Source organism: Arthrobacter sp. SO3, from assembly GCF_020532825.1.
Classification (GTDB): Bacteria; Actinomycetota; Actinomycetes; order Actinomycetales; family Micrococcaceae; genus Arthrobacter.
The window spans coordinates 1-47,625 of record NZ_MQTS01000013.1; the positions used below are offsets into that span (position 1 = coordinate 1).

General features: G+C 67.4%; 44 protein-coding genes and 1 pseudogene. 20 read left to right on the forward strand and 25 right to left on the reverse strand.

The window, feature by feature from the left end:
- Window positions 1–270, forward strand: a pseudogene (locus BJQ90_RS01150) (hypothetical protein); the annotation flags it as partial.
- Here the strand turns inward: BJQ90_RS01150 and BJQ90_RS01155 are convergent.
- On the reverse strand, window positions 219–2,351 hold the full coding sequence (locus BJQ90_RS01155) for a glycoside hydrolase family 3 C-terminal domain-containing protein (RefSeq protein ID WP_226758478.1): 2,133 nt from the start codon (window positions 2,349–2,351) through the stop codon (window positions 219–221). The pseudogene BJQ90_RS01150 and the gene BJQ90_RS01155 overlap by 52 nt on opposite strands.
- 478 nt (window positions 2,352–2,829) lie before the next feature.
- On the opposite strand from BJQ90_RS01155, the gene BJQ90_RS01160 reads away from it, so the two are divergent.
- The 3 genes from BJQ90_RS01160 to BJQ90_RS01170 all read left to right on the forward strand — a co-directional run bounded on the left by BJQ90_RS01160 (window position 2,830) and on the right by BJQ90_RS01170 (window position 5,328).
- Window positions 2,830–3,447 (forward strand): uracil-DNA glycosylase, encoded by a 618-nt coding sequence (locus tag BJQ90_RS01160; protein WP_226758479.1) that lies wholly within the window; start codon window positions 2,830–2,832, stop codon window positions 3,445–3,447.
- Between the two features lie 163 nt (window positions 3,448–3,610).
- Window positions 3,611–4,354 carry a glucose 1-dehydrogenase gene (locus BJQ90_RS01165; RefSeq protein WP_226758480.1) on the forward strand — a complete coding sequence of 248 codons (744 nt, stop codon included), beginning with the start codon at window positions 3,611–3,613 and terminating at the stop codon, window positions 4,352–4,354.
- A 17-nt stretch (window positions 4,355–4,371) separates the two neighbouring features.
- Window positions 4,372–5,328 (forward strand): L-lactate dehydrogenase, encoded by a 957-nt coding sequence (locus BJQ90_RS01170; protein ID WP_226758481.1) that lies wholly within the window; start codon window positions 4,372–4,374, stop codon window positions 5,326–5,328.
- Here the strand turns inward: BJQ90_RS01170 and BJQ90_RS01175 are convergent.
- Complete coding sequence (locus BJQ90_RS01175; protein ID WP_226758482.1) at window positions 5,325–6,545, reverse strand: cation diffusion facilitator family transporter; 1,221 nt, start codon at window positions 6,543–6,545, stop codon at window positions 5,325–5,327. The two genes, BJQ90_RS01170 and BJQ90_RS01175, sit on opposite strands and share 4 nt — an antisense overlap.
- Entirely contained in the window at window positions 6,542–6,877 is a 336-nt protein-coding gene (locus BJQ90_RS01180; RefSeq protein WP_226758483.1) for an ArsR/SmtB family transcription factor, read from the reverse strand. The genes BJQ90_RS01175 and BJQ90_RS01180 overlap by 4 nt, the downstream gene beginning before the upstream one ends.
- 143 nt (window positions 6,878–7,020) lie before the next feature.
- On the opposite strand from BJQ90_RS01180, the gene BJQ90_RS01185 reads away from it, so the two are divergent.
- The 8 genes from BJQ90_RS01185 to BJQ90_RS01220 all read left to right on the forward strand — a co-directional run bounded on the left by BJQ90_RS01185 (window position 7,021) and on the right by BJQ90_RS01220 (window position 15,410).
- Window positions 7,021–7,548 (forward strand): hypothetical protein, encoded by a 528-nt coding sequence (locus tag BJQ90_RS01185; protein WP_226758484.1) that lies wholly within the window; start codon window positions 7,021–7,023, stop codon window positions 7,546–7,548.
- 126 nt (window positions 7,549–7,674) lie between these two features.
- Window positions 7,675–8,277, forward strand: a complete 603-nt coding sequence (locus BJQ90_RS01190; protein WP_226758485.1) for a DUF305 domain-containing protein — start codon at window positions 7,675–7,677, stop codon at window positions 8,275–8,277.
- A gap of 93 nt (window positions 8,278–8,370) precedes the next feature.
- Complete coding sequence (locus tag BJQ90_RS01195; RefSeq protein WP_226758486.1) at window positions 8,371–9,078, forward strand: FadR/GntR family transcriptional regulator; 708 nt, start codon at window positions 8,371–8,373, stop codon at window positions 9,076–9,078.
- Window positions 9,079–9,136: 58 nt separating this feature from the next.
- Complete coding sequence (locus BJQ90_RS01200) at window positions 9,137–10,180, forward strand: asparaginase (protein WP_226758487.1); 1,044 nt, start codon at window positions 9,137–9,139, stop codon at window positions 10,178–10,180.
- 8 nt (window positions 10,181–10,188) lie between these two features.
- Window positions 10,189–11,604 carry an aspartate ammonia-lyase gene (locus BJQ90_RS01205; protein WP_226758488.1) on the forward strand — a complete coding sequence of 472 codons (1,416 nt, stop codon included), beginning with the start codon at window positions 10,189–10,191 and terminating at the stop codon, window positions 11,602–11,604.
- A gap of 26 nt (window positions 11,605–11,630) precedes the next feature.
- Window positions 11,631–13,202: an amino acid permease gene (locus BJQ90_RS01210; protein ID WP_226758489.1), complete on the forward strand. Its 1,572-nt coding sequence runs from the start codon at window positions 11,631–11,633 to the stop codon at window positions 13,200–13,202.
- A gap of 121 nt (window positions 13,203–13,323) precedes the next feature.
- Window positions 13,324–14,640 carry an ATP-binding protein gene (locus BJQ90_RS01215; RefSeq protein ID WP_226758490.1) on the forward strand — a complete coding sequence of 439 codons (1,317 nt, stop codon included), beginning with the start codon at window positions 13,324–13,326 and terminating at the stop codon, window positions 14,638–14,640.
- 104 nt (window positions 14,641–14,744) lie between these two features.
- Window positions 14,745–15,410, forward strand: coding sequence for a hypothetical protein (locus tag BJQ90_RS01220; protein WP_226758491.1), 666 nt, complete (start codon window positions 14,745–14,747; stop codon window positions 15,408–15,410).
- Window positions 15,411–15,478: 68 nt separating this feature from the next.
- Here BJQ90_RS01220 and BJQ90_RS01225 read toward each other — a convergent pair whose 3' ends face one another.
- Complete coding sequence (locus tag BJQ90_RS01225) at window positions 15,479–16,162, reverse strand: HD domain-containing protein (protein WP_226758492.1); 684 nt, start codon at window positions 16,160–16,162, stop codon at window positions 15,479–15,481.
- 9 nt (window positions 16,163–16,171) lie between these two features.
- Complete coding sequence (gene gluQRS, locus BJQ90_RS01230; protein WP_226758493.1) at window positions 16,172–17,068, reverse strand: tRNA glutamyl-Q(34) synthetase GluQRS; 897 nt, start codon at window positions 17,066–17,068, stop codon at window positions 16,172–16,174.
- A 477-nt stretch (window positions 17,069–17,545) separates the two neighbouring features.
- Between gluQRS and BJQ90_RS01235 the strand changes: the two genes are divergently transcribed.
- On the forward strand, window positions 17,546–18,004 hold the full coding sequence (locus tag BJQ90_RS01235; protein ID WP_226758519.1) for an Lrp/AsnC family transcriptional regulator: 459 nt from the start codon (window positions 17,546–17,548) through the stop codon (window positions 18,002–18,004).
- 21 nt (window positions 18,005–18,025) lie between these two features.
- On the opposite strand, the gene BJQ90_RS01240 is transcribed toward BJQ90_RS01235, so the two are convergent.
- Complete coding sequence (locus BJQ90_RS01240) at window positions 18,026–18,481, reverse strand: Lrp/AsnC family transcriptional regulator (protein WP_226758494.1); 456 nt, start codon at window positions 18,479–18,481, stop codon at window positions 18,026–18,028.
- Window positions 18,482–18,584: 103 nt separating this feature from the next.
- Between BJQ90_RS01240 and BJQ90_RS01245 the strand changes: the two genes are divergently transcribed.
- Complete coding sequence (locus BJQ90_RS01245) at window positions 18,585–19,235, forward strand: LysE family translocator (protein ID WP_226758495.1); 651 nt, start codon at window positions 18,585–18,587, stop codon at window positions 19,233–19,235.
- 2 nt (window positions 19,236–19,237) lie between these two features.
- On the opposite strand, the gene BJQ90_RS01250 is transcribed toward BJQ90_RS01245, so the two are convergent.
- The 6 genes from BJQ90_RS01250 to BJQ90_RS01275 all read right to left on the reverse strand — a co-directional run bounded on the left by BJQ90_RS01250 (window position 19,238) and on the right by BJQ90_RS01275 (window position 24,921).
- Window positions 19,238–19,450 (reverse strand): hypothetical protein, encoded by a 213-nt coding sequence (locus tag BJQ90_RS01250; protein ID WP_226758521.1) that lies wholly within the window; start codon window positions 19,448–19,450, stop codon window positions 19,238–19,240.
- A gap of 79 nt (window positions 19,451–19,529) precedes the next feature.
- Complete coding sequence (locus BJQ90_RS01255) at window positions 19,530–20,519, reverse strand: hypothetical protein (RefSeq protein WP_226758496.1); 990 nt, start codon at window positions 20,517–20,519, stop codon at window positions 19,530–19,532.
- A 37-nt stretch (window positions 20,520–20,556) separates the two neighbouring features.
- Entirely contained in the window at window positions 20,557–21,057 is a 501-nt protein-coding gene (locus BJQ90_RS01260; protein ID WP_226758497.1) for a DUF456 domain-containing protein, read from the reverse strand.
- A 128-nt stretch (window positions 21,058–21,185) separates the two neighbouring features.
- Complete coding sequence (locus tag BJQ90_RS01265; protein ID WP_226758498.1) at window positions 21,186–22,397, reverse strand: NADP-dependent malic enzyme; 1,212 nt, start codon at window positions 22,395–22,397, stop codon at window positions 21,186–21,188.
- 303 nt (window positions 22,398–22,700) lie between these two features.
- Window positions 22,701–23,411 (reverse strand): TetR/AcrR family transcriptional regulator, encoded by a 711-nt coding sequence (locus tag BJQ90_RS01270; protein ID WP_226758499.1) that lies wholly within the window; start codon window positions 23,409–23,411, stop codon window positions 22,701–22,703.
- Window positions 23,412–23,604: 193 nt separating this feature from the next.
- Window positions 23,605–24,921: an MFS transporter gene (locus tag BJQ90_RS01275; protein WP_226758500.1), complete on the reverse strand. Its 1,317-nt coding sequence runs from the start codon at window positions 24,919–24,921 to the stop codon at window positions 23,605–23,607.
- Between the two features lie 106 nt (window positions 24,922–25,027).
- On the opposite strand from BJQ90_RS01275, the gene rraA reads away from it, so the two are divergent.
- The gene (gene rraA, locus BJQ90_RS01280) at window positions 25,028–25,504 is read left to right on the forward strand and encodes a ribonuclease E activity regulator RraA (protein ID WP_226758501.1); all 477 of its coding nucleotides are present in this window, start codon (window positions 25,028–25,030) and stop codon (window positions 25,502–25,504) included.
- A 54-nt stretch (window positions 25,505–25,558) separates the two neighbouring features.
- On the opposite strand, the gene BJQ90_RS01285 is transcribed toward rraA, so the two are convergent.
- A complete protein-coding gene (locus BJQ90_RS01285; protein ID WP_226758502.1) occupies window positions 25,559–26,491 on the reverse strand; it encodes a hypothetical protein in 933 nt (310 codons plus the stop codon).
- A gap of 283 nt (window positions 26,492–26,774) precedes the next feature.
- Here BJQ90_RS01285 and BJQ90_RS01290 point away from each other — a divergent pair, with 283 nt between their 5' ends.
- Window positions 26,775–28,226 (forward strand): sugar porter family MFS transporter, encoded by a 1,452-nt coding sequence (locus tag BJQ90_RS01290; RefSeq protein WP_226758503.1) that lies wholly within the window; start codon window positions 26,775–26,777, stop codon window positions 28,224–28,226.
- Window positions 28,227–28,331: 105 nt separating this feature from the next.
- On the opposite strand, the gene BJQ90_RS01295 is transcribed toward BJQ90_RS01290, so the two are convergent.
- The 5 genes from BJQ90_RS01295 to BJQ90_RS01315 form a co-directional block, all read right to left on the reverse strand.
- Window positions 28,332–29,558: an MFS transporter gene (locus tag BJQ90_RS01295; protein ID WP_226758504.1), complete on the reverse strand. Its 1,227-nt coding sequence runs from the start codon at window positions 29,556–29,558 to the stop codon at window positions 28,332–28,334.
- Between the two features lie 51 nt (window positions 29,559–29,609).
- The gene (locus BJQ90_RS01300; RefSeq protein WP_226758505.1) at window positions 29,610–30,086 is read right to left on the reverse strand and encodes a MarR family winged helix-turn-helix transcriptional regulator; all 477 of its coding nucleotides are present in this window, start codon (window positions 30,084–30,086) and stop codon (window positions 29,610–29,612) included.
- Window positions 30,087–30,283: 197 nt separating this feature from the next.
- The gene (locus BJQ90_RS01305) at window positions 30,284–31,432 is read right to left on the reverse strand and encodes a mannitol-1-phosphate 5-dehydrogenase (RefSeq protein ID WP_226758506.1); all 1,149 of its coding nucleotides are present in this window, start codon (window positions 31,430–31,432) and stop codon (window positions 30,284–30,286) included.
- Window positions 31,432–33,423 carry a PTS mannitol transporter subunit IICBA gene (locus BJQ90_RS01310; protein ID WP_226758507.1) on the reverse strand — a complete coding sequence of 664 codons (1,992 nt, stop codon included), beginning with the start codon at window positions 33,421–33,423 and terminating at the stop codon, window positions 31,432–31,434. Before BJQ90_RS01310 ends, BJQ90_RS01305 begins: the two co-directional genes overlap by 1 nt.
- Window positions 33,424–33,481: 58 nt before the next feature.
- Window positions 33,482–34,210, reverse strand: a complete 729-nt coding sequence (locus tag BJQ90_RS01315; protein ID WP_226758508.1) for a TetR/AcrR family transcriptional regulator — start codon at window positions 34,208–34,210, stop codon at window positions 33,482–33,484.
- A 202-nt stretch (window positions 34,211–34,412) separates the two neighbouring features.
- On the opposite strand from BJQ90_RS01315, the gene ptsP reads away from it, so the two are divergent.
- The 3 genes from ptsP (at window position 34,413) to BJQ90_RS01330 (ending at window position 36,898) form a co-directional block, all read left to right on the forward strand.
- On the forward strand, window positions 34,413–36,098 hold the full coding sequence (gene ptsP, locus BJQ90_RS01320) for a phosphoenolpyruvate--protein phosphotransferase (protein ID WP_226758509.1): 1,686 nt from the start codon (window positions 34,413–34,415) through the stop codon (window positions 36,096–36,098).
- Between the two features lie 57 nt (window positions 36,099–36,155).
- A complete protein-coding gene (locus tag BJQ90_RS01325; RefSeq protein ID WP_226758510.1) occupies window positions 36,156–36,578 on the forward strand; it encodes a helix-turn-helix domain-containing protein in 423 nt (140 codons plus the stop codon).
- 74 nt (window positions 36,579–36,652) lie between these two features.
- Window positions 36,653–36,898: a hypothetical protein gene (locus BJQ90_RS01330; RefSeq protein WP_226758511.1), complete on the forward strand. Its 246-nt coding sequence runs from the start codon at window positions 36,653–36,655 to the stop codon at window positions 36,896–36,898.
- 15 nt (window positions 36,899–36,913) lie between these two features.
- On the opposite strand, the gene BJQ90_RS01335 is transcribed toward BJQ90_RS01330, so the two are convergent.
- On the reverse strand, window positions 36,914–38,134 hold the full coding sequence (locus BJQ90_RS01335; RefSeq protein ID WP_226758512.1) for a PucR family transcriptional regulator: 1,221 nt from the start codon (window positions 38,132–38,134) through the stop codon (window positions 36,914–36,916).
- A 258-nt stretch (window positions 38,135–38,392) separates the two neighbouring features.
- Here BJQ90_RS01335 and ald point away from each other — a divergent pair, with 258 nt between their 5' ends.
- Window positions 38,393–39,511: an alanine dehydrogenase gene (ald, locus tag BJQ90_RS01340; protein ID WP_226758513.1), complete on the forward strand. Its 1,119-nt coding sequence runs from the start codon at window positions 38,393–38,395 to the stop codon at window positions 39,509–39,511.
- Between the two features lie 95 nt (window positions 39,512–39,606).
- Here ald and BJQ90_RS01345 read toward each other — a convergent pair whose 3' ends face one another.
- The 6 genes from BJQ90_RS01345 to BJQ90_RS01370 form a co-directional block, all read right to left on the reverse strand.
- A complete protein-coding gene (locus tag BJQ90_RS01345) occupies window positions 39,607–40,662 on the reverse strand; it encodes a Gfo/Idh/MocA family oxidoreductase (RefSeq protein WP_226758514.1) in 1,056 nt (351 codons plus the stop codon).
- A 115-nt stretch (window positions 40,663–40,777) separates the two neighbouring features.
- Window positions 40,778–42,487, reverse strand: coding sequence for an ABC transporter family substrate-binding protein (locus BJQ90_RS01350; protein ID WP_226758515.1), 1,710 nt, complete (start codon window positions 42,485–42,487; stop codon window positions 40,778–40,780).
- 49 nt (window positions 42,488–42,536) lie between these two features.
- Entirely contained in the window at window positions 42,537–44,825 is a 2,289-nt protein-coding gene (locus tag BJQ90_RS01355; RefSeq protein ID WP_413463620.1) for a dipeptide ABC transporter ATP-binding protein, read from the reverse strand.
- Complete coding sequence (locus BJQ90_RS01360) at window positions 44,822–45,832, reverse strand: ABC transporter permease (protein ID WP_226758516.1); 1,011 nt, start codon at window positions 45,830–45,832, stop codon at window positions 44,822–44,824. Before BJQ90_RS01360 ends, BJQ90_RS01355 begins: the two co-directional genes overlap by 4 nt.
- Before the next feature lie 2 nt (window positions 45,833–45,834).
- A complete protein-coding gene (locus BJQ90_RS01365; RefSeq protein ID WP_226758517.1) occupies window positions 45,835–46,821 on the reverse strand; it encodes an ABC transporter permease in 987 nt (328 codons plus the stop codon).
- A gap of 359 nt (window positions 46,822–47,180) precedes the next feature.
- The coding region (locus tag BJQ90_RS01370; RefSeq protein ID WP_226758518.1) for a TetR/AcrR family transcriptional regulator at window positions 47,181–47,625 on the reverse strand (445 nt) is incomplete at its 5' end.

Sequence of the window (47,625 nt, forward strand, 5' to 3'; positions counted from 1 at the left end):
CGCCCCGGACCCCGACACACCCTCGACATCACCACCCCCACCGGACACACCTACCAATCCACCGCACCACCACTGCCCGGGTCTCCGCCTTCTGAAGCAGCAGCTTCCCGGGAGCGGCGCGGACTCCGGCACCTCGCCAAGATGATCAGCCGGGCCCGCCCGGGGCCGGATCAGCGGCTGCAACCGCGGCCTGAAACACTGCCGGGTAACCCGGCCGGCTACCGCCCGAACCACGACTCGGCCAAGGATACGTCGGCCTCCATGGCGTAGTTACCGACCGAATACCCGAGCGCCAGGCGGTAGCTGCCACCATGGGTGTGCCACTGCCCGCGGCTGGAGTCGTAGGAGGCCAGCAGCCGCGGATCAACGTCCAACGAGACGGTCCGTGATTCACCGGGTTCCAGGTCCACGCGTTCGAAGCCGAGCAGCCGCATCCGGGACCCTGCAGGATCCTCAAGCAGGTAAAGCTGGGGGACGTCCGCCCCACGGCGCGGCCCCGCATTGGTGACGGTGAACTCGGCCCGCACCCCGCCCCGGCTTTGCACTGCCAGGTCCGCATAGCCGAACCGGGTGTAGTTGAGTCCGTGGCCGAAGGGGAACAGGGGTTGCTGGCCGGTCTTCGCAAACCAGCGGTAGCCGACGTCGGATCCCTCGTTGTAGTTGACCGCCGTCGGGGTTCCCCACGGCGTGCCGAGGCCCGGCAGCTCAGGCCGCGGCGTCTGGTCCAAGCCCGCCGGGAAGGTCAGCGGGAGTTTCCCGGAGGGGTTCGTGACACCGGCGAGGATTTCGGCGATCGCCTGGCCGCCGCGCTGCCCGGGGTACCAGGCCGCCAGGACCGCCCTGACTTTCGGAAGCCACGGCATCGCCACAGGGTTGCCGGTCTCGAGGACCACCACGGTGTTCGGGTTGGCGCCCGCGACCGCCTCGATCACGGCGTCCTGGCCCCACGGCAGCGACAGGTCCGCATTGTCGTAGCCCTCACCCTCCACCCGGATGCCAAATACGACGGCGACGTCGGACCGGCGCGCCAGCAGCGCTGCCTCGGCCGGGCTCATCCCGGGGTCGTATTCAATTTCGGCGTCAGGCAGCAGCTTCTGCAGTTCCGCCAGCGGGGAGGAGGGCAGCACGTACAGGTTCCGCATGCTGCCCATAATGCCCGGGCCGCCGATGGAGTGGACCTCGGCGTAGCCGCCCGGCGGAGTGACGGCGCTCGAGCCGCAGCCGGAGGGTACCCCGAGCTGGGCATGTCCCCCGATGACCGCGACCTTGAAGGGCGCGGCAGCAGTTGAGGGCGCCTCCAGCGGAAGCAGGCCGTCGTTCTTGAGCAGCACAATCCCCTGCCGCGCGGTCTCCAGGGCGATGTCGGCATGGGCGGCGAGGTCGACGTCGGGCGTTCCCTCCCACCGGTCGATGCCGACGTCGAAGATGGCGTAGAGGATGCGCTGCACCATCTCGGACAGGCGTTCCTTGGGGAGTTCACCCGCCGCATACGCCGCGCGCAGCGGGGCGGTGAAGGTCTCGTGCCCCCACATCATCACATCGATCTGCACGCCGGATTCCTGGTCCTGGCCCCGCAGCGCGAACTCCCAGCTCGGCGTCGCACCCCAGTCGGACATCACCCAGCCGGGGAAGCCCCAGGCGCCTTTCAGGATGCCCTGAAGCAACGGCTCGTTGCCGCCCGCGTAGGTGCCGTTAATCTTGTTGTAGCCGGTCATGACCGAGCCGGGCTGGGCGCGTTCGATGGCGATTTCGAAGGCGAGCAGGTCGGATTCCCGGTGCGCGCCCGGGTCGATGATGGCGTCCAGCCAATGCCGGTTGGTCTCGTTGCAGTTCAGGGAAAAATGCTTGACCGTCGAGATGACCTGCTCGCCCTGGATGCCCTTGACCGATTCCGCGCCGAGGACTCCGGTGAGCCAGGGGTCCTCGGAGAGGTACTCAAAGTTCCGGCCGTTGCGCGGGTCGCGGTGCAGGTTGAGTCCGCCGGCGAGCTGGACGTTGAGCCCTTTGCTCCGGGCCTCCCGGCCCACCAGCTGCCCGGATCTGCGGGCGAGCTCGGGGTTGAAGCTGGCTCCCAGGGCGATCGACGCCGGAAGCGCCGTGGCGGTGTCGCCCTCCCGGTAGCCGGGGTTGGTCACGCCCAGGCTCGCGTCGCTCATCAGCAGCGCGGGGATGCCCAGCCGCGCGATCCCGGGCGTGTAGCCGGCACTCATCGGGACGCCGTCCGGGATACGCGGATCCTTGTCCTTGAGCACCGCATTGGCACCCATGACGCTGATCAGTAGTGAAAAGCGTTCCTCATCCGTCAGCTGCGCCTCGACTTCCCGGGCCCGTTCCATCGCTTCTGAATTCACGCTTCGCCTGCTTTCGGGGTCGACCCGGCGGCCGTTGGGCGCCGCGGCGGAGTGAGGACCTGGGATCGCTTCCATCATGCCCGTGGCGGCCGGCGGGGGCCAGAGGTTTGGACGGATTCTCATGCTGCGGCGGCCGGATTCAGCAACGGCGGCGGTCACTTTGTGGTGAGCGCACCTGACCCAGGTTGGCGTTACGGATTCGGCTGCAATGCGGAACTCCACGCGCGCTGCCTTTAAATGCGAGGCCTGCAGGTACCTTCGCGATCTCGCTATGAGATGGCTCGGACATTTTCATGTCCTGAACGACCCGGCTAAACCAGATGGCTACCTGCAGGCGCTTTAAGCGTACGCCCGGCTGTCCGCCCGTGACTAGGGGTCCGTCGCCTCTTCCCCAGGACCGAAAAGACGCCCCGGCGCCCAAAAGCGTAGAGTGGAACCAGACGCCTGATTCTGGACGCCGAGCGCTGAGGGAGAAATCGTGACGATTGACTGGGACGAAAAGAAGACCCTGCTGCAGGAACCGAACATCGCCGCCGTAACGCAGCTTTGCGACGAACTGATGGAAAAGAAGCCGGGGTCGGTCGTCCCCTACATCGATCCCGTCCACGACGAGGACGAGTGCCGGATCGTCAGCCTCCACATCGCGCCGGGCAAGGGCACCGAATCGGGCTTCGTATCTCATTTCAACGATGACGAGACCGCCCGCCGCGCCACCTCCATCTACGACGCCGTCGAACTCGACCCCCGCTACGTGATGCCGTGGAACGCCTACCCCTGGGTCCGCGACCCCGAGCTGCCCTCGGCGCTGAACGTCCAGGAGAAGACGGACGGACTGCGGCCGTTCCGCCAGTTCCTCAAGATCAACAAGCGCGTCTCCGCCGTCATCGCCCACGGCGCCGATGCCCACGCTTTCCTGACGCTCTTCGAGAAGACCTACCACTCCTCCCTGAAGAACCGCGGCGTCAAGATCTACAAGGCCACGGCCCTGGGCGGCCGCGCCTTCGCCGTCTCGGCGGCGAAGCAGGATGAACTCCTGAGTAAGAACGTCGAGGTCTACAAGGACGCCATGCAGCGGGCAGGCATCCAGCACCTCTGAGCCGGCGGCTCAGGACGCGCGCGACGGCGGGTCCTCTTCCGTTGCGCAGCGGGCCCGTCTAGGGTCCAACGGCCCTGCCCAAGCCCGGCGGTCCTTGGTGAGCTGGAGACGAGCCCGGACCGACGCGTCCCTCGTGAGGCTCGCTGCCGAAGAGGACTCAGCTATGGGACGGTTGGACGGCAAAGTGGCCCTGGTCAGCGGCGGCGCCCGCGGCATCGGCGCGGCCATCGCGAAACACTTCCTGGACGAAGGGGCCCGGGTCGTCGTCGGCGATGTCCTCGATGAGGCTGGCCGGCAACTGGCCGGCCAGCTCGGGAACGGCGTCCGCTTTGTCCACCTGGACGTCACGGAACCGACGGACTGGGAGTCGGCGGTGAACGAGTCCGTAACCGCGTTCGGCAGCCTCAGCATCCTGGTCAACAATGCCGGCATGGTGAACTTCGGCCGGATCGACGAATATCCGCACGAGCTGTGGGCCCGGATCATCGACGTCAACCTCACCGGTGTCTTCAACGGCATCCAGGCTGCGGCACCGTCCATGAAACGCGGAGCCCCCGCCTCCATCATCAACATCTCCTCGATTGCCGGCCTCCGGGGCTACGAGAACCTCTCCGGATACACAGCCTCGAAATTCGGCGTCCGCGGCCTGACCAAGAGCGCCGCCCTGGATCTTGGCGGCTTCGGCATCCGGGTAAACTCAGTCCATCCCGGGGTCGTCGAGACGCCCATGACCGCCGGAATGACGTTCGAAACTGGACATGTCCCCCTGCACCGGGTCGGGCAACCCAGCGAGGTCGCCGACCTGGCCGTGTACCTGGCCGGCGACGAGTCCTCGTTTGTCACGGGCGCCGAATTTGTGATCGACGGCGGCGAGACGGCCGGCACTGTCGCGCCGCCCGCCGTCTGACCGGAAAGAAGCAACCCATGCCCCAGAGTCCCGGATCAAAACTCGCAATTGTCGGCGCCGGCAGCGTCGGCACCTCCCTCGCCTACGCGGCCCTGATCCGCGGCTCGGCCAGCAACGTCGCCCTCTTCGACGTCAACGCAACCAAGGCCGAGGCCGAGGTGCTGGACCTGGCCCACGGCACCCAGTTCGCCGCTGCTGCGGCAACCGTCACCGGCGGCGGTGACATCTCCGCAACGGAAGGCGCCGACGTCGTCGTCATCACCGCCGGGGCCAAACAGGCGCCGGGCCAGACACGGCTGGACCTGGCCGGCACGAACGTCCGCATCCTCGAACAGCTCATGCCGCAACTCCTCACGCACGCCCCGGACGCCGTCTACGTCCTGGTGACCAACCCCTGCGACGTCCTGACCGTCGCCGCCCAGAAGATCTCCGGCCTGCCGTCCTCCCGCATCTTCTCCTCCGGCACCGTCCTCGATACGTCCCGGCTGCGCTGGCTGCTGGCGCGGAAGGCCGGCGTCTCCCTCACCAGCGTGCACGCCAGCATGGTGGGCGAGCACGGCGACACCGAATTCCCCATCTGGTCCGGCGCGACGATCGGCCCGGTCCCGATCCGCGGCTGGAAGGTCGACGGGGAACCCGTATTCACGTCCGACTACCTCGCCGACACCGCGCGCGAGGTGACGCAGGCGGCCTACAAGGTGATTGCCGGCAAAGGCGCCACGAATTACGCGATAGGGCTGTCCGGCGCGCGCATCGTGGAGGCCCTGATGCGCGGGGAAAACGCCGTCCTCCCGGTGTCCACCGTGTTGGACGGCCAGTATGGCATCACCGGCGTGGCGCTGTCCCTGCCGAGCATCGTGGGTCACGGCGGGGTCCGCCAGGTCCTGGATACCCCCATGGACGACGGCGAACTCGCCTCGCTGCACCACTCGGCGGAGACGCTGCAGCAGAGTCTCGCCACGCTGGGGATTTAGGCGCTCTTCGCTGACTCGTCGGTGGCGAAGCCGGGCACAACGGTCACCGAGCCGACGTGGGGCAATGCCTGCCGGATCCCGCGTTCCAGATTGGACGTCACGGAGGCGAGCTCGACGAGGTGCGCGTCAATCGCGACAGGCACCGTGACCTCGACGTGCAGCCGGTGTCCGGACCAGCGCAGGCGCGCGGCGCCACCGGCCCGGGCGTGTTCCGCGATCACGGCCTCAGCCCGTTGGGTCAGTTCGGGGTCGACGCCGTCCATCAGCCGCCGTCCGACGTCGCGCACGGTGCCCCAGAGGAGGACGACGATGGCGGCGGAGATCAGCAGGCCCACGATCGGGTCCGCGAGCGGGAAGCCGAGCCAGACGCCGACGACGCCCGCCACGACCGCCAGCGAGGTAAAGCCGTCCGTCCTGGCGTGGATGCCGTCGGCCACCAAAGCCGCGGAACCGATCCGCCGGCCGACGCGGATCCGGTAGATCGCCACGAGTTCGTTGCCGGCGAAGCCCACCAGCCCGGCGGCGAGCACCCAGCCGAGGTTGTGCACGGGCTGGGGTTCGAAGAGGCGCCGGACGGATTCGACGGCGGCCACCACCGCGGAGAGCGCAATCATTGCCACAATGAAGAGCCCGGCGAGGTCCTCGGCCCGGCCGAAACCGTAGGTGTACGTCCGGGTGGCCTTGCGGCGGCCCAGCAGAAACGCGATCCACAGCGGGACAGCGGTCAGCGCGTCGGAGAAGTTGTGCACCGTGTCTGCCAGCAGCGCCACCGAGCCGCTGACCAGCACGATCACGAGCTGGAAGAGCGAGGTGGTGCCGAGCCCCAGCAGGGAGACCTTGACCGCACGGATGCCCTGCGAGCTGGATTCGAGCGCCTCATCGATGGAGTCCGCGGCGTCGTGCGAGTGCGGGACGAAGACCGACTGGAGCCAGCCCTTGAGACCCTTGGCGTGCGTATGCCCGTGCGGGCCATGACCGTGGCCGTGGTCATGGGCGTGGTGGTCTACGTGCGGGTGGTCATGACCGTGGCCGTGGTCATGGTCAGGCGGGTGGTCTACGTGCGGGTGGTCATGACCGTGGTCATGGTCAGGCGGGTGGTCATGACCGTGGTCGTGGCCGTGCGGGTGATCGTCTTCGTGGACAGCGCCTACGTCGTGGGTGTGCTCCTGCGCGCCGCCGCTGCTGTGTTCGTCCACGGCGTCCGACGGGCGGCTCATGAGCCGTGCCCCGGGGCGGTGCCGAGCGCGTGCTCCGCCTGGTGGATCGCGTCCATCACCAGTTGCCGGGCGTGGTCATTCTGCAGCCGGTAAAAGACTTTGGTGCCTTCCTGCCGCGTGGCGACCATGCCGCCCAGTCGCATCTTGGCCAGGTGCTGCGACACGGCCGACGCCGGTTTCCCCACTTTCTCGGCGAGCGCGTTGACCGGCAGTTCCCCGTCCCCCAAAGCGAGGATCAGCCGGACGCGTGTGCTGTCGGCCAGCATCGAGAACACCTCGACGGCGAGCTCCACGTGGGGGCTGTCGACTTCAATCTGCATATCTGCATTCATACGCAGATACTGTCATAGTTGACCGTACCGGCCAAACTTGCTCACGGCGGCGGCTCATGGGTGGCTGGAACACAGTACCCGAAACTTTCGTTGAACACCGGTAGCCTGAAAACCACACCGAGGGCGCGAAAAGGAGGACCGCGATGACCGCAGCCAGCCCAGCAGGGGCCGCCTCCGCCTTCGGCCGCGCCGTGCTGCTGGCCGGAATTCTTGCCGTGATCGCAGGCTTCCTGGGCATGCACATCTTCTCCGGCCCTCATGGGATGCACTCCCAGGAGCCACTTCCTGGCAGCGCCGGACAAGTCGCGGCGGAGCACCCTGCCTCCCTGCCATCCGCACCCGGCCACGACGGCCACGCCAGCCACACCGCGGACCTGACGGCGCCGCCGACCGCCGCCGCTACGCCCGTCCCGGTGACGCCAGCCTCGGTGACCGTCGGCGGCACTCCAGTGCCGCCGTCGTGCGTCTGCCCAGGCGGGTGCACCGATAAGTCGGCGGTTCACGTTGACTGCACCCCCTCCCCGGCGGGCACCTCCCTGAGCGCCCCGCCGCCCGGGACCACAACGCTGGCGATGCAATCCTGGCCGCCAGCCTTGGCAGCCCGGCAGCCGGACCGCACGTATCATCCCGGGACACCAACTCCCCGGGATCTGTCCATCAGCCGCACGTAGGACTGGGCATGTGCCGTGACGACGCCGGCGCACCCGCTCCCAGCGCACGGCCGCCAATCCCAGAGGCCGCCGCGCGCCACCAGACCAACGGCTCCGCCACCGGATCCACGAAGGACACGATTTCCCATGAAGAAGACCCTCACCATTTCCGCCACCCTCGCCGCCGTCATTGCGCTGGCAGGCTGCTCCACCGGATCCACTTCCGGCGGGAGCAGCATGCCCGGCATGGACCACAGCACCGCGGCGGCGAGCTCGGCCCCGGCCGCCGCGAACGCGGACCACAACGGCTCGGACGCCATGTTTGCCCAGGCCATGATTCCGCACCACGCCCAGGCCGTGGAGATGAGCGACATGATCCTCAAGAAGCAGGGCATCGATGCCGGGGTCACCGCGCTGGCAACGAAGATCAAGGCAGCCCAGGCACCCGAGATCGAGAAGATGAACGGCTGGCTCAACGACTGGAACGAACCCAGCCAGGCGCCCGGCGGCCACTCCATGACCGGCATGATGAACGGCGACGACCTCGAGAAGCTCGACTCCGCCCAGGGCGCCGAGGCCGCCCGGCTGTTCCTCAGCCAGATGATCGCCCACCACGAAGGCGCCGTCGAGATGGCGAACGCCGAGGTCCGCAGCGGCAGTAACGCCGCGGCCATCCAGCTGGGCAGGGACATTGCAGCGTCCCAGACGGGCGAGATCCAGGAAATGAAGGACCTGCTCGCCGCGCTGTAGGCGGGCCTCGGAGCACCACGATGACGGCGGCCCCGGGCCCCGGGGCCGCCGTCACAGTTGACACCCCGGTGTGATCTCTGCCATATTTTAAGCGTGAACCTGTCAGACAGCCGGACAGCAGGACAGCCTCTCGCCCGCCTCAGCGCGGCCGAAGCAGTCTTCAATGTCCTCCGCTCCGAAATCGAATCCGGCAAGCTCGGCGTCGGCGCCAAGCTCAGCTCCGAGGCCACGCTTGCCCAGGAGTACGGCGTGAGCCGCTCAGTGGTCCGCGAGGCCTTGCGTTCCTGCACCGCCCTGGGGCTGACCGTCACCAGGACCGGGCGGGGCACGTTCGTCGTCGCCGACCACGTGGCCAAGGACCTGGTCCTTGGCCAATACTCAGCACGCGACCTCACCGAGGCACGTCCCCACATCGAGGTTCCTGCCGCCGGGCTGGCGGCAGAACGGCGGTCGCCCGAGGAACTGGAAACCCTTCGGGACATCGTCGCCGCGATGACCGCCGAGGACGACCCCGAAGTGTGGGTGGGCCTGGACTCAAGTTTCCACGCGCTGATCGCGAGGGCCAGCCGGAACAAGGTGTTCGAAAACGTCGTCGCGGACATCCGGGAGGCCCTGGCCCACCAGTCCGAAACCCTGAACATGGTGGCGGACCGCCAGCACGCCTCCGACGAGGAGCACCGGCGCATCCTGGCCGCCATTGAGGCCGGCGACGCGGCGACGGCGCGCATCGCCATGAGCCAGCACCTGCATGCCGTTGGCCTTGCCCTTGACTCGATCCTCAACCCCCTTGCAGGCGTCTGAACCCCGCCAGCTCGACCAGACACCACCAACACCACCAACACCACCGCCAAAGGACGCAATGATTTCTCCTGCCCTCGCGCACATCCCGACGCCGCTGGCCCCGGAGCGGCTCCCGCAGCACGCCCCGCTCGCGGTCCAGACCCGCGACGGCCTCGTCGAGAGTGTCCACTACGGCTCGGCAATCGCCACCGTGGCCGATGGCCGCACCCTCCTGGCCGCCGGCGAGCCCCTCGCCCCGTTCTACCCGCGTTCCGCCCTCAAGCCCCTGCAGGCTGTTGCCATGGTCCGCGCCGGCCTGGACCTCCCGGCCGACCTCCTGGCCCTCGCCGCCGCCAGCCACTCCGGTGCCGCCACCCACCGCGACGGGGCGCTGCGCATCCTGGACCTGCATGGGCTGACCCCTGGCGACCTTGAGAACAGCACTGACCTCCCCTATGGAGTCCGCGAGCGCGAGGAATGGCTCAGCGGCGGCGGGCAGGCCACCCGCCTGGCGCAGAACTGCTCCGGAAAGCACGCCGCGATGGCGGCCACCTGCGTCATCAACGACTGGCCGGTCCAGGGCTATTTGGACCCGGCGCACCCGCTGCAGCAGCTCGTGGCCCGGACCGTATTGGAACTGACCGGCGAGGAACCGGAGCGCACCTCCACTGACGGCTGCGGCACGCCGCTCTTTGCCCTCACCCTGCGCGGCATGGCCCGCGCGTTCGGGCGGCTGGCCGCAGCAGCCGGATCCGGCGGCAGCGCGGAAGCCGCCGTCGCACGCGCCATGCGCCGCCACCCCGTAATGGTGGCGGGCGAGGGCCGCGACGTCACGGCGCTGATGCGCCTGGTCCCGGGGCTGCTGGCCAAGGACGGCTTCGAGGGCGTCCAGCTGGTGGGCCTGCCCGACGGCCGCGCCGTCGCCGTGAAGATCTCCGATGGCGGAGACCGCGCCCGGTTGCCCGTCACCGTGCGGATTCTGGCGGCGCTCGACGTCGACACCTCGCCCCTGGCGCACCTTGCCACAGCACCTGTGCTGGGCGGCGGCCGGCCCGTCGGGCTGCTGCAGGCCGCCGATTTCCTGCCTTCCCCCAAAACCTCCAACGCCCTCGACGCCCCGTAAGGACCGCCATGACCTCGCTCGACGAACGCGCAGACTTCCGCTCCGAACACGACCTTCTGGGCGACCGGGACGTTCCCGCCGACGCCTACTGGGGTGTCCACACCCTCCGGGCCGTGGAGAACTTCCCCATCACGGGCCAGCCGCTTGCCTCCAACATGTATCTTGTCCGTGGGCTGGCCGCAGTGAAACTGGCCGCCGCCCGCACCAACCACGAGCTCGGGCTGCTCGACGCCGGGCGCGCCCGGGCCATCGAGGAGGCCTGCACGGACGTCATGAACGGCAAGCTCAGCGAGCAGTTCGTCGTGGATGTCATCCAAGGCGGTGCCGGGACGTCGTCGAACATGAACGCCAATGAGGTGATCGCCAACCGTGCCCTGGAAATCCTCGGACACCCGAAGGGCGACTACGCGCGGCTGCACCCCAATGACCACGTCAACCTCAGCCAGTCCACCAACGACGTGTACCCCACCGCGGTCAAGCTCGGCACGATCTTCGCCGCGAGGGAACTCCTCGATGCCCTCACCGAACTCGAGGACGCCTTCTCCGCCAAGGCGCTCGAATTCCGCACGGTGGTGAAGATGGGCCGCACCCAGCTGCAGGACGCCGTTCCCATGACGCTCGGCCAGGAATTCGGCACCTATGCGGTCACGATCGGCGAGGACCGGCTCCGTCTGGCCGAAGCCGACCTGCTGATCCACGAAATCAACCTCGGCGCCACCGCGATCGGCACCGGCCTCAACGCCCCGGCCGGATATGCCGAGGCCGCCTGCCGGCACCTGGCCGAGATCACGGGCCTGCCCCTCGTCACGGCGGTGGACCTGATCGAGGCCACCCAGGACGTCGGCGCCTTTGTGCACCTCTCCGGCGTGCTCAAGCGGGTCGCCGTGAAACTGTCCAAGATCTGCAACGACCTGCGGCTGCTCTCCTCCGGACCGCGCGCCGGGTTCGGCGAGATCAACCTCCCCGCCGTGCAGTCCGGCTCCTCGATCATGCCTGGCAAGATCAATCCGGTCATCCCCGAAGTGGTCAGCCAGGTGGCTTATGAGGTCATCGGCAACGACGTCACCATCACCATGGCCGCCGAGGCCGGGCAGCTTCAGCTCAACGCTTTCGAACCGATCATTGTCCACAGCCTCCACAAGAGCATCTCCCACCTGGAAGCCGCCTGCCGCACCCTCACGGCCCGCTGCGTCCGGGGCATCACCGCCAACACCGAACGGCTCCGCCTCACGGTGGAACAATCAATCGGGCTGGTCACCGCCCTCAACCCGCACCTGGGCTACGCCACGGCCACGGCCATCGCGCAGGAAGCCCTCGCCACCGGCAAGGGTGTCGCGGAGCTGGTGCTTGAACACGGGCTGCTCACCGCCGAGCAGCTCACCGATCTCCTCAGCCCGCAACGCCTGGCCAACCTGAGCAAGTAACGCACCCTCAAACCCAAAGGATTCCCATGACGTATCCCCGAACTGCCCGCGCCCAAAAACAACCGGCCCAACAGCGGCAGGCCGTCACCGACCACACCATTCCGGCGCACGCCCATGCCACCGAGGCCGCGCTCCACGCCGAGGACCAGGGCTACCACAAGGGCCTCAAGCCACGGCAGGTCCAGATGATCGCGATCGGCGGTGCCATCGGCACCGGCCTGTTCATGGGCGCCGGCGGCCGCCTCGCCACCGCCGGCCCGGCCCTGGTCATCAGCTATGCCGTCTGCGGGTTCTTCGCCTTCATGATCCTGCGCGCCCTTGGCGAACTCGTGATGCACCGGCCGTCGTCGGGTTCGTTCGTCTCCTACGCCCGTGAATTCTTCGGCGAGAAGGCCGCGTTCGTCACCGGCTGGCTGTACTGGCTGAACTGGGCCATGACGGCGATCGTGGACATCACCGCCGTCGCGCTCTACATGAACTTCTTCAAGAAGTACTGGGCGCCCATCGCGGATGTGCCGCAGTGGACTTGGGCCCTGGCCGCCCTGATCCTGGTTCTGGGCCTCAACCTCATCAGCGTCAAGGTCTTCGGCGAGCTCGAATTCTGGTTCGCGCTGATCAAGGTGGTCGCGCTCACGTCCTTCCTGCTGGTCGGCATCTACTTCGTCATCTTCGGGACCCCCGTCGCCGGCCAGGAGGTCGGGTTCAGCCTGATCGCGGACAACGGCGGCATGTTCCCCAACGGCCTGCTGCCCGCAATCGTGGTGATGCAGGGTGTCGTGTTCGCCTACGCCTCGATTGAGCTGATCGGCACCGCCGCCGGCGAAACGGAAAACCCGGAAAAAATCATGCCGCGGGCCATCAACACGGTGATCGTCCGTATCGCGGTGTTCTACGTCGGCTCGCTCGTGCTCCTCTCGCTGCTGCTGCCTTACAGCTCCTACAAGGCCGGCGAAAGCCCGTTCGTGACGTTCTTCGGCTCCATCGGGGTCGAGGGCGTGGACGCCATCATGAACCTCGTGGTCCTGACCGCGGCACTGTCCTCGCTCAACGCCGGGCTGTACTCCACCGGCCGGATCATGCGTTCCATGTCCGTTTCGGGGTCTGCGCCGAAATTCGCCGCCCGGATGAACAAGTCCGGCGTCCCCTACGGCGGCATCGCCCTGACCGCCGGCGTGGCCCTCCTGGGCGTTGTCCTGAACGCCCTGGTCCCGGCCGAGGCCTTCGAGATCGTCCTGAACGTCGCATCGCTGGGCATCATCAGCACCTGGGCCATGATCGTGCTGTGCCAGATGCAGCTCGCACGGCTCGCGGCCCGCGGGGAGCTACTCCGCCCGACTTTCCGGATGCCGGGTGCTCCTGTCACGGGCTGGCTCACGCTGGCCTTCCTCCTGGCGGTGCTGGTCCTCATGGCATTCGACTCGCCGGTGGGGACGTGGACCATCGCGTCCCTCTTGGTCATCGTGCCGCTCCTGATGCTCGGCTGGCGCCTCTGCCGGCACCGCATCCTGGAAATCGCCGCCGTCCGGGACGGCTTCACCGGCCCGTATCCGCTCGTGGCTGCCCGGCCCGCAGGCAGCGCCGGCGGAGACCCGGAGTAGCCTTTCGGCATTCCGCCTCCCCGTAACGCAACGTCCCCGCAACCTCTCCGGGCGGCGGTTCGCATATGCTCGACGGAAAGATTCACACTGGCTCAGCGACGAACCACCCGGGAGACACCTAATGACCAACTGGCGAATCAGGGATTTTCACTCCGCCGATCTTGACGGCATCCTTCACCTCTGGGAGACCCTCAAGGCCAGCAACGTCGAGCCGGTCTACGCGCTCTCCGAGGTGCTGGCCTCCTGCGAAAAGGACCATGCCGTCGTCGCGGTGCAGGGCGATCAGGTCGTGGGCGCCGCCGTCGGACGCGCCGCCCACGACCAGGGCTGGATCGTGTTCCTGGCCACCCTCCCCGAGTACCGCGGACGCGGGATCGGCACCTCGCTGCTGGCCGCTGTCGAGAACCGGATGGCCCCGCACGGGCTGAACAAGCTCTCCGCGCTCATGCCGGAATCCGAGACCCGGGTGGAGGCGTTCCTGGGCCGCGGCTTCGTCCTGAAGAAGAACCTGCGCTATTTCGAACGCAAGATCCCGGTGCAGCGCCAGGAACTGGAGCCCCTCAGCCAGCTCGGCGGCCGGATCCTGGCCCGCGACCTCTGGGAAAACGTCGCCGGCATGCGGAACGAGAAGGAGCTGCTGGAACGACGCCTGGTCCTGCCGCTGGCCGAGGCCGACCTCGCGGACGAATACGGCGTGGTCCCGCCGCGCGCCGTCGTCCTCTTCGGCCCTCCCGGCACCGGGAAGACCACCTTCGCGAAGGCGATCGCCTCCCGCCTCGAATGGCCTTTCGTGGAGGTCTTCCCCTCCCGTCTGGCCTCCGACCCCAAGGGCCTCGCCGGTGCGCTGCGTGAGACGTTCCTGGAGATCGCGGAGCTGGAGCACGCCGTCGTCTTCATCGACGAGGTGGAGGAGATCGCCTCCCAGCGGTCCGGCGAACCGCCGTCGCCGCTGCAGGGCGTCACCAACGAACTCCTCAAGATCATCCCGGCCTTCCGCGAGCAGCCCGGCCGCTTGCTGGTCTGCGCCACCAACTTCATCCGTGCCCTGGACACCGCGTTCCTGCGCCACGGCCGGTTCGACTACGTCATCCCCATCGGCCTGCCCGACCGCCAGGCCCGCGAGGCCATGTGGCAGCGCTTCATTCCCGCCACGGTCGTGGACGACGTGGATGTGGAGCTGCTGGTGGACCGGACCGAGGGCTTCTCCCCCGCGGACATCGAATACGCCGCCCGAAGCGCATCCCAGCGGGCGCTTGAGAAGGCGGTGTACGACGACGGCGGGCTGGCTTCCAGTCCCACCGCCTCCGTCCGCGACGCGGTCCGGAAGGGTCCCGCGACGCAGGACTACCTTGACGCGATTGCCGACACGCGGACCACGGTCAGCGAGGAGGTCCACGAGCAATTCCTTGAGGACATCGACGCCCTGGGCCGGGTGTAACTCCCACCTCAGGCAACGCGGGGTCAGATATCGCCCATGTTGAACCCCGGAATGGGCCGGATGTGACCCCGCGTTGCCTGAGGTGTTGAGCCAGAGAGGAAGCCTTGATCCTGTTCCTGACGATTGTGAGCGGACTCGCCTGGACCGCGGTATACGTTGATGGCATCCGGATCGGGTTCAGGGACCGAAGCTACGCGATCCCGGCCGCGGCGGTCGGACTCAACTTCGCCTGGGAGAGTATCTACGCCGCGAGGTCCGTTGCCACCGGCATCTCGACCCAAGGGGTCTTCAACATTGCGTGGGCACTCGCCGACGTCGTGATTGTGTACACCTTCCTCCGGTTCGGCCGTTCCGAGCTGCCGGTCTGGGTGACACGGCCGCTCTTCATCGGCTGGGCGCTCCTGCTGGGCGCTACGTCCTTCGCCGTTCAGTTGCTGTTCGTGGTCGAGTTCGGCTGGAACGACGCTGCGCGCTACGCGGCGTTCCTGCAGAATCTGCTGATGTCCGGGCTGTTCATCGCCATGTTTGTTGCCCGTCAGGGATCACGCGGCCAATCCCTGCTGATTGCGGTGGCCAAGTGGATCGGGACCCTCGCACCCACCGTTGCGTTCGGCTGGTACGGCAACTCGCCGCTGATTCTGGGCGTTGGCATCCTCTGCAGCGTCTTCGATCTCGCCTACATCGGCCTGCTGTGGCGGGCGCGGTCCCTGCCAACCGCAACGCGGGGTCAGATAGCGCCCGTGTCGGGCTCCGGGATGGGCGCGATGTGACCCCGCGTTGCTGTGAGCGGGCGACGGCGGTCCCGGGGTTGGGAACGGACCCGCTCCGCCGGCGGGGCTCAGCCCTGGTGCGGCCCGGATTCTGCGGCCCCGGCCGGGGTTTCCGCCGGTTCCGCCCCGGACGAATCGTCCTCCGGCGCCTCGTCATAGGAGAGGTTTTCGTAGTCGGTGTCGTCCGCCTCGTCGAGCAGATCGTCCAACTCCTCCAGCAGCCACGGGTTGATCCGGGCCAGGATCTTCCGGGTTTCCTCCACCGGAACTGCGGCATACAGCACCGGGCGGGCCTCGTTGTAGCGGGTGACCGGCGGCTTGTCCGGCCACTTTTCGGCGAGTGCCCTGACACGCTCGGGCAGGGAATTGTGCGCGTTGTCCGCGATCTTCACCAGGGTGGCGTCGTGGTCCTCGGCGATGTAACGGATGCCGGCCTGGTAGTCGTCAGGGTTCTCATGCAGGCGCTTGGTCACGCGCTCAATGATGTCCACGGCGCGCTCGGAGACGCCCATGTCCAACAGTGCCTGCCGGGTCATCGGGGTGTCCTCGGCGATATCGTGCAGGTAACCGGCAATCCGGATGTCGTCGTCGAAGTCCGCCAGGGCATCCCCGACAGCGATCACGTGGTCGCGGTAGGGCCGCTTGAGCTTGTCTTTCTGGCGGTTGTGGGCCACTTCGGCGAGGATCTTCGCTGTCTCGACGGTAAAACTCGGCTGCGGGCTGCGCGCTTCCCTGAACTCTGGTTCTGACATGGTTCAAGCCTACGCGTCCGGGCCGGCCATCCCGGGCCAGATCCACGGCTCCCGCGGCAGCGCGGCGGGGTCAAACACGGCCAGGGCATGCTCCAGCGGCCCGGCCGGCAGCCCGAGCGATGCCAGCAGTGCGTCGCGCACCTGGCCGCTGGGTACGCCGGCGGCTGATAGGTCCGCGAGCGTGACGGCGCCGTCGCGCTTGGCCAGCCGGGCGCCGTCGGCGTTCAGCACGAGCGGAACGTGGGCATATTCCGGAACGGGCATATTCAGCAGCGAGGAGACGTGGACCTGCCGCGGCGTGGAGGGCAGCAGGTCGTCCCCGCGCACCACCTGATCGATGCCCTGGGCGGCGTCGTCCACGACGACGGCAAGGTTGTAAGCGGTCACGCCGTCGTTGCGGCGGAGCACAAAGTCATCCACCACGCCCGTATAACTGCCTTTCAGCACGTCCTCGACGTTCGCCTCGGTGACGGCGGACCGGAGCCGGATCGCCGCGGGGCGGACGGCACGCCGGGCCTCACGCTCCGCCGCGGACAGCTCCCGGCAGGTGCCCGGATAGGATCCCTGGGGGGCGTGCGGCGCGGACGGCGCCTCCTGGATCTCGCGGCGGGTGCAGAAGCACTCGTACGTCAGTCCCGCGGCGGTCAGCCGGGCGATCGCTTCCGCGTAGAGGGGCCCGCGGTCCGTCTGGCGGACGACGCCGCCGTCCCAGGTCACGCCGATCGCGGCCAGGTCCCGGAGTTGCTCCGCCTCGGCGCCGGCCCGGGCGCGGTCCAGGTCCTCAACGCGCATGAGGAACTTCCTGCCAGTGGACCGGGCGAAGAGCCAGGCCAGGATGGCCGTGCGGAGGTTGCCGACGTGCAGTTCGCCGGAGGGGCTGGGGGCGAAGCGGCCGGCAGAGGTCATGGCACCAGCCTATTCCCCCCCGCGCCGGAGCCGTTCCAACAGCAACGCGGGGTCACCTCCGGCCCATGCCGGAGCCGAACATGGGCGCGAGGTGACCCCGCGTTGCCTAGGCGGTGGGGACACACAAGAGCCCCTCAGCTACCGATGACTCGGGAAAACCGACGTCGGTGGCTCAGGGGCTCTTGCCGTGCCGGGCCCGGGGCGTTGCTCCGGGCCATGGCACTGCGATTGCGGGGCTTTATGCGGAATGACGATGGTGTGAACAAGAGTCAGTCAGCGGGCGGGTTCCTTGCGGGAAGCCTCATCCAAGGTCCGGGTGGTGTGCCGGGGTGCTTGTAGCCTGTGGGAACCGGCGGTGGCCCGTGTCCCTTTGTTGTCACTATTTCAACAGAAGTCCTGCAGTTGGCGCAACGGGCGGGGATTACACTGGTCAGACTGATCAATTCAGGCAGGAATGACGTACAGGAAGTGGTCACATTGCAGGAACTCGACGCTACAGACAGGCGAATTCTCCTCGCCCTCGATGAGGATCCCCGGCTGCCGATCATGGTGCTGGCCCAGAAGCTGGCACTGGCGCGCGGCACCGTGCAGTCCCGCCTGGAGCGGATGGCGGCGTCAGGCGCCCTGCGGCCGAACAGCAGCCGGGTGCTGCCCTCGGCGCTGGGCCGGGGGGTGGCGGCCTCGGTGAGCGCTGAACTGGACCAGAGCCACCTGAACGAGGCGATCGCCGCGCTGCGGAACATCCCCGAGGTGCTCGAATGCCACGCCCCGGCCGGCGAGACGGACCTGCTGATCCGGGTGGTGGCGAAGAGCCCGGACGACCTGTACCGCGTCTCCGAGGAAATCCGGCTCTGCCCCGGCATTGTGCGGACCTCCACGAGCATGTTCCTGCGCGAGGTCATTCCTTACCGGACGACGGGGCTGCTGGGCTCCTGAGGGCCTTTCCCGCAGGTGGGCCTACACCGGCGGTCCGGTATTGGTTTTCAGGTTCTTCATGACCAGCGTGGACGTCAACCGCTCGACGCCGGGCAGCGAGGTCAGCTCGCTGTCGTAGAAGCGCTGGTAGGCGGGCAGGTCCTCGGCGATGACTTTAAGCAGGTAGTCGGGGGAACCGAACAGCCGCTGGGCCTCCACTATGTTCGGGTTGTCAGCCACGCGGTTCTCGAAAATCTCCATCGTTGCCCGGTCCACCTGGCGGAGCGTGACGAACACGATCGCCTCGAACCCGAGCCCCACCGCGGCCGGATCGATGTCTGCCCGGTAGCCGCGGATGACGCCCGATGCCTCCAGGTCGCGGAGCCGCCGGTGGCATGGCGCCACGGTCAATCCCACCTTGGCGGCGAGCGCCGTAGCTGTCATGCGGCCGTTCTGTTTGAGGTGGCGCAAAATACTTCTGTCCAGATGGTCAATCACGCAATAATCTTACCGTCCGGCGGCGTTTTGCCGCGAAAAGAGGAAACACTTCTGGTGGAAATTTTCCTAGACTTTTCCTGTACCCGCCCCTCAGGAGACCGCCATGAACCCTCAGCTATTCCTCGCCTTCCTGGTGGTCGCCGGCGCCCTTGCCTGCACCCCCGGGGTCGACTGGGCCTACTCCATTACCGCAGGGCTGAAACAGCGCAGCTTTGTGCCCGCGGTCGCGGGACTCTGCGGCGGCTACCTGCTGCACACTGTGCTTCTGGTGGCGGGCCTGGCGGCGCTGCTCACCGGGATCCCGGGTGTGCTGGGGTGGCTGACGGCGGCCGGCTCGGCCTACCTTCTCTGGCTCGGATTTACGACCATCCGGTCCTGGCGCGGGGCGAGTTTCGGCAGCGCCCAGGTGCGGGCGCCGGGGAACCAGTTCCGGACCTTCCTGCAGGGCATGGGCACCAGCGGCATCAACCCGAAGGGCCTGCTGTTCTACGTGGCCCTGGTGCCGCAGTTTGTCAGCCCGGAAGCGTCGCTGCCGGTGCCGGTGCAGTCCGGCCTCCTGGGCCTGACCTTCGTGCTGCTGGTCGCGGTGGTCTACAGCTGCGTTGCCTTGCTGGCACGCAAACTGCTGCACTCCCGGCCGGGCGCGGCGCGGCGGGTGACGCTCGCCAGCGGCATAAGCATGGTGGCCCTGGGCGCCGTGCTGCTGTCCGAGCAGCTAGTTCCGCTCCTGGTCCACGCCCTGTCGCGCGGCTGAGATCACTTGCGCAGCATGTACCACTCAGTGAACGCCGTGGCGCGGCCGTCGCCCGTGAGCTGGATGATCCACAGGTTGTCGTAGCTGCGGCTGTTGCCTCGGTAGTCGGTGCGGCCCTGGACGAAGGCACTCCCGCGGTCGACCCCCAGGAGTTTCCACTCGAATGTCCAGTCCCCATGCTGTGATGTAGTGCTGCATCCAGCGCGCTGAGGCATCTCTCATGCGTCGTTTTTACTCCGTGTATCCGCTGGCCCGCAAGGGTTGTGGATCCGGAGCGGGACACCCTGCCCTGGTTCAGTCGTCATCGGTCCAGCCGTATTCGCGGTCCCAGAGTTCATGCAGCTCCGCGTCCTTGCGGATGGCCCGGACCGCTTCCAGTTCGACGGGCTGGCGGTGTTGCCACTCCAGCCGGTTCAGCGCCTTCCGCCCGTTGTCCAGCAGCAGGAGCGCCCGGTCCGTCAGGGCATCGCTGCGGAGCGTGAAGTCCGTCCCGCGCCGGCGCAGGACCTCCTGCAGGACGGCCCGGGAGGACGCGTTGGCACCGAGTTTCCGGAGCGAGCGTGCCCGCACCAGGAGCAGCGCCGCCGAGAGGTCATCGCCGTTGCGCAGCCCTTCAGTGTCTTCCAGCACGTCCTCGTACCGTCCCAGGGCGGCGGCGAGCGAGCAACGCGCCAAGGCCATGGGCAACGACGGCGGCAGCCCGGTCAGCGCCGCGAGGGCAGCCTCGGTCTGGCCGGTCTCGCGCAACGAGTGGGAAAGCGCCAGGAATACCCCTTCCTCACTGAAGAGGACCGGAACCTCAACCCGCTCGGCCACGGTCACCCGGGTGACCACACGGCTCAGGTAGGCGGAGGCATACAGGTTCGCATCGTCGTCGTTCCTGGTCAGCATCCCGCGCTGGAGCAACTCGGCGGCGCGCAGGTGGCCGCCGTGGGCGTAGCTCAGCAACCCCGCCATCAGGTAGCACAGCCCGGCCCACCCGGGGTAGGTGTGTGCCAGGGCGATCAGCCGGTTTGGGTCGGAGCTGCCGAAGATGGCGGCGTGCACGGTCTTCGCGGCCTTGCCCGGCGCCCGGCGGCCCACTTTGCCGAGCCGCGGCGCGCCGCCCTCCACAGGCAGGGTGCCGCGGATCCGCCCCGCCAGGACTCCGGATACCGCCCCGCCCACACCCTCGGCGAGGCCGCGGACCGGCGTCCGGATGACCGCCGTGCGGAACGGCGTCAGGTCGCGGAGGTCGCGGTAAAGGGCGGGGCGGGGTGCGGATTCTGCTGGTCCGGCGCTCATACGTCCATGCTAGTTCGCTGCGGGAGGCCGCGGCAGACTAGGCCGTGGCCGAAATCCACAGGCCGATCACCCAGGTGCTGCCGGCAAGGCAGGCGAGCCCGAACTCCACGATCATTCCCAGCCCCGTGGCCTTCAGTGCGGCCCAACTCGATGCCATGGCAGTGCCGAAAGCGCGCGTGCGGTGCAGTTCACTCAGCAGGAGACCGGCGGCGAACCCAACGAACAGGCCCACGACGGGGATGATAAACATTCCCACGACTCCGAAGACGAGCCCGGCCATCACCGAGCGGCCGGGAATGCTGTGCTGTTTGAGCTTCCGGCCGGTCAGGACCGCGCTGGCGGCCATCCCGGCGAGGACAAAGACCAGGCCGATCCCGAAGACCACCCAGCCGGTGGTTCCGGCCCCGCCCCAGATGGCCCAGGCCAGCAGGCTTAGACCGACCAGGATGCTGCCGGGAAGCACGGGGATGACGGTGCCGGCCACGCCCACGAGGATGGCGAGGCCACACAGGATCGTCACAACTGTCTCGGTGTTCATCGCCCCAGTCTAGGTCGCGGCAGCGGGCGGTTCGGGCCGGTCCGCCAGCAAGGCGCCGCAGCGCAAAAGACGACGACGGCGCCGCATCCCCCAAGGAAGCGCCGCCGTCGTCGTCTGTTTAGCTGTTGCTACTCGGCTTCAACCGCCGCGGCGACGGCGGCCGAAACTGCCGGTGCCACGCGCGGGTCCAGCGGACTGGGGACGATGTAGTCGGCCGAGAGGTCCTCTTCGGCCAGTGCCGCGATGGCGCGGGCCGCAGCCAGCTTCATGGCCGGCGTGATCCGGCGGGCGCCGGCATCGAGGGCGCCCCGGAAGATGCCGGGGAACGCGAGGACGTTGTTGATCTGGTTCGGGAAGTCACTGCGGCCGGTGGCGACGACGGCCGCGTACCGGCGTGCTACCTCCGGCAGGACCTCGGGGTCCGGGTTGGACAGCGCGAACACGATCGAGTCCTGGCTCATGAGCTTGAGGTGCTCCTCGGCCAGCTTGGAGGAGGAGACGCCGATGAACACGTCGGCGTCCAGCAGGGCATCGGCGGGTCCGCCGGAGACGCCGCGCAGGTTGCCGCTCCGGGCCAGCTGGGCCTTCTTGCTGGCGGGATCGGCGGCGATGTCCGCACGCTCGCTGTTGATGACACCTCGGGAGTCCAGCAGCACGACGTCGGTGATTCCGGCGGTGAGCAGCATCTGTGCGACGGCGATCCCGGCGGCGCCGGCGCCCGAGACGACAACGCGCAGCTTCTCGAGTTCGCGTCCGGTTACCTTGGCGGCGCCGGTCAGGGCCGCGAGGACGACGACGGCGGTGCCGTGCTGGTCATCGTGCATGACGGGGCAGTCGAGGGCCTCGATGAGCTTTTCCTCAAGCTCGAAGCAACGCGGCGCCGAGACATCCTCGAGGTTGACTGCGCCGAAGCTCGGACGCAGGCGGACGAGGGTCTCCACGATCTCGTCAACGTTGGTGGTGTTGAGCACCAGCGGGATGGAGTCGAGCTCGCCGAAGGCCTTGAACAGGGCTGACTTGCCCTCCATCACGGGCAGCGAGGCGCTGGCGCCGATGTCCCCGAGGCCGAGGACGGCCGTGCCATCGCTGACGACGACGACGAGGCGCTGGGCCCACGTCAGGGTTTTGGCGAGTTCCGGGTTGGCGGCGATGGCGCGGCTGACCTGGGCGACTCCGGGCGTGTAGGCGATGGAAAGGTCGCGCTTGCTGGCGAGCGGCACGGTGCTGGAAATTGAAAGCTTGCCGCCCTGGTGGGCTGCGAAAATTTCCTCGTCGCTGAGCACCGCTACGGGCTCTGCTGCGGAAGCGGGGTCGGTGGGGTTAATCGTCTCAATGGACACTTCGTTGTCTCCTGGGGCTCACCGTGGGCATACGGCTCATGGAAGCTCAAGCACAGGGATGCTCAAGATGGTCTGGGGAGCGTCAACTGCTACCCGTGGTTGGTGGGTCCGCGGCGAAGCTCCGGGGTACTGCAAGCGGCTGGGCCGCTCCGGTTCTGCAATGGTAAACAACGCGCGGCGGCGGCGACGTGTCGCACGACACACCCAAGCGAATGGTGAAACGTTTATCCAACGCTTTTAGTGAGCCGTATCACGAAAAAGTGCCGTTACCGTCCAGTTAAAAGTCCGATTGGTCTAGACCAGTTACGCCGCACGGCGGCTGCATGTCAGCAGAAAGCAGGCCTTCTTGAGGTCTTCTTCGGCCTCGAAGAGGGAAAGACGGCGGCAGCGGACGGACTGGACCAGTCCAGTGACGGTCAGCAGCAGCACCCGGGAGATGGCGGCGTCGCCGGTCACGGCCGTGACGGCCTTTTCGGCCGCGGAATCGATCTCGCGGAGCAGCTTCGTGGTGTCGGTGTCCTTGGTGTAGACGGCTTTGTTCAAGGACTGCTCCACCGCCGGCTGCATCAGGCGCATGTGGAAAATTTCCATCACGACGCCTGCTACCGCCTGGGCGGGAATGTTGTCCTTGATGTTCGCTGCGGGAGGCGTCGCGGAGCGTCCGGCAGCTCGCCCCGCGGACTTTTTCGCGGGCCTGCCGGGCGTGCCCGCAGGTGCGCCGGGCGCGACGCCGGCCGGTGGGCCGGTGGGGAGTACACCGGCGGCCGCATTGGCCCCGGGCGCGGCCGGGTCGTTGGCCGCATGCAGCTCCGTAAGCTGCTTGCGGTAGAGCGCCAGCACCAGCTGCGTGGCGGAGGGAAAGTAGCGGTACAGGGTGCCCAGCGGGACGTCGGCCTTGGCGGCGACCTCGGAGAGGACGACGGAGTCCAGACCCTTGCGGGCGAACCCGGCGGCTACGTCGAGGATCCGGGTGTAGCGGAGCCGTTGCCGGGGCAGGGCGGGCGGAGGGGCCATCGGAGGAAGTTCTGAGTGAAATTCAGGCATCAGCAGCGTTCCGGGGTCGGTTTTCTCGGCAGCCGGGAGGGATCTCCCCGCAGCACTGCCGCGGCAATTCCCGTCCACTATACGCCACGCTCCCGGGCCGTCAGCGAGTCACAGAAAGCGCCGGGGACGCCCGGACGAAGTCGCGCCCGCGGTGGGCCCGGAGCTAGTCGACGCCCTTTATTTTGACCACGAATACAGCCCCCAGCAGCCCGATCACCGCGGCGGCCACGTACAGCGAAACGTAGCCTCCCCACATCGTGACGAAAGGGAAGGCGATGAGCGGCGCGAGCACCTGGGGCAGGGAATTGGCGATGTTGAGGACGCCCAGATCCTTTCCGCGGCTTAGTGCCGTCGGGAGCACCTGGGTGATGAGGGCGAAATCCACCGCAAGGTAACAGCCGAAGCCGATCCCCAGCACGGAGGCGCCAAGGAGTGCCCCGGGCCAGGTCGGCGCGAACGCCAGGATGAGCGAGGCCACTGCGATGATGACGGAGGAGACGATCACGAGCGGCTTCCGTTTCCCCATTCGGTCGCTCAGCCGGCCGCCGATCACGCTGGTGACGATCACCATCACGGCATAGAGGCCGGTCAGGATCAGCACACCGAACTCCGGTGCGATGCCCTGCGTCTCCTCAAGGTGGACCGCGTCCTTGAGGAAGAAGAGCAGGTAGAGGGTGACCATGTGGTTGCCGATGTTCACCAGGAGCCGGGTCAGCCAGGCCCAGCCGAAGTCCGGGTACAGCGCCGGGGAAATCCAGAAGCCCCGGGCGAAGCCAGCCAGGCTGAACGGCGGGCGCGCCCCGGCGGGGAGCGCGACGTCGTCGTTCCTGAAGAAGTACAGCAGGACGCCGGCCAGCAGAGCCACGGCGCAGACCCAATAGCCGACGGCGAAGTTCCCGGTCACCGCTGCGGCGATCACCGCGCCGACAAGGATTCCGACGGTCTGGCCCATGGCGCCGAGGCCGCCCACCGTGCCGCGCTGGGCAACGGGCACGCGGTCCGGGACGGCGGCAGTAATGGCGGCATAGGCCCCGTTGCAGCCCGCTTGGACGAGGCACCAGAGCAGCGTCATGATGGCAACATTGGGTGCGCCGGCGAGCGCGATCAGGGCCGCGGCGCCGAGGATGGCCCCGAAGAGGACCCACGGCACCCGACGTCCCAGGCGTGAGGTGGTGCGGTCGCTGAACGCACCGAACAACGGATTGGCCACGAGGGAGACCGCCGCCCCGGCCCCGGTCACGAGGGCGAGGATGGCCTCTTTGTCGCCCGCACTGAACGCTTCCGCCTGCTGGCCGAGCAACACCTGGAGCGGGGCGAAAAACGCTGCGTTGATGCCCAGGTTGACGAGGACGACGCCGGCAATCCAGAGGGGACGGACCGCCCGCTCGGGCTCGGCGAGCGCAATCGCGGTCGGGCTTCCCGCAGCGGGTCCGACACGGGTTGGGTCCGGAGCTGCTCCGGATAGATCGGACAGGCTCATGTAATTCGGTTCCCCCCGGAAACGGCTGACGCACGCAAGATCAATGTGCAGCCAGACTATCGTGGGGACCACGATCCACCCCCTATTTCCAGCATGAGGAGAACCGATGGCTGCATCCGCCGTTAATACCGCCGATCTCTATGACGAGCGGGGTGAGGAGCTCGACTCCGTGGCCCTGCAGTTCCAGTCGCTCGGCGGGCACACGCACTTCAGCGGCCCGGTCCGGACCATCCGCTGCGTCGAGGACAACGCCCTGGTCAAGTCAACCCTCGCAACGCCCGGCGGCGGAGCAGTCCTGGTGGTGGACGGCGGCGGCTCGCTGCGCACAGCCCTGATGGGGGACCTGATCGCGGCGAGCGCCGTCGCGAACGGCTGGGCCGGCGTCGTCATTAACGGCGCCATCCGCGACCGGACGGCAATCGCCGGGCTGCCGCTCGGAGTGAAGGCGCTGGGCAGCAACCCCCGCAAAAGCGCCAAGGCGGGCACTGGCGAGAGCGACGTGGAACTGGAGATCGACGGCGTCGTCCTCCGGCCCGGCGCGATGATCTGGTGCGACCCTGACGGGATCCTGGTCGAGCGGTAGCCCACCGAGATCAGACTTCGCGCCCATAATTCGGAACATCATGGGCGCGATGTCTCACCTCGGCGTCCACCCACGGGAGAGGAGGGCACGCCGGACCCTCCCGACCGCTGCTGGGCGCTCTCCGGTCAGATCTTCCTTTGAGACCCTCACCTCGACCCAGCCCAGCCGGTCCGTGGTCCGTGCACGGCCGATGTCGCGCAGGTGCTGCCCGGGCTCGCCATGATGGACCCCGTCGTACTGCAGCGCTACGCCAAAGGCCGGATAAGCTGCATCCGGCCACAACTCGGGCGCTCCGGTCGGGCCCCAAACCACGAAGTTGAGCTGCGGCTCCGGCAGGCCGCCGCGGACGACGGCGAGGCGCAGATGCGTCTCCGGCGGGGAATCCGCGCCGACGCGCACGAACCCAAGCGCATCCCGCCCCCTCCGGATGTTCCTGGCTCCGGGGTGCTGGAGCAGCATCCGGGTCAGGGCCTCGATGCTCGACAGGGCTGCCCGGGGTGAAGGAAACTCCGGACCGTGTTCGGACACCAAGGAGTCGCCGGCAGCCACGAGATCGTCCAGGGGCAGAGTCGCGGCCAGGTCAAGGAAGGTGCGTTCGGGCGAGGTAACCCGGACTCCGTCGAGCATCACTACGTCCCCGGGCTTCAGCGCGAGGCGGTGCCCCGCCACGTTCACCCGTTTCGGGATACTGCCGCCCCGCGGCCGGGCAAGGTGGACGCGCCAGTCGCCGTCTGCCCACGCCGGAAGGCCAACGCGCCAGATCCTCGCCGCAGTGAGGTGGCAGAGCACGGTACATGCGTCGAGCTGGCAGTACGCCCTCAGCGCTGCGGCGCCCTGGGCGCTGCTGCCTGCCGGGATGCGGATGCCGCGGGACACGGTGATCAGGTCCTGGGCGCGGGTCCGCTTCCGCGGGATCCCGGCTGCATCGGCAGCCAGGACGGAGAACGAGCCATCCGCCAGCAGCGTTGGGAGCTCAAGTCGGCGCATTCTCCCATCATGATGTGATCCGGCGCCGCCCGCTTAGGTTATCCACACCCCGCGGCCACCTGCCCTCCACAGTTCTCGGGCGACGGCAGCCGAGGTGAGATTTGACGCCCATCGCGAGGCCGGACATGGGCACGGACTCTCACCTCGGCGGTGCCCGCCTTCCCGGCCAAACTGTATGTTTCCTCTCACTTTTTTCGGCGTGTGACAGGCGTCGCTCCGGCCCCGGTGTAAGACTGGGTAGCTGCGGCGCAGGCCGTGGAATGCGAAATGCCGAGGGAGCCAGATGACAACCACCCAAGACCAGACCGCAGCCAAGATCCCCCAGCGGGTCATTTGGCTGGCCGTGGCGGGCGCCGTCGGCGGCTTCCTCTTCGGCTTCGACTCCTCAGTCGTCAACGGTGCCGTCGACGCGATCAAGGACGAGTTCGCGCTCAGCGAGGCCGTGACCGGCTTCGCCGTGGCCGTGGCCCTCCTCGGCTGCGCGGCGGGAGCCTACCTCGCCGGCAAGGTCGCCGACCGGTACGGCCGCATCCCTGCCATGAAGCTCGGTGCGCTGCTGTTCCTGGTCAGTGCGATCGGGACCGGCTTCGCCTTCAGCGTGTGGGACCTCATCTTCTGGCGACTCGTCGGCGGCCTGGGCATCGGCCTGGCCTCCGTGATCGCGCCGGCGTACATTTCCGAAATCTCCCCGCGCCACGTGCGCGGCCGCCTGGCCTCGCTCCAGCAGCTCGCCATCACCACAGGTATCTTCGCGGCGCTGCTCTCGGACGCCCTGTTCGCAAACTTCGCCGGCGGCGCCGGCCAGGACCTCTGGTTCGGCCTGGAAGCGTGGCGCTGGATGTTCATGGCCGCCGCCGTCCCCGCCGTCGTCTACGGCTGGATTGCCCTCACCTTGCCCGAGTCACCGCGGTTCCTTATCGTCCAGGGAAAGGACGAGGAAGCCCTCAAAATTTTCCAGTCCATCGCCCCGAACGAGGACACGGACCGCCACCTGCGCGACATCAAGAATGCCATCGAGGAGGACAAGCTCGCTGGCCAGAAGGGCTCGCTGCGCGGCAAAGCCTTCGGCCTGCAGCCCGTGGTGTGGATCGGCATCATCCTGTCGGTGCTGCAGCAGTTCGTCGGCATCAACGTGATTTTCTACTACTCGACCACCCTGTGGAAGGCCGTCGGATTCCAGGAAAAGGACTCACTGACGATTTCCGTCGCCACCGCGATCACGAACATCCTCGTAACGCTTGTGGCGATCGCACTGGTGGACCGGATCGGACGCCGGCCCATCATGCTCGCGGGTTCCATCGGCATGGCCGTCTCGCTGGGCACCATGGCGCTGGCCTTCGGCTCCGCCACCGGGACCGGGGACGCAATTTCGCTGCCCGGCGCGTGGGGGCCGGCCGCGCTGGTTGCCGCCAACGTCTTCGTGATCAGCTTCGGCGCCTCCTGGGGCCCGCTCGTCTGGGTGCTGCTGGGCGAGATTTTCCCGTCGCGGATCCGGGCCCGTGCCCTGGGCCTCGCGGCGGCCGCCCAGTGGATCGCCAACTTCGCCATCACCCTGAGCTTCCCGGTCATGGCAGCGGCTTCCCTGCCCCTGACCTACGCCGTGTACGCGATGTTCGCGGCCGCGTCATTCTTCTTCGTGAAGTTCAAGGTGCCGGAGACCAACGGAATGTCCCTGGAGCACGCCGAGACCCTCTTCGTCCCCAAGGGTTCCGCGAAGGATTCCGCGAACGCCTGAGGCGCGCAGACTGCCTCGCGCGTACGTTTTGACTCTCGAGGTGACAGAAGACGCCCATGTTCTTCGGGAACATGGGCGTCTTCTGTCACCTCGGCGGGACGGCGGCTAGACCACGTGGGGCTCGTGCGCCGTGAGGTAGCGGCGTCCGCCGAGGACCACGGCAATTGCCGCCACCATGGCCAGCGCGCCCGCGAAGAAGGGCACCTGCGGGCCGAAGTGCTCGCCCAGCTGCGCAGCGGCAAAGGGTGCCATGGCGCCGCCCATCCAGCGCACAAAGTTGTACCCGGCGGAGGCGACCGGGCGCGGCGAATCAGAAACCCCCATGGCCAGCTCCGTGTAGATGGTGTTGTTGATGCCCAGGAGCGCCCCGGAAACCACCACCAGTACGACGACGGCGGGCACCGAGTGCCCGGCAGCCAGTCCCAGTCCCAGGAGGTCCAGCATCAGCAGGGCCAGGGTGCCGGTGAGGACCCGCACGGCCCCGAAACGGTTCTGCAGCACGGGGGCGGCAAAGACTGAGAAGACGGCGACGGCGACACCCCAGCCAAAGAACACACCGCCGATCCCGTAGGCGTCCATGCCGAGGATGAAGGGCGTGAAGGCGAGGACGGTGAAGAAGCCGTAGTTGTAGAACAAGCCGCTGGCCGCCGTCGTCCGGAGCCCTTTGTGCCCCAGCGCGAGGAGCGGATCGCGGAGCCGGACCTTCCGCTCGGGCAGCGGGGTTTTGGGCAGCAGGGCAATAAGGGCGATGAACGCGGAAGCCATCAGCACGGCGGTGCCGAAGAACGGCGCGCGCCACTGCCAGCCGCCAAGCAGCGCACCCAGGAGCGGGCCCAGGGAAATGCCCAGGCCGAGAGCGGCCTCGTACAGGATGATCGCCGTGCCGGCCCCGCCGCTCGCGACGCCGACAATGACGGCCAGCGCCGTGGCAACGAACAGGGCGTTGCCCAGTCCCCAGCCGGCGCGGAAGCCGATGAGCTCGGCCACGCTTCCCGAAGTGCCGGAGAGCGAGGCGAAGACGACGATCACTGCCAGTCCGATCAGCAGCGTCCGTTTCCCGCCGATCCGGGACGAGACATAGCCGGTGATCAGCATGGCGACGGCGGTCACCAGGAAATAGCTCGTAAAGAGCAGCGACACCTGGCTTGGCGAGGCGTCCAGGTTCTTGGCGATCGCCGGCAGGATGGGGTCCACCAGGCCGATCCCCATGAAGGCGAACACCGCCGCGAGGGCCGTCGCCCACACCGCCTTGGGCTGTTTGAGTAGTGAGGCTTTCTCAGCCTCGAGGGTTTCTTCCGCTGCCGGCAGGGTGTCGGCGGGCTGGCCGTGCATAGTTGCACTCCTAAATGATGGGATTCAAATTATGGGATTTTCGGGTGAGTATCAGGCCTGAAGCGTCGCGTTGATCTTGCCGATGACCGGCAGGGCGGCCGCGAGGGTGGCGCGGTCCCCGTCCGAAAGGGACGAGAGGATGCCGGCCATAACGGCGTTGCGGCGCTCATTGGCGGATTCGACGGCGGCCCGGCCCGCCCCGGTGAGGGTCACCCGGACAGCGCGGGAATCGCTGGGATCCGGTTCCCGGCGGGCGAGGCCGGCACGCTCGAGTTTGATGATCTGTTCAGTGGCGGTGGGCACTTTGACGCCCAGGTTCCGGGCGATTTCGCCCACTCTCGCACCGTTGCCTTCACCGGAGGCAGCGTCGGCGCCGTCCATCAGCATTTTGAGGGTGCTGAGCTGGGCGGCGCTGAGCTCGCCGTCGGCGTCGAGGCGGCGGACAAGGTAGATGCTGTGGCGGAGGGCCTCGCGGAAGTCCTCGGCGAGGGCGACGAGGCGCGGTTCGGCCGGTTCACTGTCGTACATAGTTAGGTAGCCTAACAGTTAGGCGGCCTAACGGTCAACGGGGAGAGTTGTCGTTTTGCCTCCCGAGGTGACAGTTGACGCCCATGGTTTCGAGAAGCATGGGCGCGAACTGACACCTCGGCGGGGGCTTAAACACGCCGACGCCGGAGCTCGGGTGAGCTCCGGCGTCGGCGGCTAGGCTTCGGCGATTAATGCGGTCAGACGGCGGCCTTGGCGTCCTCGACCAGGGCGGAGACGGCCGGGAACAGCGGGTGGTCCGGGGCCAGGCCTGTGATCTTCGCGGTGGCGTCCTCCGCGGTCGAGGAGGCCAGGATCTGCCCGAGCTCCACGGCTTCGGCGTCGGCCGGGTCGTTGAAGCGCAGGGCTGCGGCGATCGCGCCGAGCAGCGCCTCCGGGACGATCCCGCGTTCTGCCAGTTCCGCAGCCGGACCGATGAAGCGTTCGTGCCGGCTGAGCTTGCGCAACGGCGCCCGTCCCACCCGGTTCACGGTGTCCGGCAGGAACGGGTTGGAGAAGCGGCCCAGGATCTTCTGGACATAGGCTTCCTGCTCCTCACGGTTGAAGCCGTGCTTGGCCACCAGCAGCTCTTTCGTTTCGTCCAGGACGGCGCGCACATCGGCGGCAACGTCCTGATCGGCCATGGCCTCGGAAATCTTTCCGAGCCCGGCCTCAAAACCGAAGTACGCTGCAGAGGCATGCCCGGTGTTCACAGTGAACAGTTTCCGCTCAATATACGGCTCCAGGTTGTCCACGAACGTGGCACCCGGAATGACCGGTGCCGCCGCACCGAACGGGGCGCGGTCAATGACCCACTCGTAGAACGTCTCGACCGTGACGTCCAGCCCCTGCCCGCCCTCCTGGTTGGGCACAATCCGGTCCACCGCGGTGTTCGCGAAGACCGCCTTGTCAGCGAGGGATCCCGCGGCCGGATCCCACTGGGCCGCCACCTCAGACTTCAGGATGTCCGTGGCGTTGATGGCGTTCTCACACGCCATCACCTGCAGCGGAGCCAGTCCGGCAGCCCGGGCGGCGATCCCCTTGGCGATCACAGGGGCCACGAATTTGAGGATGTGCGGCCCGACGGCGGTGGTGACGACGTCCGCCGTCGCGATCTCGGTGACGACCTCCGCCTCCTGGCTGCTGGAGTTCAGCGCCCGGAAGTTCTCCACCGTGCGCACGGTGGGGTGCTCCCCCACCTCGTGGACCCGGTAGCTGTCCGCGGCGGCCAGCTGGGTGATGAGGGCGTCCGCGACATCCGCGAACACCACCTCATACCCGGCCTCGTGCAGCAGCAGCCCCACGAATCCGCGCCCGATGTTTCCGGCTCCGAAATGTACAGCCTTCACTATGAGTTGACCTTTCCGAACAGGGCCAGGACTTCCTCAACCGTGGTGGCGGCCTCAAGCTGCGCCACCTGGGCCTTGTTGGTGAAGACCTTCGCGATCGAGGACAGGATGTGCAGGTGTTCGTTGTTGATCCCCGCAACGCCGACCACGAACTTCACTTCCTTCCCGTTCCAGTCGATGCCGTTCGGGTAGCGGACCACGGAGACCGCGGACTTCATGATGTGGTCCTTGGCGGCGTTGGTGCCGTGCGGGATGGCCAGGAAGCTGCCCATGTAGGTGGAGACGGATTCCTCGCGTTCGTGCATGGCGTCCAGGTACCCGGCGTCGACGGCGCCGCGGTCCAGCAGGAGCCGTCCGGCCTCGTCAATGGCGGCGTCGCGGCTGGTGGCCGAGCCGTTCAGGACGACGCTTTCCGCCACGAGGATTCCGGCGGGGCCGGTTTCCTCGGGAGCTTCCGGCCTTGCGGCGCCAGCCGCAGTGCCCGCAACGGCAGCCGGAACGTCGGCTCCCGCCTCCGTGTTGCTTGACCTGACCAGCTCCACGATCTCGTCGTAACGCGGGCTGTTCATGAAGTTATCGACCGAGACGTGTACGGCACTGGCGGTGACCGGCTTGGCCCGTTCCGTCAGGTCCTGGTGCGTGATGACGACGTCGTAGGTGTCGCTGAGGTTCGCGATCGCGGAATTCGTGACCTTGACGTCCGGGAAGCCGGCAGCCTTGATCTTGTTCCGCAGCACCGAGGCGCCCATCGCGCTCGAACCCATGCCGGCGTCGCACGCAAAGACGATGTTCCTGACCGGGCCGGCGAGGACCGCGACGCCGCCGGCGGCAGCGCCGGCGGCAGGACCTGAGCCCGTGAGCATGGAGGATACCGAGCTCTTCTTGCCCTTCATTTCCTCCATCCGGACGGTGGCGGCGCCGAGGGCTTCTTCCTCGGTGCCGCCCACCGGAGTCTTGCTGGCTTTCAGGATCACCGAGGCGATCAGGAAGGACACGGTGGTGGCGAACAGCACGGAGAGGGTCACGCCGACGTAGCTGTCGCGTGCGGTGGCGGCGTAGACGGCGATGATGCTGCCTGGCGCTGCCGGCGAGCGGAGCCCGGCGCCGGTGACCACGAGGGTGAAGATGCCGGTCATGCCGCCGCCGATGGCGGCGAGGATCATGATGGGCTTCATGAGCACGTACGGGAAGTAGATCTCATGGATGCCGCCGACGAACTGGATCAGGGCGGCGCCCGGCGCGGACGCCTTGGCCAGTCCCGTGCCGAAGATCGAGTAGGCGAGCAGGATTCCAAAGCCCGGACCGGGGTTGGCCTCGAGCAGGAACAGGATGGACTTGCCCTGCTCGAGCGCCTGCTGTGTTCCCAACGGGGTGAGGATGCCGTGGTTAATGGCGTTATTCAGGAACAGGACCTTCGCGGGCTCGATGAAGATGCTCGTGAAGGGAAGCAGTCCGTTGATGACGAGGAATTCGACAACTTTGCTGGCGCCGTCGCTGAATGCCTTGACTACCGGGCCGATCACGAGCATGCCAACGACGGCCATGGCGGCGGCCAGGATGCCGGCCGAGAAGTTGTCGATCAGCATCTCGAAGCCGGGCTTTACCTTGCCTTCCCAGATCTTGTCCAGCTTCTTCATGAGCCAGGCCGTGAGCGGGCCGAGCATCATGGCGCCAATGAACATGGGAATGTCCGTGCCGACGATGACGCCCGTGGTCGCCACCGCGCCCACAACGCCGCCGCGCACGCCATAGACCATCCGGCCGCCGGTGTAGCCGATCAGGAGCGGCAGCAGGAAGGTGATCATCGGTCCCACGAGCTTCGCGAGATCCGCGTTGGGCAAGAAGCCCGCCGGGATGAAGAGCGCCGTAATAATGCCCCAGGCGATGAACGCACCGATGTTGGGCATGATCATTCCGGACAGGAACGTCCCGAACTTCTGGACGCCCACCCGCACGCTGGTGCGGGGTTTCGCAACTGTCTCTGTTGCCATGTGATTTCCTAACCGTCATTCCTGCTGCACCGCAGGATGGTCCGATAATTTCGCGAAGCTAGCTGGTGGAGCTGATGGAGATCCGGTGGAGCCATTCGAGGAAAAGCTTGAGTTCCGAGCTGGAGAGCTGGTCCGAGTGCGATGCCTGCAGTGCCGCGTTCAAGGCGATCGCCGCCACAACCACTGACGATTTCCCGGAATCCTCAGGGTCGCTGTTCTTGGCCTGGTCCGAGGACACCGCAAAGATCATGGCGTCGCGGGTCATGGCAGACAGCTCGAGATTGCGCTCGGGCGCCTTCTCCGTGATGAGCATGAGCGTCACCCCGACGTTGGCAGCCAGGATGCTCCTGGCCGCCTCCCGCGGGGGAACGTTGAGGTGGCCGGCGACGGCGGCCTTGTTCAGCATTTCCTCCATTAGGCCCTCGGCGTCGGCGACGACGGCCGGGCGGCTCTCCGGGCGGATATTGCCAAACATGACCAGGTACAGTTCCGGCTGCTTGAGCCCAAACTGCACGTGGTTGTCCCACATCCGCCGGATATCTTCCAGCGGTTGTCCGGACGGCGCGAAGTCGCGTTCGCCCGCCACGTACTCCTCAAAGCCCGCCGCGACGACGGCGTCGAACAGCCCTTCCTTGTCACCGAAGTGGTGATAGAGGGTCGGGGCGGTGACGCCGGCCAGCTGGGTGATCTGGCGGGTGGATACCGCGCCCCCGGCGGAGCTGGCCAGCAACTCCGCCGCCGCACGCAGCAGCCGCGTCTTTGGCGGAAGCTGGCCATCGAAACTCATAACCGCTACCCTAGCACCTATAGCAACGCTATATGAAGTGCATCACATACAATTTTTTCAGGTGCCGGGAACCGCCCGCTGACGCAGCCGTCGGCAGGCCCGCCGGATGGACCGGGCCGGAATCTCCGGCCCGGACCGGACGGCCGGCTCCGGCACCTGACACAGCGGCTTACCGGCCCACGGCAGAGAATGAGGACCTTCAGTGCAGAACTTCCCAGGAGTAGGCGTCAGCCCCGGCCGCATCATCGGAACCATCCGCCAGATGCCCAAACCTGTCAGCGAGCCGCCCGCCGGGGAGCAGTTGCCGGCCGACGTCACCGCTGAGGAAGCGACGGCGGCGCTGAAGACTGCCGCGAAGGCGGTGCACGACGAGCTGAAGGCCCGGGCGCAGACGGTCAGTGGCGACGGGAAGGCGGTCCTCGAGGCCACCGCACTCATGGCGACGGACACGATGCTCCTGAAGTCGGCTGCCAAACTGATCGGCCGCGGCACCTCGGGCCAGCGGGCGATCTGGGAAGCGGGCGCCTCGGTCTCGGAAATGCTGCACAACCTGGGCGGCTACATGGCGGAGCGCGCTACCGACGTCCTGGACGTCCGGGCCCGGATCGTGGCCGAGCTACGCGGCGTCCCGGCCCCTGGCATCCCGTCCTCCCCCACGCCGTTCATCCTGATCGCGGAGGATCTGGCGCCAGCTGACACCGCCACGCTGGACCCGGAAAAGATTCTGGCGCTGCTCACGGCCGGCGGCGGACCGCAGTCCCACACCGCGATCATCGCCCGCTCCCTGGGCCTGCCCGCCGTCGTTGCCGCCACCGGCATCGACCAGCTTCCGGACGGCACCGAGGTTTACGTGGACGGCGCAGCCGGCCTGATCACCGCGGATCCCGATGACTCCCAGCGGGCCGCCGCCGAACACTGGGCCGCCACGGCCTCACTGCTGGCGGACTTTGACGGCACCGGCGCGACGGCGGACGGCCATCTGGTGCCGCTGCTCGCCAACGTCGGCGGGGCGAAGGACGCCGTGGCCGCCGCGAAGCTCAACGCACAGGGCGTGGGCCTGTTCCGGACCGAATTCTGCTTCCTGGAGCGGGACACTGAGCCCACCGTGGATGAACAGGCCGCCGCATACAAGGGCGTCTTCGACGCCTTCCCGGGCAAGAAAGTGGTCCTCCGGACGCTCGACGCCGGTGCAGACAAACCGCTGCCCTTCCTCACTGACGCCACGGAACCCAACCCCGCCCTCGGCGTCCGCGGGTACCGCACCGATTTCACCACACCGGGCGTGCTGGAACGCCAGCTGCAGGCCATCGCCCGGGCCGAGCAGGAATCAGAGGCGGACGTCTGGGTGATGGCGCCGATGATTTCCACTGCGGAGGAGGCCGCCCGCTTCGCCACACTGTGCGCCGAGGCCGGGATCAAGACCCCCGGAGTCATGGTGGAGGTCCCGTCGGCGGCGCTCACCGCCGAGGCCATCCTCCGGGAAGTGGCCTTCGCGAGCCTGGGCACCAACGACCTCACCCAGTACGCCATGGCCGCCGACCGCCAGCTCGGCCCGCTTGCAGCCCTCAACACGCCCTGGCAGCCCGCCGTGCTCCGGCTGGTCGGCCTGACCGTGGAAGGTTCCGTCGCGGAGGGCCACAACAAGCCCGTTGGCGTCTGCGGCGAGGCTGCCGCGGACCCGGCCCTCGCCGTCGTCCTCACCGGGCTCGGGGTATCCACGCTGTCCATGACGGCCCGGTCCCTCGCCGCCGTGGCCGCCGTACTGAAGACCGTCACCCTGGCCGAGGCGCAGGAACTGGCCAAGCTGGCACTCTCCGCGCCGAGCGCCACCGAAGCCCGCGCCTGGGTCCGGGCGAAGCTGCCGGTGCTCGAGGAGCTCGGGTTGTAGCGACGCAACAGGGCGGAGGCAGTGTGAGGCCGAACCGGGGGCGCTAGGATGCACTCCATGACACTGATTGCTCCCCGGGTGACGGCCGCCCTTCCGGCTGAGGACGCCCAGAATCTCCGGTTCGCCCTGAACGGCAGCGACGACATCACGGTGTTTGTCGACGGCACCGTCCACCGGCTGCCGTCCCAGGCCCGGGACGCCGTCGTGGACCTGCTGGCGCGCTTCGGCCGGGGCGAGGCGGTAACAGTCAGCAGCGTCGAGGAAATGCTGACCACGTCCCGGGCCGCGGAGCTGGCCGGCATCTCGCACACCTATCTGCGGAACATGACGGACCGCGGCGAAATCCCGGTGGAGTACCGGGGCACGCACCGGCGGATCCGGCTCGCCGACATCATGGCCTGGCTGGAAAAGCAGAAGAAGAACAGTACCGCTGACGGCGCCCAGGAGCACGGGGATGACGGTGCCGCCGATGCTTCGTGACGGCGTGATAAGGATCAAACAACGATCCCGGCCCTGCGCGGAAACGCGGAGAAGCCCGGGGTTACGCTTGGATTGTGGGTAAGTTCAGAGGGTGGCACATCGTGGCCGGCATTGCCGCCATGGTGCTCACCGGTATCCTCGGAACCGCCATGGGGCTGAACAATACGGCTGCCTTTATGTCCAGCTGTGTTGCGTTTGTGGCCGTTTCCCTGTGGGTGGACAGCCGGATATCGCTCCGCAGAAGGGAAGCAGCGCAGCGGGGGGCGCGGGAAGCAGCGCTGGAGGCCGAGCAGCCCAAACGCGAGGGCCGCGGCACCTGAAGCCACTGGACCGGCCTAGATCCTGGGGCGCCCGGCCCAGCGCCGCGCCTTGAGTGCCGCGTGGAGCTCCAGCCGCACCATCCCCTTGAGCGGGTCGACGCCGAGCAGCTGGCGGATCCTGCCCAGGCGGTTGTAGATGCTGCTCCGGTGCAGGTGCAGTTTGTCCGCTACTTCCTGGACCGAGCCGTCGTTGTCATAGAAAAGCTCCAGCACCGGCAGCAGCTCGTGGTTCCGGTCGTGGTCCTCCAGGATGCGGAAATAGACCGAGCCCGCGTCGGCCCATGCCCCCGCTCCGCCGCCGGCCGAGGCCAGCAGCTGGTAGATCCCGGTGGCGCGGCAGTCCACGAGTTCACCCAGTTGCGGGTCCACCGCCGCTGCCTGCGCGGCCTGCCGGGACTGCCGGTAGGCCTCCACCAGTTCCCGCGGCTTCGCGAAGCCCTCGGAGGTTCCCAGGATGATCCGGTGGACCTGCCGGCCGGCCCGTTTGGCCAGCTCCAGCTGGTAGTGGACCAGCACCTGGGCGTGGTCGGCCCGTCCCGTCGATTCCCTGAACAAGACGGCGGCGTGCGTTTCCGTGCCGGCGCTGAACAGGGCGGCGTCGACCCCGATGGTTGCCTGCAGCGCCGCGGAGCGGTGGATCAGCGTGGAGGCGATCGGATCCGCACCTTCCGCCCAGCCGTCGGCGTCGAGGACCGTCACGAGCTGCCAGGGTCCGCGCCCCTGCACTTCCTTCCAGCCCGCCACCGCGGCGATGGCGTTTGACTCACCCCGGCAGGCCGCCAGGAATTCCTGTTCACGGCGGCGGCGGAACTCGGATTCGGCCGTATTGGAGTCCAGCAGCAGGGCTGAGAGCTGCTCCAGCTCGCCGGCCACCCCGGGCAGCTGCGCGAGCACCGACGTCGCGTTCGGTTCCGCGGCGTCGAGCTGGACCCAGAGGTACCCCACCCGGAAGCCCCGCACCAGGAGGGGAACGCAGACCCGGCCCAGCATCCCGAGCTCCTGGTTGGCGGGCACGACCACGGGGCGGACCGCCGTCGCGATCCCGTGCGAGAGCTGCCAGGCGCTGACGTCCACCGGGACGCGCTTGCTGAGCAGGAAGTTCACCCGGACCCGGTCCGCGTGCGACTGGTTGGAGCTGTAGGCGAGCAGCAGGCCGTCGAGATCCTCGAGCGACAGGCCGCGGCCCAGTTTCAGTGCGACGTGTTCCACGAGTTGTTCGACATCCTGCTGCTGCATGCTGCCAGACTACTGCCGATGCCACCGCCAACTCGAATGCCGCGGCGGGCACCACCCCAACGGACAGCAGGCGACACCTGACGCTTGCCCATTCGACAAATGTCCAGCCTGCTATTTGGAAAAGCGCGGATTTCCGGGGAAAGCCACTGCTGCCGCGCGGCGGAGCCTGTCGCTTGCCTCACAGCCGGATTTATTCTGGAAGTACGACTTCCCCGCAAACACCCAGGCCTACAAGGCCGCCAGCACTGGAGCCCACAAATGATCATCGGTGTCCCCAAAGAGATCAAGAACAATGAATTCCGCGTCGCCATCACTGCTGCCGGCGTGCACGAGTTCCGCACCCACGGCCACTCGGTCCTGGTGGAGCGCGGCGCAGGCCTGGGCTCGGGCATCACCGACGAGGAATACGCCATCGCCGGCGCCGAGATCGTCGCCGATGCCGATGACGTCTGGGGCCGCGCGGACATGGTCATGAAGGTCAAGGAGCCGGTGAAGGCCGAGTACCACCGCTTCCGCAAGGGCCTGATCCTCTTCACCTACCTGCACCTCGCCGCGGAACCGGAGCTGACGCAGGAGCTCATCAACACCGGCGTCACCGCCATCGCCTACGAGACCGTGCAGGAAGGCCGCACCCTGCCGCTGCTCGCCCCGATGTCAGAGGTTGCCGGCCGCCTGTCCGTCCAGGTCGGCGCCACATCGCTGATGGCTCCGGCCGGCGGCAAGGGTGTGCTGCTCGGCGGCGTGCCCGGTGTCCGCCCGGCCAAGGTCGTTGTCCTTGGCGCCGGCGTCGCCGGCACCAACGCGGCCGCCATGGCCCTGGGCCTCGGCGCCGACGTCACCATCCTGGACATCAACATCAACCGCCTGCGCGAACTGGATGCCCAGTACCAGGGCCGCCTGAAGACCGTTGCCTCCAACGCCTACGAGATCGAGAAGTCCGTTGTCGACGCGGACCTCGTGATCGGCTCCGTGCTGATCCCGGGCGCCAAGGCCCCGAAACTGGTCACCAACGAGCTTGTCTCCCGGATGAAGCCCGGCTCCGTGCTGGTGGACATCGCCGTGGACCAGGGCGGCTGCTTCGAGGACACACACCCCACCACGCACCAGGAACCGACGTACAAGGTCCACAACACGATCTTCTACTGCGTTGCCAACATGCCCGGCGCCGTTCCGAACACCTCCACTTACGCGCTGACGAACGTCACTTTGCGCTACGCCGTCTCGCTGGCCAACCTGGGCGTCAAGGCCGCCTTCGAACGCGACGCCGCCCTCGCCGCCGGCCTCAACATCGCCGGTGGCAAGGTGGCCCACCGCTCGGTCTCGGAGGCGCACAACCTGCCCCTCGTCGCCGACTGGCACGAGCTCGTCTCCGCGTAACCAGCCGGTCCCGGCATAGCCGGCGCCGCAATCGGCTGCTCCGTTACCGCCCTTTTGGACCCCGAAAGGGCGGTTTCGGAGCAGTCGATTGCTGTTTAAGTCAGCGCCCGGGCCTGCTCGATGAGCCGCAGTACCTCCACGGGCCCTGACGGATCCACCGGGACAGGCAAGGCCGAGGCCGCCCCGCCGCCGCGGATCTTGTCCGCCAGGATTCGGTAGAACTCCGGGTAGGCGCCGCGCTCGGTGGGCAGCCGGTCGAGGTGTCCGTCCCGGCCGAGGAGCCCGGCCCAGTTCCGGTCCTCGACGCCGTAGTCCGGGTCCAGCGGGCTGCCGCCCGCCACGATGAACGGCTCCTGCGGGTCAACGCCATGCTTGGTGAAGCCGCCCCCGCTGCCCAGCAGCCGGAAACGCGGCCCCTGCTGGGCGCAGAGCATGTTCATCCACAGATGGCTCGTGACGCCGGATTCGTGCCGCAGGGCGAGGAACACGTCGTCGTCGGTCTTCTCCCCTGGCCGCCGGGCATCCAGCTCCGCGTGGGTGACCGTGGCGGGGCCAAACAGCTGCACTGCCTGGTCCAGCAGGTGGGTGCCGAGGTCGAACAGCACCCCGCCGCCGTCGTCCGCCGTCGCGGCGGCCTTCCAGGCCTTGGCGACGGCCGGGGACCAGCGTTCGAAGCGGGATTCGAACCGCGTGACCGTGCCCAGAACGCCGCTGTCCAGCAGGCCGCGGACGGTCAGGTAGTCGCCGTCCCAGCGCCGGTTCTGGAAGACGGTGAGCACGCGGCCCAGCCGCGCGGCGAGCCGGATGAGTTCCTCGCCTTCGGCGCTGCGCACGGTGAAGGGTTTGTCGACGACGACGTCGAGCCCGGCTTCCAGCGCCGCTTTCGCGAGCGGGTAATGCGTGGCCGGCGGGGTGCCAAGGACCAGCAGGTCCAGTTCGCCGGCGAGGCCAAGGATGCCTGCCGGGGTGTCCACGATCCGGGTGCCGGGGTACCGGGCGGATGCGGCGGCCTGCCGGCCGGCGTCGGAGGTGGAGATGAGCGCGAGGGAAAATGCGGGGTCTGCCGCGAGCAGCGGGGCATGGAAGACGCTGCCCGAAAGGCCGAAGCCTGCAACGGCCGTACGGATGGGCCGGGTGGAGTCGGTTGTCATGGCTCCCACGCTACCCCCGCCCGGCGCCTCCCTGCCCGGCTTAAACGGCGAAGGCCGGCGCCCCCGCGATGCGGGGGTGCCGGCCTTGCTGTATCAGCTGGCTCTTAGCCGGGGACTACTTCTTTTCCCAGCCGAGGGTGGTCCAGTCCGGAACCTGGGACAGGCTCTTGAACAGGGACGGGCCGTAGTTGGCCAGGCCGGTGCGCACAAAGGAGATCTGCGGGCCGTTCATCACCACACCCATGGAGAAGTACTTCTCCATGTGCTTCTTTTCAACTTCCATGGCCGCCTTGTTGCGCTCGGTGTTGTCGGCGATGGTGGAGAGCTTCTTGATCTCGGCGTCCAGTTCGGCGTCGCCCAGTTCGTTCTCGTTCGTTTTGGAATCGTAGAACTGCTTGACCGCGTCGGTCGCGTCGGCGCCCACGGTGTAGCCGGAGACGCTCATGAAGAAGTCGCGGCTGCCCAGGACCTTGCCGAAGTCGGCGGATGCGCGCTGGTCGATGCCAACATCCATGCCGCCGGCCTTCAGCTGGTTCTGCAGTGTCTGCGCGAACGCCAGGGTGGTGGGATCGTCGCCGAAGTTGCTGATCTTGAAGGCGGCGGGGGCGCCGTCCTTTTCCATGATGCCTGCGGCGTTGGCCGTGTAGCCGGCGTCGGTCAGGACCTTCTTGGCGGCCTCGGCGCCGGTTTCCTTGACCGGGTAGTTGTCCTGGTAGTACTTGGAGAACGGCAGCAGCATCATCGATCCGGAGCTGGTTTCATCCCAGTTCAGTCCGTTGAAGCGCACCTTGCGCAGGGCCTCGCGGTCGACGGCGGTGAAGATCGCCTTGCGGACTGCGACGTCGTTCATCGGCGCCTTCTGTGCGTTGAGGTTCAGCCCGCCGGCGAAGAGGCGCTGGCCGCGGCGGATCTCGGAGTTCTTGGAGCCGTCGAGCTGCTTGTACGGGGTGATGGTGTTTGCGGAAACACCATCGATTTCACCGTTCTTGAAGGCTGCGATGGCGGCACTGCTCTCCAGCTGGCGGAAAACCACCTTGTCCAGGACCGGCTTGGTGCCCCACCACTTGTCGTTCTGGGCGAGAGTGACGGTCTTGGCGGCGCTGTCGTACTGGTCCAGCTTGAACGGCCCGGCCATCCATTCCGGGTGCATGTCGCCGGTGAAGCCTTCGTTGAAGAGCGCCGGGGTGTTCACGGCCGGGTGGATCAGGCCGGTGAAGAGGGCATCCAGCGGGTAGACCGGCTGGGTGGTGGTGACAATGACTTCCTTGGCGCTGGAACCGGCCTTGACGGATTCGACGAACTCGTACGCGCCGGAACTGACGATGTCGATGTCCTTGTTTTCACCCTTGAGCATGTTCCAGGTGTTTTCGAAGGTCTTGACGTCGATCGGGGTGCCGTCGTTGTAGGTGGCCTTCTCATTCACCTTGATGGTGATGGTCTGCTTGCCGTCCTTGACCTCGCTCTTGACGTCTTCGCAGAAATCCTTGTTCGGCGTGGCGGTGCCGTCGAAGTCGAAGTTCCAGCAGCCCCAGGTGCCGGCCTGGTCGATCGGGCGGTGCAGGGCGGTGTTGTCCGCGCTGTTGCCGTTGTTGGAGAAACCGTTGAAGTCCGGGCCGATGTTGCCCAGCGGCAGGGTGACGGTGCCGCCCGGCTGCAGGTCCTTGGCGTCCTTCGCGTTGATGCTGACCAGCTTGGCCAGGTCACTTCCCGCGTCCTGGCCTTTCGCGGCCGCCGGACCTTGTGCGGCGCCCCCGCCGCCGCAAGCGGTCAGCGCAAGCGCTGCAACGACGGCGGTAACGCCGCCGATCTTGGTCAGATTCTTCATGTGTTCCCCTTCATTTTTCGTGCAAGGTGTGATGCGTGTGACTGGTGGGTCAGTTTGTTTCGTGGACAACGAGCATGTCCGCGTCCAGTTCGCCGTCCGGGTAGAAACAGGCGAATTGCTGGTCTATGGGGGCCGCATTGGCGGCTGGAAGGCCGGCAGCGGCCGGATGCCCGGGGGTTTGTCCGGCGCCGGTGGTTTCCGCGACTGTTGCCAGTCCGGGCTCCAGGCTCAGGCACTTCTCCTGCTTCGCCGGCGGCAGTGCCGCGAACACCGGGCAGCGGGTGGCGAAGTTGCAGCCCTTGGGGGCCTCCAGCGGTGAGGGCAGATCCCCCTGGAGGATGATGCGTTCGCGGGTGCGTTCCAGGACAGGGTCCGGGACCGGAATCGCGGAGAGCAGGGCCCGGGTATAGGGGTGGCGCGGATTGTCGAAGACGCTGTCCACGTCCCCGATCTCCACAATCTTGCCCAGGTACATCACGGCCACGCGGTTGGAGATGTGCCGCACCACGGACAGGTCGTGGGCCACCATCAGGTAACTCAGGCCGAGTTCCGCACGGAGCTGGTCCAGCAGGTTGATGACGCCGGCCTGGACTGATACGTCCAGCGCGGACACCGGCTCGTCCAGGACCACCAGTTTGGGGTTTACGGCGAGGGCGCGGGCAATGCCGATGCGCTGGCGCTGGCCGCCGGAGAACTGGTTGGGAAAGCGGTTGACGTGGTCCGGCTGGAGGCCCACGAGATCCATCAGCTCCATGATCCGTTTCCGGATCTGGGGCTTGGCCATGCCCGCGTTCTCGAGCGGCTCGGACAGCACTTCAAAGACGGTGAAGCGCGGGTCGAGGGCGCCGGTGGGGTCCTGAAACACCATCTGGAGTTCCTTGCGCATGGCGCTCTTGGTCTTTGCGTCGGAAGCTTCCTTGTTGCTCAGCCCGCCGATGACCACCTCACCGTCCTGGTCCTTGTGGAACTCCATGATTTCCAGCAGGGTGGTGGTCTTGCCGCAGCCGGACTCGCCGACGATCGAGAAACACTCGCCCTCGCGGATGTCGAAGCTCAGCCCGTCCACCGCCTTGACGGTGCCGATCCGGCGTTTGATCAGGGCACCCTTCATCAGCGGGAAGTGCTTCCGGACGTCCCGGAGTTCCAGCACGGTCCTGCGTTGCGCACGCGGGATCGCGTCAAAGTGTGACACCGGAACGGCCGGCGCCCGGAAGACCTCGCGGACGTCCACGTCGGGTCCGAGGGACTCGGTCTTGAGGCAGGCGGCCTGGTGCGGCAGTCCGCCGTTCAGGCTGGCACCGGAGACCGGCCGCAGCTCCGGCTCGCCGTCCAGGCAGGCCTCGCTGGCCAGCGGGCAGCGCGGCGCGAACGAACAGCCGGTGGGGGGATGGATCAGGTTGGGCGGGATGCCCTCAATCGGCACCAGCGAGGACTTTTCGGCCGCGTCAACGCGCGGCACCGCGCCGAGCAGGCCCATCGTGTACGGCATCCGCGGGTTGTAATAGATGTCGTCGACGCTGCCGGTTTCCACCGGCTTGCCGGCGTACATCACCATGATGTCGTCCGCCATGCCGGCGACGACGCCGAGGTCGTGGGTGATCATCACGACGGCGGCGCCGGTTTCCTCCTGCGCGGTGTGCAACACCTCAAGGACCTGCGCCTGGATGGTGACGTCCAGCGCCGTCGTCGGCTCGTCGGCGATCAGAACGCGCGGATTGTTGGCGATGGCGATGGCGATCATCACGCGCTGCCGCATGCCGCCGGAGAACTCATGCGGGAATGCCTTGATCCGGTCCTTCGGGCTGGGGATGCCCACCATGCCCAGAAGCTCGACGGCGCGCGCCTCCTTGGCCTGCTTGCTCATGGTGGGGTTGTGGACCGTGAGCGCCTCGATGATCTGGTTCCCGACCGTGTAGACCGGGGTCAGGGAGGACAGCGGATCCTGGAAGACCATGGCGATGTCGTTCCCGCGGTACTGGCACATCGCCTTGTCGCTGAGCCCCAGCAGTTCCTTGCCCTGGAGCCGGACCGAACCGGTGATCTCCGCCGTCGGAGGCAGCAGTCCCATGATGGCCATGGAGGTAACGGACTTTCCGGAGCCGGATTCGCCTACGATGCCCAGCGTCTTGCCGGCACGGAGGTCAAAATCAATGCCGCGGACCGCGTGCACCACCCCGTTCTCGGTGTTGAAGCGGACGTTCAGGTCCCGGACGGAGAGCACGGCGTCCGCCGGGGCATCACCTGCGGCGTGCAGCCCGGCGACGTGCAGGCGCTCGATGGCGGAGAGCTCGGCGGACAGGTCGGCGGACTCGGTGCCGGCGGTCATTTCGTGGCTCATGTGGTCTTCTTCCCTGCGGTCGTCGGTGTCTTGCCAGACTTGCGCTTCCCGGGGTCGCTCCTCCTGGCGCGGCCGACGGAGCTGGAGCTGGGGTCGAACGCGTCACGGAGGCCGTCGTTCATCATGGCGAGCGAACCGGTCAACAGGAACATGACGGTCAGCGGGACCCAGAACATCCACGGGAAAGTGGAGACCTGGGACGTTGCCTGGCCGATCAGCACACCCAGGCTGACGTCCGGAACCTTGATGCCGATGCCGATGAAGGAGAACGCCACCTCGGCCAGGATCGCTCCGGTGATGCCGCGGGTGATGTCCAGCACCAGCAGTGAGCCGATGTTCGGGACGAGGTGACGCCAGACAATGCGCCGCGGCGGGATCCCCATGTACTGGGCCGCCTTGACGAAGTCCCGCGTCATGAGCGACATCGAGAGCGAGCGGATGAGGCGGGCCGTCCCCATCCAGCTGAAAACCAGCAGGACGATGATCAGCAGGAGCCAGCTGGGCAGGGACTTCTGCAGGCCGTTGCCGCCGCCGCTTGTGGCCACGGCGACGACCAGCAGGGCCGGCATCATGATCAGGGCTTCGAGGATGAACAGCATGACCTTGTCCACCTTCCCGCCGAAGTAGGCCATGGTGCAGCCATACACGGCGGCGATCAGGACCGAGACGAGGCCGACGACGAGGCCAATCAGGATCGAGATCCGGGTGCCCTCCACGGTCAGGGCGTAGAGGTCGATCCCGGCCTGGGAGGTTCCCAGCAGGTGCTCGGCCGACGGGGGCATGCCGATGTTGAACGGGTCGATCGTCTCCTTGTCCCAGCTGGTGAAGAGGCCGCCCACGAAAGAGAAGAGGGTCAGGGCGAGGAAGATGACCAGGCCGACGACGGCCGTCTTGTTGCGCAGGAAGCGGCGGAGGATGATCGAGGACTTCGTGATGACGACGTCGCTGTTCTCGATTTTTGCCTCGCCGGCGACGGCGGCCGGGTCGATGGTACTGAGGTTTGTCATGGTTACTGCACCCGCACTCTCGGGTCGACGAGCGTGGTGGCGAAGTCCGCCAGGATCGCGCCGATAGCGAAGATCACGGAGCCGTAGGCGAGGGTCGCCGTCGCGGCGTTGACGTCCTGCAGGGCAATCGCGTCAATGCTCCAGGAGCCGACGCCGTGCCAGGCGAAGATCTTCTCGGCGAAGAAGCCGCCGGCGAAGATGGCCGGGATGGTGAAGGCGATGCTTTGCGCCACCGGGATGAAGGACACCCGGAGGGCGTGCCGGCTGATGGCCTGGTTGCGGGTCAGTCCCTTGGCCCGCGCCGTCCGGACGAAGTCGGCGTTGACATTGTCCAGGAGGTATTGGCGCTGGGCGATCTGGTAGGTGCCCCAGCCCACAATCGTGATCGCGAAGGTTGGCACGGCGTAGTGGGCCAGCATGTCGACGAATTGCGCCCAGCCGCCGCCGTCCAGCCCCGGGGTGGAGATCCCGGTGACAAAGAAAATGCGTTCGCCCACCGTCTCGTTGATGTTGATGGCGCCAAGCTGCACCAGGAAGTAGGCGATCGGCGCGGGGACGATGTAAACGAGGTAGCTGTAGGAGGTGATGACGCGGTCGGAGGCCCTGTACTGCCGCGCCGCCGTATACACACCCAGGGCGACGCCGATGATCAGGGTCAGGACGATGGAGGCCAGGAACAGCCGGGTCGAGATCCAGACCCGGTCACCGAATTCGGCGTTAATGAACGCACCGTTGGGACTGCGTCCCCAGTCCCAGCGGGTGACGATCGCCGTGAGCCACTCCACGTAGCGCTCCCACGGGCTCAGGTCCGGATCGAGCCCCTTGAGGCGGAAGGAGTTCGCCACCTGTTCGGGGGTGGGCCGCGGAATGCGTTCCTGCTCCAGCAGCGCGGGCTGCAGGGTATTGACCGCCAAAAAGTACCCAGCCGTCGTGGTCAGGAAGATCATGAAGACATATGTGAGGGCACGTTTGGCGAGGTATCGGATCATGACAGCTAGTTCTGGATCGCCGTTGCCTGTGCGGAGCCTGCCGCCGCCGGACCGGCTGATACAGCCTCGCCGCACGCAGGATTCATGACAAAATTCACAGCTTGATCCTTCCGTAGTCCCCATCCGGCAGGGGATTACCGCCGCCGATCCGGGATCTTGGCCAGCGGGTGTCTGGCCGCCCGCAGGCCTTTCGGCAAGTCCTGGTGGACTATGTTGCGGGTCACATTCCAGAGGAAACTATCACATCCGTACGGCAGCCGAGCGCCACCCATACCGGGTTTCCGCGAGTCGGGTATCAGATCGTTATGAATAACTCCGGGGAATTGATTTGACGTGCCGCGTGCGGGATCCGGATCGAACTAGGCCCCGCGCACCAGGCGCGAGACAAGCTCACGCCACGACGCGGCGAGGCGACCGGGGGCAATCTGGTGCACCCGGACGGCATGCAGGATCCGCTCGGGCTCCAGGACGGCACTGAGCGAGGTGGCCATCAACCAGGGGTCCGCGGTCACGCCCGCTTCCCGCAGCAGCATCTCCAGATGCCGGTGCCAGAGCACAGCCGCCGGTACGTCGAAGCGGTTGTACGCGGATACGTCCGCGGCCCGGGCCAGCTCGCCGAATTCCATCATCCAGGCGATGCGCTCCTCGCCGAAGGCGATGAGCCGCTCCAGTGGCGGAGCGCCCGGGCCGAGCGGCGGCGGGCCGAACATGAAACGCCCCTGGAACCGGGCCTCGGCGTCGCTGAGCAGCGCCATCATGAGCCCCGCCCGGCTGCCGAACCGGCGGAACACCGTCCCCTTGCCC

Bases quoted from the DNA above. Each gene is read 5' to 3' on its own strand.
- BJQ90_RS01310 (WP_226758507.1), bottom strand. From the start codon at position 33,423: ATGGCAACAGAGACAGTTGCGAAACCCCGCACCAGCGTGCGGGTGGGC.
- BJQ90_RS01290 (WP_226758503.1), top strand. From the start codon at position 26,775: ATGACAACCACCCAAGACCAGACCGCAGCCAAGATCCCCCAGCGGGTC.
- BJQ90_RS01190 (WP_226758485.1), top strand. From the start codon at position 7,675: ATGAAGAAGACCCTCACCATTTCCGCCACCCTCGCCGCCGTCATTGCG.
- BJQ90_RS01245 (WP_226758495.1), top strand. From the start codon at position 18,585: ATGAACCCTCAGCTATTCCTCGCCTTCCTGGTGGTCGCCGGCGCCCTT.
- BJQ90_RS01355 (WP_413463620.1), bottom strand. From the start codon at position 44,825: ATGAGCCACGAAATGACCGCCGGCACCGAGTCCGCCGACCTGTCCGCC.
- BJQ90_RS01350 (WP_226758515.1), bottom strand. From the start codon at position 42,487: ATGAAGAATCTGACCAAGATCGGCGGCGTTACCGCCGTCGTTGCAGCG.
- BJQ90_RS01215 (WP_226758490.1), top strand. From the start codon at position 13,324: ATGACCAACTGGCGAATCAGGGATTTTCACTCCGCCGATCTTGACGGC.
- BJQ90_RS01345 (WP_226758514.1), bottom strand. From the start codon at position 40,662: ATGACAACCGACTCCACCCGGCCCATCCGTACGGCCGTTGCAGGCTTC.
- BJQ90_RS01255 (WP_226758496.1), bottom strand. From the start codon at position 20,519: ATGAGCGCCGGACCAGCAGAATCCGCACCCCGCCCCGCCCTTTACCGC.
- BJQ90_RS01365 (WP_226758517.1), bottom strand. From the start codon at position 46,821: ATGATCCGATACCTCGCCAAACGTGCCCTCACATATGTCTTCATGATC.
- BJQ90_RS01295 (WP_226758504.1), bottom strand. From the start codon at position 29,558: ATGCACGGCCAGCCCGCCGACACCCTGCCGGCAGCGGAAGAAACCCTC.
- BJQ90_RS01250 (WP_226758521.1), bottom strand. From the start codon at position 19,450: ATGCCTCAGCGCGCTGGATGCAGCACTACATCACAGCATGGGGACTGG.
- BJQ90_RS01210 (WP_226758489.1), top strand. From the start codon at position 11,631: ATGACGTATCCCCGAACTGCCCGCGCCCAAAAACAACCGGCCCAACAG.
- BJQ90_RS01170 (WP_226758481.1), top strand. From the start codon at position 4,372: ATGCCCCAGAGTCCCGGATCAAAACTCGCAATTGTCGGCGCCGGCAGC.
- BJQ90_RS01180 (WP_226758483.1), bottom strand. From the start codon at position 6,877: ATGAATGCAGATATGCAGATTGAAGTCGACAGCCCCCACGTGGAGCTC.
- BJQ90_RS01175 (WP_226758482.1), bottom strand. From the start codon at position 6,545: ATGAGCCGCCCGTCGGACGCCGTGGACGAACACAGCAGCGGCGGCGCG.
- ald (WP_226758513.1), top strand. From the start codon at position 38,393: ATGATCATCGGTGTCCCCAAAGAGATCAAGAACAATGAATTCCGCGTC.
- gluQRS (WP_226758493.1), bottom strand. From the start codon at position 17,068: ATGACCTCTGCCGGCCGCTTCGCCCCCAGCCCCTCCGGCGAACTGCAC.
- rraA (WP_226758501.1), top strand. From the start codon at position 25,028: ATGGCTGCATCCGCCGTTAATACCGCCGATCTCTATGACGAGCGGGGT.
- BJQ90_RS01205 (WP_226758488.1), top strand. From the start codon at position 10,189: ATGACCTCGCTCGACGAACGCGCAGACTTCCGCTCCGAACACGACCTT.
- BJQ90_RS01165 (WP_226758480.1), top strand. From the start codon at position 3,611: ATGGGACGGTTGGACGGCAAAGTGGCCCTGGTCAGCGGCGGCGCCCGC.
- BJQ90_RS01300 (WP_226758505.1), bottom strand. From the start codon at position 30,086: ATGTACGACAGTGAACCGGCCGAACCGCGCCTCGTCGCCCTCGCCGAG.
- BJQ90_RS01315 (WP_226758508.1), bottom strand. From the start codon at position 34,210: ATGAGTTTCGATGGCCAGCTTCCGCCAAAGACGCGGCTGCTGCGTGCG.
- BJQ90_RS01260 (WP_226758497.1), bottom strand. From the start codon at position 21,057: ATGAACACCGAGACAGTTGTGACGATCCTGTGTGGCCTCGCCATCCTC.
- BJQ90_RS01285 (WP_226758502.1), bottom strand. From the start codon at position 26,491: ATGCGCCGACTTGAGCTCCCAACGCTGCTGGCGGATGGCTCGTTCTCC.
- BJQ90_RS01225 (WP_226758492.1), bottom strand. From the start codon at position 16,162: ATGTCAGAACCAGAGTTCAGGGAAGCGCGCAGCCCGCAGCCGAGTTTT.
- BJQ90_RS01325 (WP_226758510.1), top strand. From the start codon at position 36,156: ATGACACTGATTGCTCCCCGGGTGACGGCCGCCCTTCCGGCTGAGGAC.
- BJQ90_RS01185 (WP_226758484.1), top strand. From the start codon at position 7,021: ATGACCGCAGCCAGCCCAGCAGGGGCCGCCTCCGCCTTCGGCCGCGCC.
- BJQ90_RS01275 (WP_226758500.1), bottom strand. From the start codon at position 24,921: ATGAGCCTGTCCGATCTATCCGGAGCAGCTCCGGACCCAACCCGTGTC.
- BJQ90_RS01360 (WP_226758516.1), bottom strand. From the start codon at position 45,832: ATGACAAACCTCAGTACCATCGACCCGGCCGCCGTCGCCGGCGAGGCA.
- BJQ90_RS01270 (WP_226758499.1), bottom strand. From the start codon at position 23,411: ATGGCCCCTCCGCCCGCCCTGCCCCGGCAACGGCTCCGCTACACCCGG.
- BJQ90_RS01200 (WP_226758487.1), top strand. From the start codon at position 9,137: ATGATTTCTCCTGCCCTCGCGCACATCCCGACGCCGCTGGCCCCGGAG.
- BJQ90_RS01335 (WP_226758512.1), bottom strand. From the start codon at position 38,134: ATGCAGCAGCAGGATGTCGAACAACTCGTGGAACACGTCGCACTGAAA.